The sequence below is a fragment of the Paraburkholderia sp. GAS33 genome, assembly GCF_050436645.1.
Taxonomy (GTDB): domain Bacteria; phylum Pseudomonadota; class Gammaproteobacteria; order Burkholderiales; family Burkholderiaceae; genus Paraburkholderia; species Paraburkholderia phenazinium_B.
This window is the reverse complement of sequence record NZ_JBNDMP010000004.1, coordinates 230,686-288,356: the sequence shown is the minus strand read 5'-3', so window position 1 is coordinate 288,356 and position 57,671 is coordinate 230,686. Positions and strand designations below refer to the sequence as shown.

Annotated in this window: 48 protein-coding genes and 1 pseudogene (2 of these 49 only partly in view); 31 read left to right on the top strand and 18 right to left on the bottom strand. The window is 62.4% G+C overall.

The window, feature by feature from the left end; all coding sequences use genetic code 11:
- Together P3T24_RS14920 and P3T24_RS14915 are read right to left on the bottom strand one after the other, a co-directional pair.
- Positions 1-1,022, bottom strand: the 5' portion of a protein-coding gene (locus tag P3T24_RS14920; RefSeq protein WP_074265000.1) for an FUSC family protein. 1,432 nt of this gene lie to the left of the window's left edge; 1,022 of the gene's 2,454 nt are visible here — the first part of the coding sequence; it begins with the start codon at positions 1,020-1,022; the stop codon falls past the left edge of the window.
- 178 nt (positions 1,023-1,200) lie between these two features.
- Positions 1,201-1,842: a VC0807 family protein gene (locus P3T24_RS14915; RefSeq protein ID WP_429435621.1), complete on the bottom strand. Its 642-nt coding sequence runs from the start codon at positions 1,840-1,842 to the stop codon at positions 1,201-1,203.
- Positions 1,843-2,061: 219 nt separating this feature from the next.
- On the opposite strand from P3T24_RS14915, the gene arfB reads away from it, so the two are divergent.
- A complete protein-coding gene (gene arfB / locus P3T24_RS14910; RefSeq protein WP_074264998.1) occupies positions 2,062-2,469 on the top strand; it encodes an alternative ribosome rescue aminoacyl-tRNA hydrolase ArfB in 408 nt (135 codons plus the stop codon).
- Positions 2,470-2,482: 13 nt separating this feature from the next.
- Here the strand turns inward: arfB and P3T24_RS14905 are convergent, their stop codons facing one another.
- The 4 genes from P3T24_RS14905 to P3T24_RS14890 all read right to left on the bottom strand — a co-directional run bounded on the left by P3T24_RS14905 (position 2,483) and on the right by P3T24_RS14890 (position 6,031).
- Positions 2,483-3,766: a sensor domain-containing phosphodiesterase gene (locus tag P3T24_RS14905; RefSeq protein ID WP_074264997.1), complete on the bottom strand. Its 1,284-nt coding sequence runs from the start codon at positions 3,764-3,766 to the stop codon at positions 2,483-2,485.
- Between the two features lie 490 nt (positions 3,767-4,256).
- Positions 4,257-4,514: a DNA-binding protein gene (locus P3T24_RS14900; protein WP_074264996.1), complete on the bottom strand. Its 258-nt coding sequence runs from the start codon at positions 4,512-4,514 to the stop codon at positions 4,257-4,259.
- Between the two features lie 181 nt (positions 4,515-4,695).
- Positions 4,696-4,956 carry a hypothetical protein gene (locus tag P3T24_RS14895; RefSeq protein ID WP_429287536.1) on the bottom strand — a complete coding sequence of 87 codons (261 nt, stop codon included), beginning with the start codon at positions 4,954-4,956 and terminating at the stop codon, positions 4,696-4,698.
- 355 nt (positions 4,957-5,311) lie between these two features.
- Positions 5,312-6,031 carry a YdcF family protein gene (locus P3T24_RS14890; protein ID WP_429287537.1) on the bottom strand — a complete coding sequence of 240 codons (720 nt, stop codon included), beginning with the start codon at positions 6,029-6,031 and terminating at the stop codon, positions 5,312-5,314.
- Between the two features lie 272 nt (positions 6,032-6,303).
- On the opposite strand from P3T24_RS14890, the gene P3T24_RS14885 reads away from it, so the two are divergent.
- Complete coding sequence (locus tag P3T24_RS14885; RefSeq protein ID WP_074264994.1) at positions 6,304-6,618, top strand: hypothetical protein; 315 nt, start codon at positions 6,304-6,306, stop codon at positions 6,616-6,618.
- Positions 6,619-6,906: 288 nt separating this feature from the next.
- On the opposite strand, the gene P3T24_RS14880 is transcribed toward P3T24_RS14885, so the two are convergent.
- Together P3T24_RS14880 and P3T24_RS14875 are read right to left on the bottom strand one after the other, a co-directional pair.
- Positions 6,907-7,158 (bottom strand): hypothetical protein, encoded by a 252-nt coding sequence (locus tag P3T24_RS14880; RefSeq protein ID WP_429435619.1) that lies wholly within the window; start codon positions 7,156-7,158, stop codon positions 6,907-6,909.
- Between the two features lie 325 nt (positions 7,159-7,483).
- Positions 7,484-7,879 (bottom strand): annotated as a pseudogene (locus tag P3T24_RS14875) (transposase); the annotation flags it as partial.
- A 409-nt stretch (positions 7,880-8,288) separates the two neighbouring features.
- Here P3T24_RS14875 and P3T24_RS14870 point away from each other — a divergent pair.
- The 4 genes from P3T24_RS14870 to rluB all read left to right on the top strand — a co-directional run bounded on the left by P3T24_RS14870 (position 8,289) and on the right by rluB (position 13,877).
- Positions 8,289-9,191, top strand: a complete 903-nt coding sequence (locus P3T24_RS14870; protein ID WP_074264992.1) for a LysR family transcriptional regulator — start codon at positions 8,289-8,291, stop codon at positions 9,189-9,191.
- Positions 9,192-9,268: 77 nt separating this feature from the next.
- Positions 9,269-10,471, top strand: a complete 1,203-nt coding sequence (locus P3T24_RS14865; protein WP_429435616.1) for a pyridoxal phosphate-dependent aminotransferase — start codon at positions 9,269-9,271, stop codon at positions 10,469-10,471.
- A 389-nt stretch (positions 10,472-10,860) separates the two neighbouring features.
- On the top strand, positions 10,861-11,937 hold the full coding sequence (gene scpB, locus P3T24_RS14860) for an SMC-Scp complex subunit ScpB (RefSeq protein ID WP_429435614.1): 1,077 nt from the start codon (positions 10,861-10,863) through the stop codon (positions 11,935-11,937).
- A gap of 62 nt (positions 11,938-11,999) precedes the next feature.
- Positions 12,000-13,877: a 23S rRNA pseudouridine(2605) synthase RluB gene (gene rluB / locus P3T24_RS14855; RefSeq protein ID WP_429435611.1), complete on the top strand. Its 1,878-nt coding sequence runs from the start codon at positions 12,000-12,002 to the stop codon at positions 13,875-13,877.
- Between the two features lie 109 nt (positions 13,878-13,986).
- Here the strand turns inward: rluB and P3T24_RS14850 are convergent, their stop codons facing one another.
- Entirely contained in the window at positions 13,987-14,289 is a 303-nt protein-coding gene (locus tag P3T24_RS14850) for a hypothetical protein (RefSeq protein WP_429435608.1), read from the bottom strand.
- 86 nt (positions 14,290-14,375) lie between these two features.
- Between P3T24_RS14850 and rimP the strand changes: the two genes are divergently transcribed.
- The 5 genes from rimP to truB all read left to right on the top strand — a co-directional run bounded on the left by rimP (position 14,376) and on the right by truB (position 20,894).
- Positions 14,376-14,834 (top strand): ribosome maturation factor RimP, encoded by a 459-nt coding sequence (rimP, locus tag P3T24_RS14845; RefSeq protein WP_074264987.1) that lies wholly within the window; start codon positions 14,376-14,378, stop codon positions 14,832-14,834.
- Positions 14,831-16,306, top strand: a complete 1,476-nt coding sequence (nusA, locus tag P3T24_RS14840; RefSeq protein ID WP_074264986.1) for a transcription termination factor NusA — start codon at positions 14,831-14,833, stop codon at positions 16,304-16,306. The genes rimP and nusA overlap by 4 nt, the downstream gene beginning before the upstream one ends.
- A gap of 92 nt (positions 16,307-16,398) precedes the next feature.
- Positions 16,399-19,353, top strand: coding sequence for a translation initiation factor IF-2 (gene infB / locus P3T24_RS14835; RefSeq protein WP_429435606.1), 2,955 nt, complete (start codon positions 16,399-16,401; stop codon positions 19,351-19,353).
- A 152-nt stretch (positions 19,354-19,505) separates the two neighbouring features.
- A complete protein-coding gene (rbfA, locus tag P3T24_RS14830; RefSeq protein WP_074264984.1) occupies positions 19,506-19,871 on the top strand; it encodes a 30S ribosome-binding factor RbfA in 366 nt (121 codons plus the stop codon).
- Positions 19,872-19,958: 87 nt separating this feature from the next.
- A complete protein-coding gene (gene truB / locus P3T24_RS14825; protein ID WP_429435603.1) occupies positions 19,959-20,894 on the top strand; it encodes a tRNA pseudouridine(55) synthase TruB in 936 nt (311 codons plus the stop codon).
- 141 nt (positions 20,895-21,035) lie between these two features.
- On the opposite strand, the gene P3T24_RS14820 is transcribed toward truB, so the two are convergent.
- Genes P3T24_RS14820 through P3T24_RS14805 form a run of 4 tightly spaced genes read right to left on the bottom strand, consistent with a single transcriptional unit; the run spans position 21,036 to position 26,070 of the window.
- Positions 21,036-22,598 carry a DHA2 family efflux MFS transporter permease subunit gene (locus tag P3T24_RS14820; protein WP_074264982.1) on the bottom strand — a complete coding sequence of 521 codons (1,563 nt, stop codon included), beginning with the start codon at positions 22,596-22,598 and terminating at the stop codon, positions 21,036-21,038.
- A 33-nt stretch (positions 22,599-22,631) separates the two neighbouring features.
- A complete protein-coding gene (locus tag P3T24_RS14815) occupies positions 22,632-23,855 on the bottom strand; it encodes an EmrA/EmrK family multidrug efflux transporter periplasmic adaptor subunit (RefSeq protein ID WP_074264981.1) in 1,224 nt (407 codons plus the stop codon).
- A 55-nt stretch (positions 23,856-23,910) separates the two neighbouring features.
- The gene (locus P3T24_RS14810; RefSeq protein ID WP_429435600.1) at positions 23,911-25,500 is read right to left on the bottom strand and encodes an efflux transporter outer membrane subunit; all 1,590 of its coding nucleotides are present in this window, start codon (positions 25,498-25,500) and stop codon (positions 23,911-23,913) included.
- Between the two features lie 48 nt (positions 25,501-25,548).
- Positions 25,549-26,070 (bottom strand): MarR family winged helix-turn-helix transcriptional regulator, encoded by a 522-nt coding sequence (locus P3T24_RS14805; RefSeq protein WP_429407495.1) that lies wholly within the window; start codon positions 26,068-26,070, stop codon positions 25,549-25,551.
- Between the two features lie 386 nt (positions 26,071-26,456).
- Between P3T24_RS14805 and typA the strand changes: the two genes are divergently transcribed.
- The 6 genes from typA to P3T24_RS14775 all read left to right on the top strand — a co-directional run bounded on the left by typA (position 26,457) and on the right by P3T24_RS14775 (position 36,391).
- The gene (gene typA, locus P3T24_RS14800; RefSeq protein ID WP_429407493.1) at positions 26,457-28,283 is read left to right on the top strand and encodes a translational GTPase TypA; all 1,827 of its coding nucleotides are present in this window, start codon (positions 26,457-26,459) and stop codon (positions 28,281-28,283) included.
- 404 nt (positions 28,284-28,687) lie between these two features.
- A complete protein-coding gene (locus tag P3T24_RS14795) occupies positions 28,688-31,549 on the top strand; it encodes a 2-oxoglutarate dehydrogenase E1 component (RefSeq protein ID WP_074264977.1) in 2,862 nt (953 codons plus the stop codon).
- A 123-nt stretch (positions 31,550-31,672) separates the two neighbouring features.
- Positions 31,673-32,959: a 2-oxoglutarate dehydrogenase complex dihydrolipoyllysine-residue succinyltransferase gene (gene odhB / locus P3T24_RS14790; RefSeq protein WP_074264976.1), complete on the top strand. Its 1,287-nt coding sequence runs from the start codon at positions 31,673-31,675 to the stop codon at positions 32,957-32,959.
- Between the two features lie 151 nt (positions 32,960-33,110).
- Entirely contained in the window at positions 33,111-34,541 is a 1,431-nt protein-coding gene (lpdA, locus tag P3T24_RS14785; RefSeq protein WP_074264975.1) for a dihydrolipoyl dehydrogenase, read from the top strand.
- A gap of 92 nt (positions 34,542-34,633) precedes the next feature.
- Positions 34,634-35,731 carry a cell division protein ZapE gene (gene zapE / locus P3T24_RS14780; RefSeq protein WP_074264974.1) on the top strand — a complete coding sequence of 366 codons (1,098 nt, stop codon included), beginning with the start codon at positions 34,634-34,636 and terminating at the stop codon, positions 35,729-35,731.
- 204 nt (positions 35,732-35,935) lie between these two features.
- Positions 35,936-36,391 carry a transposase gene (locus P3T24_RS14775; RefSeq protein WP_074264973.1) on the top strand — a complete coding sequence of 152 codons (456 nt, stop codon included), beginning with the start codon at positions 35,936-35,938 and terminating at the stop codon, positions 36,389-36,391.
- Positions 36,392-36,535: 144 nt separating this feature from the next.
- Here P3T24_RS14775 and P3T24_RS14770 read toward each other — a convergent pair whose 3' ends face one another.
- From P3T24_RS14770 to P3T24_RS14755, 4 genes are all read right to left on the bottom strand, one after another.
- Positions 36,536-37,021, bottom strand: coding sequence for a DUF2147 domain-containing protein (locus tag P3T24_RS14770; RefSeq protein ID WP_074264972.1), 486 nt, complete (start codon positions 37,019-37,021; stop codon positions 36,536-36,538).
- Between the two features lie 206 nt (positions 37,022-37,227).
- Positions 37,228-38,928: a ShlB/FhaC/HecB family hemolysin secretion/activation protein gene (locus P3T24_RS14765; RefSeq protein ID WP_429435598.1), complete on the bottom strand. Its 1,701-nt coding sequence runs from the start codon at positions 38,926-38,928 to the stop codon at positions 37,228-37,230.
- A gap of 224 nt (positions 38,929-39,152) precedes the next feature.
- Positions 39,153-40,583, bottom strand: coding sequence for a collagen-like triple helix repeat-containing protein (locus P3T24_RS14760; RefSeq protein WP_429435595.1), 1,431 nt, complete (start codon positions 40,581-40,583; stop codon positions 39,153-39,155).
- 136 nt (positions 40,584-40,719) lie between these two features.
- The gene (locus tag P3T24_RS14755; RefSeq protein WP_429435593.1) at positions 40,720-42,228 is read right to left on the bottom strand and encodes a collagen-like triple helix repeat-containing protein; all 1,509 of its coding nucleotides are present in this window, start codon (positions 42,226-42,228) and stop codon (positions 40,720-40,722) included.
- Between the two features lie 653 nt (positions 42,229-42,881).
- Here P3T24_RS14755 and P3T24_RS14750 point away from each other — a divergent pair.
- From P3T24_RS14750 to P3T24_RS14685, 14 genes are all read left to right on the top strand, one after another.
- A complete protein-coding gene (locus P3T24_RS14750) occupies positions 42,882-43,043 on the top strand; it encodes a Flp family type IVb pilin (protein WP_429407480.1) in 162 nt (53 codons plus the stop codon).
- Positions 43,044-43,193: 150 nt separating this feature from the next.
- A complete protein-coding gene (locus tag P3T24_RS14745; RefSeq protein WP_429435591.1) occupies positions 43,194-43,691 on the top strand; it encodes an A24 family peptidase in 498 nt (165 codons plus the stop codon).
- Positions 43,688-44,185 (top strand): TadE/TadG family type IV pilus assembly protein, encoded by a 498-nt coding sequence (locus tag P3T24_RS14740; RefSeq protein ID WP_429407476.1) that lies wholly within the window; start codon positions 43,688-43,690, stop codon positions 44,183-44,185. Before P3T24_RS14745 ends, P3T24_RS14740 begins: the two co-directional genes overlap by 4 nt.
- A gap of 91 nt (positions 44,186-44,276) precedes the next feature.
- Complete coding sequence (gene cpaB / locus P3T24_RS14735; RefSeq protein ID WP_429435588.1) at positions 44,277-45,221, top strand: Flp pilus assembly protein CpaB; 945 nt, start codon at positions 44,277-44,279, stop codon at positions 45,219-45,221.
- A gap of 40 nt (positions 45,222-45,261) precedes the next feature.
- Positions 45,262-46,716, top strand: a complete 1,455-nt coding sequence (locus P3T24_RS14730; protein ID WP_429435585.1) for a type II and III secretion system protein family protein — start codon at positions 45,262-45,264, stop codon at positions 46,714-46,716.
- A 147-nt stretch (positions 46,717-46,863) separates the two neighbouring features.
- Positions 46,864-48,105 carry a fimbrial protein gene (locus tag P3T24_RS14725; protein ID WP_429407471.1) on the top strand — a complete coding sequence of 414 codons (1,242 nt, stop codon included), beginning with the start codon at positions 46,864-46,866 and terminating at the stop codon, positions 48,103-48,105.
- 3 nt (positions 48,106-48,108) lie between these two features.
- Complete coding sequence (locus tag P3T24_RS14720; protein ID WP_074264962.1) at positions 48,109-49,473, top strand: CpaF family protein; 1,365 nt, start codon at positions 48,109-48,111, stop codon at positions 49,471-49,473.
- Entirely contained in the window at positions 49,466-50,476 is a 1,011-nt protein-coding gene (locus P3T24_RS14715; protein ID WP_429435583.1) for a type II secretion system F family protein, read from the top strand. The genes P3T24_RS14720 and P3T24_RS14715 overlap by 8 nt, the downstream gene beginning before the upstream one ends.
- Positions 50,476-51,492 (top strand): type II secretion system F family protein, encoded by a 1,017-nt coding sequence (locus tag P3T24_RS14710; RefSeq protein ID WP_429435580.1) that lies wholly within the window; start codon positions 50,476-50,478, stop codon positions 51,490-51,492. The genes P3T24_RS14715 and P3T24_RS14710 overlap by 1 nt, the downstream gene beginning before the upstream one ends.
- Positions 51,493-51,501: 9 nt before the next feature.
- Positions 51,502-52,419: a tetratricopeptide repeat protein gene (locus P3T24_RS14705; RefSeq protein ID WP_429435577.1), complete on the top strand. Its 918-nt coding sequence runs from the start codon at positions 51,502-51,504 to the stop codon at positions 52,417-52,419.
- A gap of 23 nt (positions 52,420-52,442) precedes the next feature.
- Positions 52,443-52,802 (top strand): DUF3613 domain-containing protein, encoded by a 360-nt coding sequence (locus tag P3T24_RS14700; protein ID WP_429435575.1) that lies wholly within the window; start codon positions 52,443-52,445, stop codon positions 52,800-52,802.
- Between the two features lies 1 nt (position 52,803).
- Entirely contained in the window at positions 52,804-54,603 is a 1,800-nt protein-coding gene (locus tag P3T24_RS14695) for a TadG family pilus assembly protein (RefSeq protein ID WP_429435573.1), read from the top strand.
- A 10-nt stretch (positions 54,604-54,613) separates the two neighbouring features.
- Positions 54,614-56,005 (top strand): sigma 54-interacting transcriptional regulator, encoded by a 1,392-nt coding sequence (locus P3T24_RS14690; protein WP_074264958.1) that lies wholly within the window; start codon positions 54,614-54,616, stop codon positions 56,003-56,005.
- A 48-nt stretch (positions 56,006-56,053) separates the two neighbouring features.
- Entirely contained in the window at positions 56,054-56,782 is a 729-nt protein-coding gene (locus tag P3T24_RS14685) for a DUF2968 domain-containing protein (protein ID WP_074264957.1), read from the top strand.
- Between the two features lie 158 nt (positions 56,783-56,940).
- Here the strand turns inward: P3T24_RS14685 and P3T24_RS14680 are convergent, their stop codons facing one another.
- Positions 56,941-57,671 carry the 3' portion of a low temperature requirement protein A gene (locus P3T24_RS14680; protein WP_429435570.1) on the bottom strand. It continues 487 nt past the right edge of the window, so only the last 731 of its 1,218 coding nucleotides appear in the window; the start codon falls outside the window, past its right edge; it ends in the stop codon at positions 56,941-56,943.

Here is a 57,671-nt window from a genome sequence, read left to right as displayed (position 1 = left end):
AACGTAGCCGAGACCGCCGAATAGGCCTCGGGATTTTTCGCCGGCATATCGTGCTTGCGCATCAGTTCGATCTCGAACTCGATGGCGCGCAATTCGGCCTTCACGTTGATGCGGCTACGCGGCGGGTGATTCTGCAGGACGGCAAGGCCGATTTCTTCCAGGTCGGAGGCGGCCTTGCGGATCAGGTCGCGATAGAAGGTGAGCATGTCCGAGCCGCCGAACGTGTTGCGCACCATGGGGTAATCGGTATGCGCGCCCACGAATAGCTCGTGGAGATCCACCGTATTGATGAACAGGTTGAAGAGCATGGCGCGGCGCGGTTCGAGCTTGCCGCTCTTGAGCTTGGGCAGGTTGCGCAACACGATATCGCGGGCCGCGTCCTGACGTTCGACCGCGGCGATTTGCCGGGCGACCAGATTGCGGTAGCAGTCGTCGAGGTCGTTCTCGAGGTCGTAGAAGTCGGAGCGCGCGAGCAGGTAGTCCGCGCAGGCGAACACGCTTTCGGCGAGCGCCTGCTGTTCGATACGATGCAGTTGCCAGCGGCTGACGAACGTGGACCAGTAGGTGTACCAGAGGCCGCCCGCCAGAATCCACGCCGCATTGACGAGCGCCTGTAGCGGCGTGAAGTGCTCTTCAAGCGTCATGATCATCATGAAGAGCGTAGCGAAGCTGATCTGCGGCCAGCGGTTGCCGTACACGACTATCAGCGACAGCACGAAGGTCAGCGGCACCACGGTGCACCACAGCGCCACCGGGTTGACGGTGGCGATGCCGGTAGCGAGCGCGGACAGAAAGCCGATCACGCTGCACGCCAGCATTTCGTTGTGCTTGTACTTGAGCGGGCCCGGCATGTCGACCACGCACGCGCCGAGCGCGCCGGTCGCGATCGTGAAGCCTAGCTCCTGGTTATGAAACAGAAGCAGGCACACGATGGCCGGTAACGACACGCCGACCGCGATCCGCAGGCCGCCATAAAAGTACTGGCTATATAGGAATTTTTTGATCTCGACCGAATAGCGCATCGACTGCCTGGAGTTTGCGTACCACGACAAAAATGAGGCTGCAGGGAAGCCCTAAACCGATGATGAGTCTAACTGATTTTAGGGCCCAACTGACCTCGTCCGTTCGGCCAGGTTTCGTCGCGTGGATGCGTTTGTTATGCTGTCTCTCAAGGTTCGGGGCTAGCCCGCCCCATGCTGCTTAGCCGGGCATGCTGTTCGCCTGCACGTCGCTGCCGGCGCGGTCGCGCAATTTCTTGCGATACCACAGCGTCCAGGCCAGCAGGCCGCCGTAGATGCCGTAGCCGATGAACGGAGAGACTACCAGGAAGCGTTCGATCGGCCAGGTCCAGGCCATCCACGAACGTATTGCCGTTTCGCCGGTGAGGCCCACGCCCCATACGGCGGTCATCATGCGCATGGAGGAGGCGAAAGCGGGGCGCTCGTTCCACAGCGCGTCGATGCGTGCGCCGCCGCCAGCCACTTCGCGCGCCACAGTGGCACGTGCGAGGTAGAAGATCAGCGGCCGGGGCATCGGCAGCGAGAGCAGGAAAGCCACGCCGACTGCGCCGGACACCAGCGACTCGCGCAACAGCAGCATGCGCGGGCTGCCGCCCAGCGCCATCGCGCCGATCGACAGCACAATGCCGAGCAGCACGATCACGCTGAGGGCGTCGACGCGCCGAAAGCGAGCCAGTTCGACGAGGCTCCAGATCACCGGCGGCACGGCCGAAGCGATCAGGCCGGCGGTCTCGCCCCAATGGGGCGCCGCGAGCCGGTACGCGAGCCATGGCAGCAGCAGGTTGACCGCCAGTTCGAGCAGGAAAGCGGGGCGCAGTTTCATTCTGATTTACGTTGTAAGCGATGGGTGCGAGTATCGGCGAGGCAGGGGCAGGCGGCAACCGTTTTTCTGCATTGGGCCGGCTTGCCTATGGCGGAGCCCGGGTGGAATCGGCTCCCTATGCGCAAGCTCTTTGGTTTGTTTTGATGTGCGTGTTTTGATGCGCAAGACGCCCTCAGGGCGCATGTGTACACTTGCGTGTTCGTTGCTCCATACCATGCCATGACATCTCGCTATCCGATCCCGCCCAATGAAATCGAACTGACCGCCGTGCGCGCGCAAGGGGCCGGTGGGCAAAACGTCAACAAGGTGTCGAGCGCGATACATCTGCGTTTCGATGTGCGCGCGTCGTCGTTGCCCGACGTCCTGAAGATGCGGCTCCTTGCGCTGTCGGATCGCCGGCTGACGCGTGACGGTGTCGTCATCATCAAGGCCCAGGAATATCGCACCCAGGAGATGAATCGTGCGTCGGCACTGGCGCGGCTCGACGAACTGATTCAGAGCGTCAGCGTCACCCGCACCCCACGTGTCGCAACGCGGCCCACGCGGGCGTCGAACCGGCGCCGGCTCGAAACCAAGGCGCATCGCAGCGAGATCAAGTCCGGCCGCGGCGGGCGCATCGACGATTGAACCGGACTGGACCTCAACGCTTGCGCGTGACGGGCGCGTTGCGGGCCGTGGGAATGAAATCGACGCACAGGATCGTTGTCTCGCCGTTGCGCTCGAGTGTGACGGCTGCGGTGTAGCAGTCTTCGCCGTCGATCAGCGAGTAGTGCGGGCCCATCATGGCAACCCGGCCAGGTGCGGCTAGCGCATGCTTGAAGTAGGCCCGGCGCGACCAGTTGCTGCGCGTCGTCGCCAATAGCGGCGCGAGCCGCTCGGGCGGCGCAGGTACCGAAGGCGCACAGATCGACGGAGAGGTTTGCTCGCCTTGTGCATCCGTGACGAACACCCGGCGCGCCTCCGGAATCGAAAAGACGAACTGGGCAGCCTGCGCCAGATCGCCGTTCGCCGCGAAGCTGCCCGCTGCCGCCAGGACGGCTTCGGCGAATCCTTCGAAGCCAAGTCGCTGGTGACGCGCGTACTTGCGTTCGTAGTCGGCGAACTTGCGCCACATCGAGTCGATCAGCGCGGGTACGCGCTCGCAGGCAGCCTGTACCGAACCCTTCGGCTGGCCCAGCCAGAACCCCTGGACGAAGTCCACGTCGGCCTGCATCAGGATCATCAGCTCATCGTCGGTCTCGACGCCTTCGGCCAGCACCAGCGTCCCCGATTGATGCAGCATGGCGATCAGGTGGCCGATCAGCGATTCCTCGCCCTGGCGTTTGCCTGCGCGGGCCACCAACGAACGGTCGAGCTTGACGATGTCGGGGCGGAAGCGCCACACCCGGTCGAAGTTCGAAAAGCCGGTGCCGAAGTCGTCGATGGCGATCAGGAAGTCGCGTGGTTGAGAGGCGCTCAGCATGCTGGCCACCGCCGATTCATCGTCGGCCGGCTGCTCGAGCACTTCGATGACGATGCGTTCCTGGGGCAGTCCGAAGTGTGCAGACAGTTCGTCGATAAAAGCGCGTTGCGGCCAGCCGGTTTCGAACACTTGCGGCCGCGTGTTGAGGAACAGCCAGCCCACCGGGACGTTCTGCTCCATGAAGTTGGCCACATGCAGGCAACGGCAGATACGGTCAAGCTCGCGTGCTTCGCTCGCCGAGCGTGTGCCCGAAAACAGCACATCGGGCGTGACGGGCAGCCCGACGGGATCGAAGGCCCGCAACAGCGCTTCATAACCGACGATGCGTTGATGGGTGATCGAGAGTACGGGCTGAAACACGCTATGCAGCGTCAGTGCCCGCCATGTGGCGGTCCAGCCGCTCTCGTCGCGCACCAGATGGGGCAGAAGTCCGGTCAGCGTCAGTTCTTCGACGGTGGGCATGGTGGCGTGGTCTCAGGCGTGCGATGCGGCACAACGAAGTCCTGCGCCGCACCGGAACTGGGCCGTGGCGTTGGCAGGGCGAAGACGCTGCCCGAAGAGACGGAGCTCGATTCCAGCCACGCTGGCCTCCGACTAATAGGTCGAAAAACAGTCTAGCAGTTCGAACTTCGCGTGAATGTACGGGTTATCACACACGCGCAAAGCCGTCTGCGTATGGGAATAACGGTAGCACGGGGGTGTGGAGGCTGCCCGCCAAAGTCGAGGTCGGGTCTCTCTCCGACGCCGGATTTTTGGGCCTTTGTGCAGATGTTTGCGGCGGCAACGCGATGCACGCAAGCATGCCCGCATGCCGTTCACGAGGCGGCAGATGTCCTGCTCTTTTGCTAAACGGAACTCAGCACGGCGGAAGGCGCGGAGATGGCAATTCAGTCGGGGAAACCGGGCGGCAAAAAACGTTTCGCCCGTTTCGCCCGCCGTCTGTCTGCAATGCTTAGTGCGTCGACTGGGGTACGTCGAGAATCAGGATGATGGTCCAGTCCGCGTCGCCATCGTGGTGATACTGGCGTTCCGCGACAATAAACGGTTGTTGTTTGCCATCGGGGCCGAGGAACAGCACGTCGCCCTCCATCGGCAAACATTCAACCGGTGGCAGCGCAAGGTACGCTTCCTGACCGCCGCGCGGCATCAGTTTTTCGATCTTGCGGGATGCCGCTTCGGTCCATTCGATGTCAAGCTGGATGTTGCTCATTCTGTCCTCCGCACCAGGGTGCGCACGGGTTGGGGGGTGGTTCTTCGGTGCGCGACTTTAGCATACCGCCTGTGCGCGTCAGACAACAAAAAGCCGAAGCTGGCATGACCGGCTTCGGCTTTTCGACCTTCGCGGAGCGGCTGCGCAGGGCAGCCAACGGTCAGGTGCGGGCCACGTGCAATTATTGGCTGGCCGCGTCAGGCTTTGCCGCTTTCATATGATGCGGCGCCTTCTTGTGTTCCATCTTGTGATGCATGGCCGGCATGGAAGAATGCTGGCTTTCCGCAGCTTGTTGCTGGGCTTGCAAATCTTGGGCACGTTGTTCGACGTCGGCGGCCTTGGCCGGATCGGTACTCATCATGACGCCGTTGTCGGTCTGTGCATACGCTGCGCCCGTCAGGGCCGAGAGGGAAACCAGGATCGCCAGGGACACTTTCTTCATCGTTACCTCCGTAGAGTGGTTGTGGCTAGGTACTGCCTGTCCGATCAGGAAGGACAGTGCATTCTAGCGAGCAATATCCGCTCCAACAGAAGCTTTGTAACAGTTTTGACGGATAGTTACATTTGCTTACGTTTGCGGCCTATTTCCGGGATGACAGGCGATATGCAACGGGCGTTATTGCCGCGTGGCGAGCCCGCCCCTGGGCAGTGTCGGAAGAAGCTGCGCGGTCTCGACGCCGCCGGCTTGCCGCCGCTTTCGGGGGTATGCGGCGGGCGGCTCACAAATAAGTACGGATAACTAACTAAAAGCGTGAAGCGCCGATGCGCGGCGGCCGCCACGCGCACGACCGTCGCACTTAGAACCACCCGAGCCACCGGTACACATGAAACTGCGCAATACCGACCAGTTCATGCAACGCAATCTCCGCGTTGACGAAATTCTCGTAACGCGGCAGCAGCCCGACGCGTACATGGCGCGTATTGGAGATGACGGGTTCAGGCGCGAGTCCGAAGCGATGGAAATCGAGCAGCGCGCGCGGCATCTGAAACGCGGACGTGACCAGGATCAACGAATCGTAGTGCTGCGCCTGCAGGAGCGCGGCCACGTCACGAGCATTCTCGTAGGTCGTGAGACTGCGGTTTTCGAGGGTGACGTCTGCACGCGGTACCTGCCTCTGCAGCAGGTAGGGCAGGTAGGTATCGGCTTCCGACGCTTCGTGCCTCTGCGGGTTGCCGCCGCTGATGATGACTTCGCAGAGTGCGCCGGTTCGTTTGCATGCCGAATAGATTTCGGCGCTCGTCGCGATCCGCGCCAATGCGTCACGCTTCGGGACCAGTTTATGATCGTCGTCATAGTAGGTGCCGCTGCCTAGCATCACAATCACCGTGTGTGCGCCGTACTTTGGGGGCGTCAGGGGTTGCGGATTGCGTTGGGCCCAGTCGAGCAGCGGCGCTGCTAGCCAGCCCGCCGCAAACAGCCAGAAGAGGGCCATAACGGCCAGTGCGAGCGGGACGCGCGCTCGCCTCGTTAGCAGAATTGCTGCAAAAAAAAGCGCCAATAAAGTGAATAGAATCAATTTAAATGGGGTAACGTATGGTTTTTGGGGACATTCACGCCTGCCGCTATCGCGCCACCTCGGTCGCATCATAGGCACGTGAAAAGGACGCTAGCACGAGGTTCGATCGGGGACCCCAAAACATGGAATAACAGGTGGCGCCTGGCGGGAGACGGTGGCATCGCCCTTGCGATGCGCTCCCTGCCATGGGTGGGTGCTACGCGCGTCACTGGTGGCGCGGTGATGTGCTGCGCAAAGATGTGTCATGGGCTGCACTTTAAGAAAGAAGTGAGATGACCACGTATTCCAACGAAGCAGTTCTTGAAGCGCTGCGGCGGGCGCAATATCGCCAGGTCCCGTGGGCCCGGCGCCCGGGTGTATTCGAATATCTTCGCGCGCTCGGCTTGATGGAGACGGTTCGGCAACGCACGGTTGCACCTGCTCCGGGTTTTCATGCGCCGGTCGACATCGCTGTGCTGACCGACCGGGGCCGGGCCGAATTTGCCCGCCTCGAGCGCGATGAGCGTTCGCTGAACTGGACCGCGCGCAGGATGAACGATTACGTTGCCGCGGAGAGACGTACGGCGGATCTGGAAGTTCGCCCGTAGGTCAAACTGCGCTGTTCGAGGACAGGCGCCGGCGCGTCGCCGCCGGTGCTTTGGCATTGCTGCGCACTTTCGCAAATCTACAAAAAAAGCCCGTATCGCAAGGATACGGGCGTACCGGAATTACTACTGCCACGCTGTGCTGATGGCATAGATGAGACTGGCTCGAGTCCCGCTGGTTCCCACGAATGCTCGCGAATTCCTGCGATTCTCCGCAAGGTTTACCCGCGTCAGGGCAGTCTGTTTCGCAATCGAATTCAGGGCTCGTCCTGAGCCCGCTGACGCGTCGTTTTAATGACGGCGCTGCTCGCTCTCGCGCGGCGGCTCCGGCCGCGTGCGTACGTTACTTGCGATGTCGCCGCGCAAATCGCCGCGCGGTGCGGGCGGAGTGAATTCCCGAGGGCGCTCGCCCTGTTGCCACGTCTCGAGCGAGGCAGTACGGTCAGGCCGCCAGTTCCAACCCTGGGACCTTTGCTGCGCGAAGGTAGGTGCGGCAATGAATGAAACGACAATGCCGCACAGAAGCAGTGACATTGGTTTCATGCTGGGCTCCATTCAAACCCGTTGGCTTGGGTTTTTGTGCATACTCATACGGTATGCTCAGGAGCGAAAGCACGCTGTAAGTAATCGTAAATGGATGTTTCACTGCGTGTCTGTAGCACGGCAGTCGGGATTGCGGCACGGCGCTGATGAACAGCGTACCGCGCACGTCGGCGACTCTCGCGGCTGCGCCGTCGGCGACTCTCGCGGCTGCGCCGTCGCCGACTCTCGCGGCTGCGCCGTCGCCGACACAGCCCAGGCTGGATTCAGTCTGGCAGATACGCGCCGGGCGCCCAAGGGCGCCCGGCGGCATAACAACGGTGTCTCAGGCCATCTTGACCGGCGCGCGCCACGATTCCGGATTGGTCCAGAAGGCGCCGCGCAGGCGATCGCGGCTCGGCGGTGCGGGCGGCTTGGCAGCCGTCGCGCCAATCCGGCCACGCAGCGAGATTTCCCGGCCGCTCGTGCCGAGTCGCTTGACTATTTCGGCGAGCGTACCATCAGCTTGCCACTCGTCGAAACGGCGGCGGCAGGTCGGCGGCGAGGGGTAACGGCCGGGAAGCTTGGACCAGCCTTCTCCCGTCGAGAGTACCCACAGAACCGCATTGACAACCGCGCGCGCTTCCACACGTGGCCGACCGCGTCGTTCGCTCCGTGCTGGCTCCGCACAGAACAACGCCTCGACCAGCGCCCACTCGTTGTCTCTCAAATCGTCGAACAGCATCATGTCTCACCTCAGCGAAGCTAACTCCGGTGCGCTGCCCCGCGCCGCGCACTCTCCATGCACTCAATCGCGAGTGCCAGGCGGGGTCGGGCTAGCCACGGTTCTGGTTATGCAACCAGGTCCATGGCGCCGACCCAGTGCGCATCCAAATGCACGAAGCGTGCCATCTTGTTAAAAACTACCTCGAAGCCCCGTAACATCGGGCCAGCGCGGGCGTTAGTCAGGGGCGTATAAGAATCCAAAAAAGCCGTCCCGCAAATCGGGACAATCACCAATCTTGTGCAATCAGGCCCGCGCAACGTGCGTTTGCGCCTTATTGCTGCATCGCAGCGAAATGATCGAATGGCTGTGAGGCACGAAAAGAAACAATACAATGCTCATCAAATGAGGTCATTGATGAGGAAGCAGGATGAATGTCACGCTGCGCCAGCTAAGGGTTTTCATTGAGGTCGCGCGCTTGCAGAGCTTTAGCCGCGCAGGCGACGAGATCGGGCTGACTCAGTCCGCGGTGAGCCGCTGCGTGCGGGAACTGGAGGCAGAAATCGGCCTCAAGCTGATTGACCGGACCACCCGCGAGGTTCAGTTGACCGACGTGGGCGGCAACCTGGTATCGAGCGTCTCGCGTCTGTTAGCCGATCTCGACGACACGCTGCGTGAGATACGCGAGATCGGCGAGCAGCGGCGCGGGCGGGTGGTGGTGGCGGCGAGCCCGACGGTCGCCTGCCGGTTGATGCCACAGGTGGTGGCGGGTTGTGGAAAGCAGTTTCCCTTCATCACACTGGGGCTGCGCGACGACGTGCAAAGCGATGTGGTGCGCAAGGTCAAGTCGGGCGAGGTCGATTTCGGGGTCGTCATTGGGCCGTTTTCCGCGGACGATCTGCTGAGCGAGCCGCTGATGACCGATTCGTTCTGTCTCGTCTCGCGCGCCGATCACCCGCTGGCGGCGAAGACGCGGGTAGCGTGGTCGGACCTGGAAGGCCAGCGGCTCGTGATGCTCGATTACGCGTCCGGTAGCCGGCCGATCATCGACGCCGTCATGAGCGAGCATGGCGTCAGCGCCACGGTGGTGCAGGAACTGGGGCATTCGGCCACCGTGTTCGGGCTGGTGGAGGCGGGCGTGGGCGTCAGCGTGCTGCCGTGGCTGGCTTTGCCGCTGCCCGCGGATACCTCGCTGGTAGCGCGGCCGCTGGTGCCGCGCGCCGAGCGCACGGTCGAACTGGTGCGGCGGCGCGACCGGTCGCTGTCGCCGGCTGCGGAGGCGGTGTGGGGCTTGATCCGGCAATTGCCGGCGCGGGCGGAGGATCTGCGGTAGAACGGGGCGAGTTGGCTAAACTATCGGCCTGTATGCCACATGTTCCATAACCTGAACCGACCTGCCTGGATGCCTTGATGAGCGAATCCGATCTGTCCGCCCCTTTCCTGTCGAACGCGCGTGACGCCGTCCGTGCGCTGCGCCCCTCCCAGATTCGTGAAGTGGCCAACGCCGGGTTTGGTGTGGAGAACGTGCTGCCGTTCTGGTTCGGCGAGTCCGATCGCGTGACGCCGGAGTTCATCCGGACGGCGGCGAGCGATGCACTCGCCCAGGGCGCCACCTTCTACACCCACAACCTCGGCATTGCGCCACTGCGCGAAACGCTTGCCGGCTACGTGACGCGTCTGCACGGCGCGACCTCGGATAACCACATCGCGGTCACGAGTGCCGGGGTCAATGCCTTGATGCTGGCTGCACAGCTGGTGGTAGGCGCCAGCGACCGGGTGGTGGCGGTCACGCCGCTCTGGCCGAATCTGGTCGAGATTCCGAAGATCCTCGGCGCCCATGTCGAGACCGTCGCGCTCGGTTATGGCGCACAAGGCTGGACGCTTGATCTGGAGCGCCTGCTTGCTGCCCTTACGCCGGACACGAAGCTCTTGCTGATTAACTCGCCGAATAATCCGACCGGCTGGGTGATGAGTGCGGACCAGCAACGCATCGTGCTCGAGCATTGCCGGCGGCATGGCATCTGGATCGTCGCCGACGAGGTCTACGAGCGGCTTTACTATGCTGGCGACGCGGCCCGCAGCGCGCCGTCTTTTCTGGATCTGGCCGGACGCGACGAGCGCGTGATCTGCGTCAACTCGTTCTCGAAGGCATGGCTGATGACCGGCTGGCGGCTCGGCTGGATTGTCGCGCCGGCGGCCTTGATGGACGATCTGGGCAAGCTGGTCGAGTACAACACGTCGTGTGCGCCGGCCTTCGTGCAACTGGCAGGGGTGGCCGCCGTTCAGCAGGGCGAGCAGCTCACGCGGCAACTGGTGGCCGACCTGCAGACTTCCCGCGATCACCTGGTCGAGGCGCTCTCCGCGCTGCCAGGGGTCGACGTGAAGGCCCCGCTGGGTGCGATGTATCTGTTCTTCTCGCTGCCGGGCGCGGCGCAGAGTCTTGCCCTGTGCAAGGCGCTTGTGCGCGAGGTGGGCCTGGGCCTCGCGCCCGGCAGCGCCTTCGGTCAGGAGGGCGAGGGGTTCGTGCGCTGGTGCTACGCCTGCGACCCGGCCCGCCTCGACGCCGGCGTCGCTCGGCTTCGGCAGTTCCTCGCGCAGCACGCTGCGAGCTGAACGCGTGGCTTCCGTGGCCGCGGCAGAGCGGTATTGGGCTCAGGTGAGTCCGTCTTGCGACACCGTTTTGAAGCAGTTGGCCGTTAAAGCGTCCACAGGAACGAAATGCAGGGCTGAAAAGCGCGTACGGAAAATGCACATGAAATGCGGGAGTCGCCGGGATTTCGTCTTTACGCATTGAATGTTTTTGCGTAATATGGCGCTCAGTCACGCGATTCCTTGCAGGAATATCGCTGCTCCGTCCGGCTGGGTTTGGCTCGATTGCCTGTTTCGCCTCCCCCCGGTGCGTGCTCCCATCAATATGACCGATCAGAATCGGGCGAGCGCGTCTTCAGTTCCAAATCGTCTGTTTGATCCGGTTCTTTGACCACAGGGTCTGACCTAGCTGCATGAATACCCAAGAGGCGAAGATCGTCCTCGAGACTGCCTTGATCTGCGCGCAGGAGCCTTTAAAGCTCGCTGAGCTGCGCAAGCTCTTTGCCGACGGCGTGTCGGCAGATACGGTTCGCACGTTGCTCGAAGACCTGAAACACGATTGGTCCGGGCGCGGCGTAGAGCTGGTTGGGCTTGCGTCGGGCTGGCGGTTTCAAAGCAAGCCCGCGATGCGTTCGTATCTGGATCGGCTGCATCCCGAGAAACCGCCGAAATACTCGCGCGCCGTTCTCGAGACGCTCGCGATTATTGCGTATCGGCAACCGGTCACACGCGGCGATATCGAAGAGATTCGTGGCGTGACGGTGAACACGCAGGTGGTGAAGCAACTCGAGGATAGAGGCTGGATCGAAGTAATCGGCCATCGTGACGTGCCCGGCAGGCCTGCGCTGTACGCGACCACCCGGCAGTTTCTCGACGACCTCGGTTTGCGGGCACTCGACGAATTGCCGCCGCTGGACGATCCGTCTGCGCAGCTGAACGCCGATCTGCTGGGCCAGCATGCGATCGAATTTCCTGACGCTGTAGCGCAGGGGAACGAAGAGATAGACGCCGAGGCATCGGCCGATGCGACGGTGTCGGGGGAAGACGTGGCCGCTGACGCACCGGTTGCCGTAGAGCAGCCCGTGGCTGCGGCGCTGAACAGTGCCCACGATAGTGTCGAGCCCACTTTTGCCGAACATGAAGATGCCCCGGCTCAAGAAGATGCGCTTGCTCAAGACGCCGAGGCGGCGCCGGCAGGAACGGAAATAGCTGGCCTTGCAGAGCCGGACCACGGCACTGCTGCTGAAGAACATGCTGAACCGCAAGCCGATGCCGCCGCAAGCGCCGCTCCGGTTGCACAAGATCAGGATCCGGTCTCCCAGGCCGGTCCCGCAACACCCGCGCACGACTCGGGCGAACTCCGCGGTACGGAGCACGTCGTCGAGTCGAACCCGACACGTGTGGCGCATGGCGATCCAGAAGATCGCCACGATGTCGCACAGGACGCGGGCGTACTGACCGACGACGAAAACGAGTCGCGCAGCGCCTGACGTAACCGAACTTTTTGCCGCGCCCGCAACGGGCGCGCGCGACCTGACATTTTGAGGTTGTTTTGACAGATACCCACGATACCGATTCGTCCGAATCCGAGCACGCTGTGCATGCCACGCGCGCCGGCGAAACGCGTACTTCGCAGGCACCGGGAGGCGAGTCCGATCGCCCGGCGAACGCCGAAGGCGCCGAGGGCGAAGAACGTCCGCGCCGCGGATTGCGCCGCGGGCCGCGTAGCCTGATCGCGCGACGTCGCGCGGGGGCGAAGAACAAGACTGCGGAAGGTGCGGCCGAACCGGTCGTGACGGAAGCGCCGCCGGACGGCGAAGTAGTCGCGCAGGTTCGCATGCCGCGCAAGGAACCGGGCTCCAAGGGGCAGGGTCCGCGCCGCAATGCAGGTGGCAAGCGCGAAGGCGCGGCGAACCGTGAGGGTGGTCCGCGCGAAGGCGGCCAACCCCGTGAAGGCGGTCCTCGCGAAGGCGGCCGCCCGCGTCAGAATCGCCGTGGCGGCGAAGCGCCGGTCGTGGCCGCGGCCGCGTCGGACGCGAACCCGGACGATCTGTTTTCTTACGTGACCTCGCCCGCGTTCGACGCGGACAACAGCACCACCGGCGGCGTGCGCGCCCCGATGCTGCGTCGTGGCAAGCCGGCTGCGCCGAAGCGAGTGCTGTCCCCGGACGACGACGCACCGAAGCTGCACAAGGTGCTCGCCGAAGCGGGCATGGGTTCGCGCCGCGATATGGAAGAGCTGATCATCGCCGGCCGCGTTTCGGTCAACGGCGAGCCGGCTCACATCGGTCAACGCATCATGCCGACCGATCAGGTTCGCATTAACGGCAAGCCGGTCAAGCGCAAGCTGCAAAACAAGCCGCCGCGCGTGCTGCTGTACCACAAGCCGACTGGCGAAATTGTCAGTCACGCCGATCCGGAAGGCCGTCCGTCGGTGTTCGACAAGCTGCCGCCGATGAAAACCGCCAAGTGGCTGGCGGTCGGCCGTCTCGACTTCAACACCGAAGGTCTGCTGATGCTGACCACCTCGGGCGATCTGGCAAACCGCTTCATGCATCCGCGTTACAGCGTCGAGCGCGAGTACGCGGTACGCGTGGTCGGTGAGCTGGCCGAAGGGATGCGTCAGAAACTGTTGCACGGCGTCGAACTCGAAGACGGCCCGGCGAACTTCCTGCGTATCCGCGATGGCGGCGGCGAAGGCACCAATCACTGGTATCACGTCGCGCTGGCCGAAGGCCGCAATCGCGAGGTGCGCCGCATGTTCGAAGCAGCCGGCCTGATGGTCAGCCGCCTGATCCGTACCCGCCACGGCCCGATCTCGCTGCCGAAGGGTCTGAAGCGCGGCCGTTGGGAAGAACTCGAAGACAACCAGGTGCGCAGCCTGATGGCATCGGTGGGGCTGAAGGCCACCAGCGAAGAAAAGGGTGGCCGCAGCGCGGCGCCTGAGCGCAAGCAGCCGGATCCGATGCAAACCTCGATGGGCTTCATTAATCGCGAGCCGGTGCTGATGTCGCATGGCCGTTTCGATCAGCAACCGCCGCGTGGCGGTGGTCAGCGTCGCGGTGCGGCAGGTGGTAGTTTCGGCGGTGGCGCCGGTTCCGGCTTTGGCGGCGGTTACGGTCGCGGTGCGGGACGTGGTGCGAGCGGCGGTGGTTTCACCGGTCCGATGAGCAGCGGTGGCGGGGCGAATGCGCCGCGCGGTGGCCGCGAAGTCGATGGCAACCGTGCGCCGTCGGGCAACGGCAATCGTGCTGCGGGCGGCGGCAAGCGCGCTGGCGCTGCGGGTGGCAACCCGGGCAACGGCGGCGGTCGCGGACCGGGTGCAGGCCCGGGCAACCGCGGCGGCAATGCGAACCGCTCGGGCGGCGGCAATCCGAACGCCGGAGCGAATCGCGGCGGCGGTCCTCGCGGACGCTCGCGCGGTCGCTAGGACAGCAGGGCTGGATACGGCCCGCGCAAGGGTTTCGACAGGCGTGTCGGGCACGCCTGCGTCGTGCAAAAAACGAGCACGCCACAAAACGTAAATTCGGGCCGCAAAATCAGAATGCAAAATTCGGGGCGAGATCCACTGGCGATCTAACCCCGCAAGCTGCGCCGAACACCTTGCGCAATGCGCTTTTCGCCCCCATCTGAGCCAAGATCGCAGTGAAATCAAGCGGAAATGCGTGTTTCATGCACTGCGCCGGTTTGCGTTTGTCCTGAAAAATGGCTACAATCGCAGAGTCGCTGGGCGTGCGGCTTTTCATGTGCGGCTCAGGTGCGACCACCGGCAATAAGATGATGGGCGTTTCGCCCATTTTTTTTTGCCGCTTTAGTTTGTGGTTCGGCATCTCGGGTAGCACGAACGTGCGCCAGCTTGGCGCGCGGCCCGCAGGTTGTTTGCAGGTAAAACCGGCAGGCTTGCCGCGCGAACATCTTAGAGGGCACTGTGCAACTGACGGAACTGATTGAAACCACGGTCGTGGGTCTCGGCTACGAGCTCGTCGATCTGGAGCGCACCGGGCGCGGCATGCTGTGTATTTTCATTGACCAGCCGGCCGGCATCGCAATCGAAGATTGCGAAAAGGTCACGCGTCAGCTCCAGCACGTTCTGACGGTCGAAAATATCGATTATGAGCGGCTTGAAGTATCGTCGCCGGGTCTCGACCGCCCGCTGAAGAAACTGGCGGATTTCGAACGCTTCGCAGGCAGCGAAGTGGCAATTACATTGAAAAAGCCATTGGACGGACGGAAATCGTACCGGGGCATCCTGCATGCTCCGCAAGGCGAGACGATCGGTCTGGAATTTGAAGGGAAGGAAGGCGCCGCGATGCTCGATTTCACGCTCGCGGACATCGATAAAGCACGCCTCGTTCCAAAGTTTGACTTTAGGAGCCGCAAACAATGAGTCGCGAAGTGTTGATGCTGGTGGATGCGCTGGCACGCGAGAAGAACGTCGACAAAGACGTGGTATTTGCCGCGCTTGAAGCGGCTCTCGCTTCGGCCTCCAAAAAACTCTTCGAAGAAGATGCGGACATCCGCGTCCATATCGACCGTGAAAGCGGCGAGCACGAAACGTATCGCCGCTGGCGCGTGGTGCCGGACGAAGCCGGTCTGCAGGAGCCGGACCAGGAGATCCTGCTGTTCGAAGCACGTGAGCAGAAGGCCGATGCGCAGCTCGACGAGTTCATCGAAGAACCGGTGCCGTCTATCGAATTCGGCCGTATCGGCGCGCAGGCCGCCAAGCAGGTGATCCTGCAGAAGGTGCGCGACGCCGAGCGCGAGCAGATCCTGAACGACTTCCTGGAACGCGGCGAGAACATCATGACCGGTACGGTCAAGCGCCTCGACAAGGGCAATTTCATCGTCGAATCGGGCCGTGTCGAAGCGCTGCTGCGCCGCGACCAGCTGATTCCGAAGGAAAACCTGCGCGTGGGCGACCGCGTGCGCGCCTACATCGCCAAGGTCGATCGCACCGCTCGCGGTCCGCAGATTGAACTCTCGCGTACGGCGCCCGAGTTCCTGATGAAGCTGTTCGAAATGGAAGTGCCGGAAATCGAGCAGGGCCTGCTCGAGATCAAGGCAGCGGCGCGCGACCCTGGCGTGCGCGCCAAGATCGGCGTGATCGCTTACGACAAGCGGATCGATCCGATCGGCACCTGTGTCGGCATCCGCGGTTCGCGCGTGCAGGCTGTGCGCAACGAGCTCGGTGGCGAAAACGTCGACATCGTGCTATGGTCGGAAGATCCCGCCCAGTTTGTGATCGGCGCTCTCGCGCCGGCAGCCGTGCAGTCGATCGTCGTCGATGAAGAAAAGCATTCGATGGACGTCGTCGTCGACGAGAACGAACTGGCGGTCGCAATCGGCCGTAGCGGCCAGAACGTGCGTCTTGCCAGCGAACTCACCGGCTGGCAGATCAATATCATGACGCCGGACGAATCTGCGCAAAAGCAGAATCAGGAACGCGGTGTTCTGCGTGACCTGTTCATGGCGCGTCTCGATGTCGACGAGGAAGTGGCTGACATCCTGATCGACGAAGGCTTTACCAGCCTCGAAGAGATCGCCTATGTGCCGCTCAACGAGATGCTCGAGATCGAAGCGTTCGACGAAGACACTGTGCACGAGCTGCGCAATCGCTCACGCGATGCGTTGCTGACGATGGCAATCGCAAATGAAGAAAAGGTCGAAAATGTTGCACTCGACCTGAAGAGCCTGGACGGCATCGACGCCGACCTGCTCGCGAAGCTGGCCGAACATCAGATTCACACACGTGACGATCTGGCCGAGCTGGCTGTAGATGAATTGGTCGAGATGACCGCGATGGAAGAGGATGCCGCTAAGGCGTTGATCATGAAAGCACGTGAACATTGGTTCCAGTGAGAAATGACCATGGCGCACTAAATTGAAGCGGCCCCAGGCCGCATGACACGATGCTAACCGCAAGGAATCGGTCCTTGCATTAAGAGGAATGAATGGCGAGTAACAACGTAGCCCAATTTGCCGCGGAACTGAAAATGCCTGCAGGCGTGCTGCTTGAGCAGCTGCAGGCAGCAGGCGTCACTAAAGCGAGCGAAGACGACACCCTGTCCGAAACGGACAAGGCGCGTCTGCTCGACCACTTGCGCAAGTCTCACGGCTCGACTGATGCGGACAAGCGCAAGATCACGCTGACGAAACGGCATACGTCGGAAATCAAGCAGTCTGATTCGACGGGTAAGGCTCGTACCATTCAGGTCGAAGTGCGCAAGAAGCGCACGTTCGTCCGCCGCGACGAAGCGGGTGGCGAAGGCGGCGATGCATCGAATCATGTGGCTGAGGCCGACGTCGATACGGATGACCTCGAACTTCAGCGTCGCGAGGAAGAAGCGCGTCACGAAGCCGAGCTGCTCGAAAAGCAGGCTCAGGAGCTGAAGGCGCGTCAGGAACAGCTCGAACGCGAAGAAGCCGAGCGTCAGGCGCGTGAGCAGGCCGCCGAAGCCGAGCGGCGTCGTGCGGAAGAGGAAGCGGCGAAGAAGCGCGCTGCTGCCGCCGCCGAAACTGCCACGCAGAAGAAGGTCGAGCAGGTTGTGCAAGCTGCGCAGCCCGAAGCAGCAGCACCGGCTGCGGCGACCGAACAGGACGACGAACGCGCCGCAGCGGAACGCGCGGCGCAACGCGAAGCCGCGAAGAAGGCAGAAGACGCAGCGCGTCTGGCTGCGGAGAAGACGCGCGCCGAGCAGGAAGAAATCAGCAAGCGCCGTGCGAAGGCAGAAGCCGAAGCGCGTGCGATTCGCGAAATGATGAGCACGCCGCGCAAGGCAGCCCAGCCCAAGGCGCCTGAGCCTGCTGCTGCTCCGGCTGCGGCGGCCAAGCCCGCTGAAGCGCCGAAGGCTGCGGAAGCCAAGGGCACGTTGCACAAGCCGGCTCGTCCGGCAGGCGAAGCGCCGGCGCGTCCGGCTGCCAAGAAGCCGGTGGCGGCAACGCCGTCTGCGACTCCCGCACCGTCGGCTGGCGACAAGAAGAAGCCGGGCGCAGGCAAGGGCGGCTGGCAGGACGACGCAGCGAAGCGCCGCGGCATCAAGACGCGTGGCGATACGAGCGGCGGTGTCGATCGCGGCTGGCGCGGTGGCCCGAAGGGTCGCGGCAAGCATCAGGATCAGAACACCACGTTCCAGGCGCCGACCGAACCGATCGTGCGCGAAGTGCATGTGCCGGAAACGATTACGGTGGCCGATCTGGCCCACAAGATGGCCGTGAAGGCGTCCGAAGTCATCAAGTCGATGATGAAGCTCGGCCAGATGGTCACGATCAACCAGATGCTGGACCAGGAAACGGCGATGATCATCGTCGAAGAACTGGGCCATCACGCGGTTGCGGCCAAGCTGGACGATCCGGAAGCGATGCTGGTCGAAGGCGAAGTCAGCTCCGATGCAGAATCGCTGCCGCGTCCGCCGGTCGTCACGGTCATGGGTCACGTCGACCACGGCAAGACGTCGCTGCTCGACTACATCCGCCGCGCCAAGGTGGCAGCGGGTGAAGCGGGCGGGATTACACAGCACATTGGCGCGTACCACGTGGAAACGCCGCGCGGCGTGATCACGTTCCTCGACACGCCGGGTCACGAGGCCTTCACGGCCATGCGTGCTCGCGGTGCGAAGGCAACGGACATCGTGATTCTGGTGGTTGCAGCCGACGACGGCGTGATGCCGCAGACGAAGGAAGCGATTGCCCACGCGAAGGCAGGCGGCGTGCCGCTCGTCGTCGCGATCAACAAGATCGACAAGCCGGATGCGAATCCGGAGCGCGTGAAGCAGGAACTCGTCGCGGAAGGCGTCGTGCCGGAAGAATACGGTGGCGATTCGCCGTTCGTGTCGGTGTCGGCCAAGACCGGCGCAGGCATCGACGACCTGCTCGAAAACGTGCTGCTGCAGGCCGAAGTGCTGGAATTGAAGGCACCGGTCGAAGCGCCGGCCAAGGGTCTGGTCATCGAAGCGAAGCTCGATAAGGGTAAGGGTCCGGTTGCAACGATCCTGGTTCAGTCGGGTACGTTGAACCGTGGTGACGTCGTGCTGGCAGGCAGCGCCTATGGCCGCGTGCGCGCCATGCTCGACGAGACCGGCAAGCCGACCAAGTCGGCTGGTCCGTCGATCCCGGTTGAGATTCAAGGTTTGTCGGAAGTGCCGCAGGCTGGCGAAGAAGTTATCGTCATGCCGGACGACCGCAAGGCGCGTGAAGTCGCACTGTTCCGTCAAGGCAAGTTCCGCGACGTCAAGCTGGCCAAGCAACAGGCCGCGAAGCTCGAGAACATGCTGGAACAGATGGGCGAAGGCGAAGTGCAGTACCTGCCGCTTATCGTCAAGGCCGACGTGCAGGGTTCGCAGGAAGCGCTGGTGCAATCGCTGCAAAAGCTCTCTACCGACGAAGTGCGCGTGCAGATTGTGCACGGCGCGGTGGGCGGCATCAGCGAAAACGACGTCAACCTGGCAACGGCTTCGAAGGCGGTCATCATCGGCTTCAACACCCGTGCGGATGCACAGGCGCGCAAGCTGGCGGAGTCCAACGGTATCGACATTCGCTACTACAACATCATCTATGACGCTGTGGATGAAGTGAAGGCTGCGATGTCGGGCATGCTGGCACCGGAGAAGCGCGAAGTCGTCACCGGTATGGTCGAAGTTCGTCAGGTCTTCAAGGTGCCGAAGGTCGGCGCGGTGGCCGGTTGTATGGTCACGGACGGCTTCGTCAAGCGCTCGTCGTCGGTGCGCGTGCTGCGCAACAACGTCGTGATTCATACGGGCGAGCTCGATTCGCTCAAGCGCTTCAAGGACGACGTCAAGGAAGTGCGTCAAGGCTTCGAGTGCGGTATGTCGATCAAGAACTTCAACGACATTATCGAAGGCGACCAGTTCGAAGTCTTCGAAGTCACTGAAGTCGCGCGTTCGCTGTAATTCAGGCGCAACGCTGAAGGGGCGGGGCGGGCGCTTGCGCCCCTCCGCCCCTTGTTTTTGTGCGCGTGCATTTTGTGCTCGCGTGCGTTCGCGGCCCCGCCAGGGGGACGCGAGCCCCATTGCTATCCGCCAGAGCGGATCACGGATTCACCATGCCTAAGAAACGTACTTCTCCCAATCGCAACGTGCAGATCGCCGATCAGATCCAGCGCGACCTGTCCGAGCTGCTGCGCGAGATCAAAGACCCGCGCATCGGTATGGTCACGATTCAAAGCGTCGAACTGACGCCGGACTACGCGCACGCGAAGGTCTACTTCACGACGCTGACCGGCGACCCGCAACAGACGCTGCAAGGCCTGATTCATGCGGCTGGTCATCTGCACAATCAGTTGTTCAAGCGCCTGCATATCCACACGGTGCCGACGCTGCATTTCCACTACGACAAAACCATCGAACGTGCCGTGGAAATGTCGCGTCTGATCGACGAGGCGAACGCTAGCCGCGCGAAAGACGAGTGATTGCGCGCGGTGTTGCAGCTTCCTCGATGCTCACCGTTGACCGCATATTGCCCATGCTGACTTCCCGTTCGTCCTCATCGTTTTGATATGACCGCACCTCAACGACCCCGTGTGCCGCGTCGCGCGCTCGATGGTGTGTTATTGCTCGACAAGCCCATTGGCCTGTCGAGCAACGACGCGCTGATCCGGGTGAAGCGCCTTTACCTGGCGAAGAAGGCTGGCCATACCGGCACGCTCGATCCCCTCGCCACCGGTTTGCTGCCGCTGTGTTTTGGCGAGGCGACCAAGTTCTCGCAGGATCTGCTCGAAGCCGACAAGACCTACGAGGCCACCATGCGCCTCGGTGTCCGCACGGCTACCGGCGACGCGGAAGGCGAGGCGATCGAAACGCGCGAAGTGGCCTGCGATCAGCCGGCGGTCGTTGCTGCGATGGAGCGCTTTCGCGGCGACATCGTGCAGGTGCCGCCGATGTATTCGGCGCTCAAGCGCGACGGCAAACCGCTGTACGAATACGCACGGGCGGGTCAGGTGGTGGAGCGGGAAGGGCGTCCGGTGACGATTCATGCGCTTGAGATGCTGGCTTGCTCGCTGCCTGACGTGACGTTCCGCGTGACTTGCAGCAAGGGAACGTACGTGCGCACGCTGGCCGAGGATATCGGCGAGGCGCTTGGCTGTGGCGCGCATCTGGTTGCATTGCGGCGCACGGGCGTCGGCGCGTTGACGCTGGAACATTCGGTGACGCTCGATGCGTTGTCCGACGCGGCCGAAGCCGAGCGCGATAAGTGGCTGCAGCCGGTCGACGCTCTGCTTTCGACTTTCCCGGCAGTGCAGCTCGATGAAGAAGGCGCACGCCGCTTTCTGCACGGTCAGCGCCTGCGTCTGGCCGATCTCACGTTGACCAAAGAGGCGGCTGCTGCGGAGCGTGTGCGCGTCTACGCTGCGGAAAGCAAGCTGCTTGGCGTCGCGAAGCTAGGCGAGGGCGTGCTGGCGCCGGAGCGACTCGTGGTGAACGCGGCAAGCTAAGGCGCGATTCGCAAAAAACAAAAAAGGCGGCCCCGTCATTGCGGTACCGCCTTTTTCATTGCTGCGCTTGCTTCGAAGACGTTGAGTCAATCACGCTGAGCCAAACCTGCTCAAGTCCCGCCTTCGAAGCCACATCAACCGTCAATGCGCCGCTGCCGCCGCTGCACCGGCATCGCCACCTGCTCGCTCAGGCTTCGTGATCCAGATCAGCGCAATCAGCGCGACGAAGATCCCTGCCGAGACGTAGAACAGATCGTTCACCCCCAACTGCGCCGCCTGCTGCGTCACCATATTGTTGAAGAGACCGTACGCCTGCGGCTGACTGAAGCCGGCCGCACCCATCTGACGTATCGACTGATCGAACACCGGGTTATACAGGTTGGCCTGGGCACTCAGGCGTGCGTGATGCAGGATCGTGCGGTGATCCCAGGCAGTCTGGAAAATCGACGTGCCGATACCGCCGCACATGATCCGCACGAAGTTCGACAATCCCGATGCCGCCGGAATCCGGTTGCCTGGCAGACCTGACAACGTGATCGACACCAGCGGAATAAAGAACCCCGCCATGCCGATGCCCTGAATCAGCGTGGGAACCAGCAGCGAAAACGTGTCGACGCCGGTGGTATAGCGCGAACGCATCCAGAAACACAGCGCGAACACCAGGAACGACGCCGTGGCGATGTAGCGCGGATCGGTACGCGGCAAAATCTTGCCGGTGATGGGCGAGAGCAGCACCGCGAAGAAGCCGACCGGCGCCATGACGAGACCGGCGTTGGTAGCGGTGTAGCCGAGATCGGTTTGCAACCACAGCGGCAACAACACGAGGTTGCCGAAGTAGAGCCCATAGCCGATCGATAGCGCCACCGTGCCGCCGGTGAAATTGCGCTTGCTGAACAGCGACAGGTCGACCACAGGATGTTCCGCCGTCAGTTCCCAGACAATGAAGAACGCGAGCGCGATCACCGCGGTCAGCGCTAGCACCACGACCGTGGTGGAGGCGAACCAGTCGAGGTCTTTACCCTTGTCGAGCATCACCTGCAGCGAGCCGACCCAGATGATCAGCAAGGCGAGTCCCACGCCGTCGATCGGCGCCTTGCGGATTGCCGAATCGCGATTGCGGAAGATCGTCCACGTGGCGATGGCGGCAATTGTGCCGACCGGAATGTTGACGTAGAAGATCCACGGCCATGAGATGTTGTCCGAGATCCAGCCGCCCAGAATCGGGCCGGCCACCGGTGCAATCAGTGTGGTCATGGCCCACATGGAAAGCGCCATGGGCGCCTTCGCGCGTGGATAGCTGGCCAGCAAAAGTGTTTGAGACAGCGGAATCATCGGCCCGGCGACCGCGCCTTGCAGCACGCGCGAGGCGAGCAGGAAGGGCAGCGTCGGCGCAAGACCGCACATCCACGATGAGATCACGAACAGGATGATCGACGCCATGAACAGGCGCACCTGGCCGATGCGCTCGGTGAGCCAGCCGGTCAAGGGCACGGAGATCGCGTTCGCCACCGCGAACGACGTGATCACCCACGTGCCTTGATCGGACGAGACGCCGAGATCCCCGGAGATGGACGGGATCGACACGTTTGCAATCGAGGTGTCGAGCACGTTCATGAAGACGGCGAGCGACACCGCGATGGTGCCGATCACCAACTGCGCCCCCTCTAACGGCGGATGAGGAATGGGCGCTTGAGACTGAGCCATGTATCAGAAACCTTGTTTTAATGTGGCGCAGCGTTACATTGCCTTGGCGGGTGCGTTGGTATCGCGGGCAGCCGACTTCTGTCCACCGCCGCCTTGACCCGCGTTTTCAGCAATGATGCGGGCGATTTCGGCGTCGGCCTGATCGCCGTACTTGTCGAACACGTTGGTCTGATAGATCGTGTTCGGTGCTTCGCCTAGCTGACCGCCGTTTTCGTCCTTGATGCTGACGTCGGCGTCCATCGACAGGCCGATACGCAGCGGATGCTTTTCGAGTTCCTGCGGGTCGAGCGCGATCCGCACCGGCAGACGCTGCACCACCTTGATCCAGTTACCCGTGGCGTTCTGTGCCGGCAGCAGCGAGAACGCCGAGCCCGTGCCAGCCGAGAAGCCGACCACCTTGCCGTGGAACACCACCGACGAGCCGTACACGTCGGCCGTCAGTTCGACCGGCTGGCCGATGCGCATATGCTTCAGCTGAACTTCCTTGAAGTTCGCGTCGACCCACACGCCGTTCAGCGGCACGATCGCCATCAGCGGATTGCCCGGCGAGACGCGCTGGCCGACCTGCACCGAGCGCTTCGCGACGTAGCCGGTGACCGGCGCCGGCAGCGTGTTGCGGGCGCTCGCCAGATAGGCGTCGCGCACCTTGGCAGCTGCAGCTTCCACGTTCGGGTGGTCGGCAATCGTCGTGTTGGCGGTCAGTGCGCGGTTCGAGGCGAGCTGTTGCTTTGCGGCGTCGAGTGCGGCCTGGGCGCTCTTCACGGCATCACGGGCGTGCGAGATTTCTTCCTGCGACACAGCGCCGGTCTGGGCGACCAGCATGCGGCGGCGCAGGTCGTCCTGGGCGCGTGAGAGATCCGCTTCACGGACTTCCACCTGGGCCTGGTACTGGTTGTCGTCGGCGAACAGGCCGCGCACCTGGCGTACCACCTGGCCGAGATTGGCCTCGGACTGTTCCAGCGCGACGCGTGCATCCGCCGGGTCCAGCACGACGACCGGGTCGCCGGCCTTGACGGTCTGCGTATCGTCGGCGTTCACCGCGATGACCGTACCGGTCACTTGCGGCGTGATCTGCACGACGTTGCCGTTCACATACGCGTCGTCAGTCGACTCGTGGAAGCGCGCGACGAGGAAGTAGTAAAACCCGTAGGCGATCGCGGCAATCAGGATCACGATGACGAGCAACGCCATCATGCGCTTGCGTTTGCTGTTGTTCGCCGGTTGTGCGTTGGCAGCAGGTTGCTGGGGGGTGCTCATTGATATGCTCCGTATTCTCTCAATCTGCGTCGTTTATTCGGGTGGGCATTCGGATTCAGTTCGCTGCCGTTGCTGCTGTTTGTGCCGTGCTGGTCGCTTGAGCAGGTGGCGTGGCCGGTGTCGTCTGCGCTGCCGGGGCCGCTTGTGCGGCGGGTGAGGGGGACGCGCCGTCCGGTGCATCGGCCGGTACCACGAGACCAGTCTGGGTCGCGTCGAAACCGCCGCCGAGCGCCTTGATGAGACCGATCTGCATGTCGCGGCGGCGCATCTTCAGATTCGTCACCGTCTGTTCGGCGGCGAGGCGGTTCTGGTCGGCGGTCAGCACCTGCAGTTGTTCCGACAGACCCGCCTTGTAGCGGATCACGGCCAGCTGGTATGCCTTGGTCGAGGCGTCGAGCGCGCGCTGTGCGTCACCCGATTGCTGATCGATCGAACGGATCGTTGTGATCTGTGTGGCGACATCCGACAGCGCGCTGATCAGCGTCTGGTTGTAGTTGGCGACGTCCAGGTCGAAGTCGGCGTAGCGGCCTTTCAACTGCGAGCGCAAGGCGCCGGCGTCGAAGATCGGCAGGTGGATGGCCGGCCCGAACTGCATGTTGCGGCTCGACGAGGTCAGGAATTTGCCCCATCCGAACGCATCGAAGCCCGCAGCGGCGGACAGATTGATGTCCGGGAAGAACTCTGCTTTCGCTTCCTTCACGTCGTGCATCTCGGCTTCGACCTGCCAGCGTGCGGCGACGATATCGGGGCGGCGCGAGACCAGATCGGCAGGCACGTTATCCGGCAGGATGACGGGGTTGCCCACCGTCAGGACCGGCTTGGCGATCTGCAAGCCGCGATCCGGTCCCTTGCCAAGCAGCGCACCCAGCTGATAGCGCACGTTGGCGATCTGGCCATCGAGATCGCTCAGGTTGGTCTGGCTCGTCGCGATGTTGCCGTTGGCGGTCTGCTGCTCGACGTTGGTGTCGAGACCAGCGACAACGCGGCCGTGGGTGATGCGGCCAATATCCTGACGATTGGCGATTTCGCGCGCGGCGATATCGCGCAGCGCGTACAGCTGGGCAAGCTGGTTATACGTACTCGCTACCGACGCGGCGAGCGTCACACGCGCCTGCTGCACGTCGGCTTCCGCCGCTTTCTCCTGCGAGACCGCCTGGCCAAGGCGCTGACGGTTCTTACCCCACAGGTCCAGATCCCACGAGGCGCTCGCCAGCGCATTGTTTTCGCTATACCAGGTGCCGCCGTAGGGCGGCGGATAGATCGAGTTGGCCGAGAAAATCTCGCGGTTCCACGAGTAGCTGCCGTTGACCTTCGGATAGAGCGCCGAGCGCGTGCTTTCGATATACGACGAAGCCTTCGCGAGCCGCGCCTGAGCCTGGGCGATCGACGGGCTGCCTTCCAGGGCCTCCGCGATCAACTGCGGCAGTTGCGGGTCGCCGAACTGATTGGCCCAGTCGAGCGACGGCCACTGGCCGCCCTGCGCCGGCAGGCTCTGACTCGACTCGTACTGCGTCGCCGGCGCGATCTGCTTGTCGCTCTTGATACCGCTGTAGTTCGCGCACCCCGCGAGGGCCAGCGCCGTCACCGCAGCGGCGACAGCGGCCCGGCACGAGACGGCGGGCGCGAACAGGGAAAGGGATTTCATCGCTGCACTCATGGTCAGTGAATTGTAATGATGGACAGTGCAAGCAGCTTATGACGATTTGACGTCAGAATTGCTTGCTACGTCACGGGTTATGCCCGTTAGATCACAACCGCTATTGATCAGCACGCGGCGCAGCATGCTCTTCAGGAAACCGACTTCCTCGGCCGTAAAGCCAGCCAGAAAGCCATCCACGACGCTGTTGAAAATCGCCGGCATGCGGGCGGCCACGCTTTGGCCTTCCGGTGTTAGCGCGAGCCGCACGACGCGCCGGTCTTCACTGCTGCGAACCCGGGTGAGCAGGCCACGTTTTTCGAGCCGGTCGACCAGACGCGTGACTGCGCTTGCATCGATGCCGTATTCGCGGGCCAGTTCCGCCGCCAGCAGACACTTGCCGCTGGCCACCATGAACAGGATGCTGCCTTGCTGGCTGGTGATGCCGAGTTCGGCCATCGTGCGTTGCGTGATCTCGTTCGACATGGTCGATCTCACGCGGGAAATCAGGTAGCCGACGCTTTCGCCGAGCTGATAGGAACTGATTTCCGGCGGCGGCGTGGGGATCTGATCGGTCATGATTCTCATGCGACTGCAATGGTTGACTATGCAGGATTATAAATTGTCGTTAATTGACCCGGCAAGCGTTATTACAGCTTAGGCAACGATCTCTGGCGTCTCAAGCGCTTTAAAGATCGGCGGTAGTGGAGGAGAATCTTGCGCGCGAGGGCCGTCGAGCAAGGCGTTGCGGCTGCGCGATTCGCGAAATGCGATGTAAGGAAATATGAGGCCGGCCGTCGGCGGCATGGAAGTCGGACGGCGCATGCGCGCGTTGCAACTAAGGGAATACCAGAAAACCTTAACTTGCGCGTGCTATAATTTTGGGTTCCCAAAAGTGCGCTTTGGGCTTTGTTGGCTTTGTACACAATGCTGCTGCTGGCGCACTCAACTGTCCCCAGGTTCCTATGACCCGCGCCCTACGCAACATCGCCATTATTGCCCACGTCGACCACGGCAAGACTACGCTCGTCGACCAGCTCCTCCGTCAGACCGCCACTTTCCGCGACAACCAGCAGATGGTCGAGCGTGTGATGGACTCGAACGACATCGAAAAGGAACGTGGCATCACGATCCTCTCGAAGAACTGCGCGGTCGAGTACGAAGGCACCCACATCAACATCGTCGACACGCCGGGCCACGCCGACTTCGGCGGTGAAGTGGAGCGCGTGCTGTCGATGGTCGACTCGGTGCTGCTGCTGGTCGATGCCGTGGAAGGTCCGATGCCGCAAACGCGCTTCGTCACGAAGAAGGCGCTGGCGCTCGGCCTCAAGCCGATCGTGGTGGTCAACAAGGTTGACCGTCCGGGCGCGCGGATCGACTGGGTGATCAACCAGACGTTCGATCTGTTCGACAAGCTTGGCGCAACAGATGAGCAGCTCGATTTCCCGATCGTCTATGCGTCGGGTCTCAATGGTTATGCCGGTTTGACCCCGGACGTGCGTTCGGGCGACATGCGCCCGCTGTTCGATGCCGTGCTGGAACACGTTCCGGTTCGCCCGGCCGATCCGGAAGGTCCGCTGCAACTGCAGATCACGTCGCTCGACTATTCGTCGTACGTGGGCCGTATCGGTGTGGGCCGCATCACGCGTGGCCGTATCAAGCCGGGTATGCAGGTTGCCGTGCGCTCGGGTCCGGACGGCGCGATCCTGAACCGCAAGATCAACCAGGTGCTGTCGTTCAAGGGTCTTGAGCGCGTGCAGGTGGAGTCGGCTGAAGCCGGCGACATCGTGCTGATCAACGGTATCGAAGAAATCGGCATTGGCGTGACCATCTGCTCGCCGGAACAACCGGAAGCGCTGCCGATGATCACGGTCGACGAGCCGACGCTGACGATGAACTTCCTCGTCAATTCGTCGCCGCTGGCTGGCCGTGAAGGCAAGTTTGTGACGAGCCGTCAGATTCGCGATCGTCTGTTCAAGGAACTGAACCACAACGTGGCGTTGCGCGTGAATGAAACCGGCGACGAAACAACGTTCGAAGTGATGGGTCGCGGCGAACTGCACCTGACCATTCTCGTGGAAAACATGCGTCGTGAAGGTTACGAACTCGCCGTGTCGCGTCCGCGCGTGGTTATGACGGAAGTGGACGGCGTGAAGCACGAGCCGTACGAAAACCTGACCGTCGACATGGAAGATGCCCACCAGGGTGGCGTGATGGAAGAACTGGGCCGCCGCAAGGGCGAAATGCTCGACATGGCGTCGGACGGCCGTGGCCGTACGCGTCTCGAGTACCGCATTTCGGCGCGTGGTCTGATTGGCTTCCAGGGCGAATTCCTGACACTTACGCGCGGCACGGGCCTGATGAGCCATACGTTCGATTCGTATCAGCCGGTCAAGGAAGGCGGTGTCGGCGAGCGTCGCAATGGCGTGCTGATTTCGCAGGACGACGGTGCTGCGGTTGCTTACGCACTGTGGAAGCTGCAGGATCGCGGCCGCATGTTCGTGTCGCCGGGTGAGCCGCTGTATGAAGGCATGATCATCGGCATTCACAGCCGCGACAACGACCTGGTCGTCAACCCGATCAAGGGCAAGCAGTTGACCAACGTGCGTTCGTCGGGCACCGACGAAGCCGTGCGCCTCGTGCCGCCGATCCAGATGTCGCTGGAATACGCGGTGGAATTCATCGACGACGACGAACTGGTCGAAGTCACGCCGCAATCCATTCGTCTGCGCAAGCGTTACCTGAAGGAACACGAGCGCCGCAGCGCCAGCCGTAAGGGCGCAGTGGACTAAAGCAGAAGGGCCGACGGCCCGTGTTGGCCTGGCAATAGCGGGTCAATGCCGGCTAATGCCGGCCAATAGCAGATCAATAGTCGGTCAATTGATGCAATGCAAAAGCCACCCTCGGGTGGCTTTTGCCGTTTATGGCGCGATCAAGTGTTGTTTGTGGTTACGCCAAATTGCAGGACACTGTTGTGTATCCCGAAAATGTCCGCAAAAGCCCGTCAGGAAAGGGTTCTGCGCCAGTGCGTCTGCTATCTGCAGTATCTGTTATGTGATATGCTTCCGCGGATGCAAGTTAAGGTCCTTCCAAGCAAGACTTGATTCGCGCAATCCGCCAAACGGTCAGGCCGTGTCGCGGAAGGTTTCGGTAACCCGCTATTTCTCGAGAAACTCGAAGAAAGGTGAGCGTAAAAATGATGAAGCAATTCCAGTCGAACTCCTATCTGTTCGGCGGCAATGCTCCGTACGTAGAAGAAATGTACGAAGCGTATCTCGATAATCCGGCGTCAGTGCCCGAGAACTGGCGTGTGTATTTCGACGCGTTGCAGAACGTTCCTGCATCGGATGGCAGCAATGCCAACGACGTGGCCCATGGCCCGATCGTCGAATCATTTGCACAACGGGCCAAGGCGAACGCCTTCATCCCGCGCACCGCAACTGGCGGCGAAGACCTCGCTACCGCGCGCAAGCAAGTCTACGTGCAGTCCCTCATCGGCGCATACCGCTTCCTCGGCACGCAATGGGCCAACCTCGACCCGCTGAAGCGCCGCGAACGTCCCGCGATCCCCGAACTTGAACCCGCGTTCTACGACTTCACTGAAGCCGACATGGACCAGGAGTTCAGCGCAACTAACCTGTACTTCGGGTTTGAACGCGCGTCGCTGCGTGAGATCGTCAAGGCATTGCGCGATACGTACTGCGGCACGATCGGCGCCGAGTACATGTACCTCAGCGATCCGGAACAGAAGCGCTGGTGGAAAGAAAAGCTCGAATCGATCCGTTCGACGCCGAACTTCTCCAATGAGAAGAAGAAACACATTCTGAATCGCTTGACCGCCTCTGAAGGCCTCGAGCGCTTCCTGCACACCAAGTACGTCGGCCAGAAGCGTTTCTCGCTCGAAGGCGGCGAAAGCTTTATCGCCTCGATGGACGAAGTCGTGCGTCACGGCGGTGCCCGCGGCGTGCAGGAAATCGTCATCGGCATGGCCCACCGCGGCCGTCTGAACGTGCTGGTCAATACGCTCGGCAAGATGCCGGCTGACCTGTTTGCCGAGTTCGAAGGCAAGCACGTCGACGATCTGCCGGCCGGCGACGTCAAGTACCACAAGGGCTTCTCGTCGGACGTTTCGACCGAAGGCGGCCCGGTTCACCTCTCGCTCGCGTTCAACCCGTCGCACCTTGAAATCGTCAACCCGGTGGTCGAAGGCTCGGCCAAGGCCCGGATGGACCGTCGCGGCGACGACAGCGGCCTGCAAGTGCTGCCGGTGCAGATTCACGGCGACGCGGCTTTCGCAGGTCAGGGCGTCGTGATGGAAACGCTGAACCTCGCGCAAACGCGTGGTTACGGCACGCACGGCACGCTGCACATCGTCATCAACAACCAGATCGGCTTCACCACGTCGGATCCGCGCGACTCGCGCTCGACGCTCTACTGCTCGGACGTCGTCAAGATGATCGAAGCACCGGTGCTGCACGTGAACGGTGACGATCCCGAAGCGGTGGTTCTGGCTACGCAGATCGCCATCGACTTCCGGATGCAGTTCCATAAAGACGTCGTGGTCGACATCGTCTGCTTCCGCAAGCTGGGCCACAACGAGCAGGACACGCCGGCCGTCACCCAGCCGCTGATGTACAAGACGATTGCGAAGCACCCGGGCACGCGCGCGCTGTACGCTGAAAAGCTCGTGCAGCAAGGCGTGATCACCGCGGAAGAAGCCGACGAATTCGTCAAGGCCTACCGCAAGGCGATGGACGAAGGTCATCACACGGTCGACCCGGTGCTCTCGAACTACAAGAGCAAGTACGCGGTGGACTGGGTGCCGTTCCTGAATCGCAAGTGGACCGACGCAGCGGATACCGCAGTGCCGCTGGCTGAACTGAAGCGCCTCGCTGAGCGCATCACCACGGTGCCGGAAAACTTCAAGGTTCACCCGCTCGTCGAACGCGTCATCAACGACCGTCGCGCGATGGGCCGTGGCGAAGCGAAGCTCGACTGGGGCATGGGCGAACACCTGGCCTTCGCGTCGCTGGTCGCATCGGGCTATGCCGTGCGCCTGACCGGTCAGGACTCGGGCCGCGGCACGTTCACGCACCGTCATGCGGTGCTGCACGATCAGAATCGCGAACGCTGGAACGACGGCACGTACGTGCCGCTGCAGAACATCGCCGAAGGTCAGGCGAAGTTCACGGTGATCGACTCGGTGCTGTCGGAAGAAGCGGTGCTCGGCTTCGAATACGGTTATTCGACCGCTGAACCGAACACTTTCGTCGCATGGGAAGCGCAGTTCGGCGACTTCGTGAACGGCGCGCAAGTCGTGATCGACCAGTTCATCTCGTCGGGCGAAGTGAAGTGGGGCCGTGTTTCCGGTCTCACGATGCTGCTGCCGCACGGCTACGAAGGCCAGGGTCCGGAGCACTCGTCGACCCGTATCGAACGTTTCCTGCAACTGTGCGCAGACCACAACATGCAGGTCGTTCAGCCGACCACGCCGGCGCAGATTTTCCACCTGCTGCGCCGTCAGATGATCCGCCTGTTCCGCAAGCCGCTGATCGTCGCTACGCCGAAGTCGCTGCTGCGTCACAAGGAAGCCGTGTCGGACCTGTCCGAACTGGCGAAGGGTGCGTTCCAGCCGATCCTCGGCGAAATCGACGAAGCCATCGAAGCGAAGAAGGTCAAGCGCGTCGTGGTCTGCTCGGGCCGCGTGTACTACGACCTGCTCGCTCATCGCCGCGAAGCGAAGGCAAACGACGTCGCGATCATCCGTATCGAACAGCTCTATCCGTTCGCGCACAAGCAGTTCGAAGCGGAAATGAAGAAGTACGACAATGCGACCGAAGTGGTCTGGGTGCAGGACGAGCCGCAGAATCAAGGCCCGTGGTTCTACATCGAGCATCACCTGAAGGAAGGCATGAAGGACGGACAGAAGCTGGCGTACAGCGGCCGTCCGGCTTCGGCATCGCCTGCAGTTGGGTACTACGCGAAGCATTACGAGCAGCAGAAGGCGCTGGTCGAAGGTGCATTCGGCCGTCTGAAGAGCGCGTCGATCGCTAAATAACTTATTGAACCGAACCGGGGAAGCGCAGTGCGCTTTCCCGCGCCGCATCTGACGGCTGATACGCCGCAGAACAGGGTTCGCAGACGGTTCGTTGTCACCAGATACGTATTCAGGAAAATCATAATGGCTATTGTAGAAGTCAAAGTTCCCCAGCTTTCGGAGTCGGTTTCGGAAGCCACCATGCTGCAGTGGAAGAAGAAACCCGGCGAGGCTGTCGCGCAAGACGAGATCCTCATCGAAATCGAGACCGACAAGGTCGTGCTGGAAGTGCCGGCCCCCTCGGCTGGCGTGCTCGCACAGGTCATCGCCAACGACGGCGATACCGTCACCGCGGATCAGGTGATCGCGAAGATCGACACGGAAGGCAAGGCTGGCGCCGCTGCCGTCGAAGCAGAAGTGAAGCCGGCTCCGCAAGCCGCACCGGCTCCCGCCGCAGCGCCCGCTCCGGCCGCTCAAGCTGCATCCGCAACGGGTGCAAACACCGCAGCATCGCCGGCCGCCGGCAAGCTGATGGCAGAGAAGGGTCTTGGCGCAGGCGACGTGTCGGGCACGGGCCGCGACGGCCGCATCACCAAGGGGGATGTCCTGACCGCTGGCGCTCCGGCTGCCAAGGCCGCCCCGGCACCGGCTCCGGCCGCTGCACCGAAGGCTGCCAAGCCGTCGCTGCCGGATGTGAAGGCTCCGGCCTCCGCCGAAGCATGGCTCAAGGATCGCCCGGAACAGCGCGTGCCGATGTCGCGTCTGCGTGCGCGTATCGCCGAGCGTCTGCTCGAGTCGCAGCAAACCAACGCCATCCTCACGACGTTCAACGAAGTGAACATGGCGCCGGTGATGGACCTGCGCAACAAGTACAAGGACCGCTTCGAGAAGGAACATGGCGTGAAGCTCGGCTTCATGTCGTTCTTCGTGAAGGCGGCGGTTCACGCGCTGAAGAAGTTCCCGCTGGTGAACGCGTCGATCGACGGTAACGACATCGTCTATCACGGCTACTTCGACATCGGTATCGCGGTCGGTTCGCCGCGCGGCCTGGTGGTGCCGATCCTGCGCAACGCAGATCAGCTGAGCCTCGCCGACATCGAAAAGAAGATTGCGGAATTCGGCCAGAAGGCGAAGGACGGCAAGCTGTCGATCGAAGAAATGACCGGTGGTACGTTCTCGATCTCGAACGGCGGTGTGTTCGGCTCGATGCTCTCGACGCCGATTATCAATCCGCCGCAGTCAGCAATTCTGGGCGTGCACGCCACCAAGGAACGCGCTGTGGTCGAAAACGGCCAGATCGTGATCCGCCCGATGAACTACCTGGCGCTGTCGTACGACCACCGCATCATCGACGGCCGCGAAGCAGTGCTGTCACTGGTCGCCATGAAGGATGCGCTGGAAGACCCGGCGCGCCTGCTGCTCGACCTGTAAGCAGCGCGACGGCCTGGGCGCCGGCTTGTGATCGCGCAAGCCGGCGCCATATAAGTAAAGCGCAAGCAGCACGTCTTTAGCATTCCGCAGTACTGGAACGCGCGCGCCTCGAAGCGTGGCAGCGCGTCGTCCCGTCATCAAAAGGATTGTCATGTCCAAAGAATTTGACGTCGTCGTGATCGGTGCCGGTCCCGGCGGCTATATCGCAGCTATCCGCGCTGCGCAGCTCGGCAAGAGCGTGGCCTGTATCGAGAAGTGGAAGAACCCGGCCGGCGCGCTGAAGCTCGGCGGCACGTGCCTGAACGTGGGTTGTATTCCGTCGAAGGCGCTGCTCGCGTCGTCGGAAGAGTTTGAAAACGCATCGCATCACCTCGCGGACCACGGTATCAGCGTGGAAAACGTCTCGGTCGATATCACGAAGATGCTGGCCCGCAAGGAAGGCATCGTCGAGAAGATGACCAAGGGCATCGAATTCCTGTTCCGCAAGAACAAGATCACCTGGCTGAAGGGCCATGGCAAGTTCACCGGCAAGACGGACGCTGGCGTGCAGATCGAAGTGAGCGGCGAAGGCGAGACGGAAACGGTCACGGCCAAGAACGTGATCATCGCTACGGGTTCGAAGGCGCGTCATCTGCCGAACATCCCGGTCGACAACAAGATCGTCGCCGACAATGAAGGCGCGTTGAGCTTCGACTCCGTGCCGAAGAAGCTGGCCGTAATCGGCGCCGGCGTGATCGGTCTGGAATTGGGTTCGGTGTGGCGTCGTCTGGGTTCTGACGTAACGGTGCTCGAAGCGCTGCCGGAATTCCTCGGCGCGGCTGACCAGGCACTCGCGAAGGAAGCGGCCAAGCAGTTCAAGAAGCAAGGTCTGGATATTCACGTGGGCGTGAAGGTCGGCGAAGTCACGACGACTGATAACAGCGTCACGCTGAACTACACGGACAAGGACGGCAACGCGCAGAAGCTGGAAGCGGACCGCCTGATCGTGTCGATCGGCCGCGTGCCGAACACCGACAACCTCGGTCTCGAAGCGATCGGCCTGAAGGCCAACGAACGTGGTTTCATCGACGTGGACGATCACTGCGCAACCGCAGTGCCGAACGTCTACGCGATCGGCGACGTGGTGCGTGGCCCGATGCTCGCGCACAAGGCTGAAGACGAAGGTGTGCTGGTGGCCGAGATTATCGACGGTCAGAAGCCGCATATCGACTACAACTGCATTCCGTGGGTGATCTACACCGAACCGGAAATCGCGTGGGTCGGCAAGACGGAACAGGCGCTGAAGGCGGAAGGCCGCGAGATCAAGACCGGCCAGTTCCCGTTCATGGCCAACGGCCGCGCGCTTGGCATCAACAAGGCGGATGGTTTCGTCAAGATGATCGCCGACGCGAAGACCGACGAACTGCTCGGCGTGCACATCATCTCGGCCAACGCATCGGACCTGATCGCGGAAGCCGTGGTGGCGATGGAATTCAAGGCGGCGTCGGAAGACATCGGCCGCATTTGCCATCCGCACCCGTCGTTGTCCGAAGTAATGCGCGAAGCGGCATTGGCCGTCGACAAGCGCGCGCTGAACATGTAATCACGCGCACGCCTGACTGATCGCAGCACCTTTGCATCACGACGAAGGCGGGCGGGTTCAATCCCTCCCGCCTTCTTTTTTGCAGCCAGAAAATGAACGTCACCGAATACTACGAAAAAGAACTGCAGACCCGGGGTTATCAATCGGACCCGGCGCAACGCGCGGCCGTGGACCGTCTGCAGCGGTGCTACGAAGAGTGGGTCGAGTACAAGTCACGCCGCTCGAACGCTTTCACGAAACTGCTGATTCACCCTGATCTGCCGCGCGGCGTCTATATGTGGGGCGGGGTGGGGCGCGGCAAGAGCTTCCTGATGGACAGCTTTTTTACGGTCGTGCCGGTGCAGCGCAAGACGCGTTTGCACTTTCACGAGTTCATGCGCGAAGTGCACCGTGAACTCGAGGAGCTGAAAGGCCAGGCCGATCCGCTCGACGAACTGGCGCGCCGCATCGGCAAGCGCTACCGCCTGATCTGTTTCGACGAATTCCACGTCTCCGACATCGCTGACGCGATGATCCTGTACCGTCTGCTCGACAAGCTGTTCGAGAACCGCGTGCAGTTCGTGATGACGTCCAACTACGACCCAGATCTGCTGTATCCGGACGGCTTGCATCGAGACCGCATGCTGCCCGCGATCGAACTGATTAAAGCCAAGCTCGATGTGATCAACGTCGACGCGGGCGTCGACTACCGGCAGCGTACCCTGGCCCAGGTCGAGGTGTATCACACGCCGCTAGGCGCGGCCTCGGACAAGGCGCTGCGCGACGCTTTCGCGCGTCTGGCCGCCGTGCCCGACGAAAGCCCGATTCTGCGCATCGAAAAGCGCGAGCTCAAAGCGTTGCGACGTGCAGATGGTGTGGTCTGGTTCGACTTTGCAACGCTCTGCGGCGGTCCGCGTTCACAGAACGACTATCTGGAACTGGCGAGCCGCTTTCACGCGGTAATCCTCTCGGGCGTACCGCAGATGAGCGCGCGCATGGCCTCGGAAGCGCGGCGCTTCACGTGGCTGATCGACGTGTTCTACGACCACAAGGTCAAGCTGCTGATGTCCGCCGCGGTAGCGCCCGAGCAGTTGTACACGGATGGCCCGATGGCTAACGAATTTGCCCGCACGGTCTCTCGTATCGTCGAGATGCAGTCGAAGGAATATCTCGATGCGCCGCGCCGGATTGTCGATACATCGCTGACCTGAGCGATACCTGAACACACCCCAGCGATTCTTAAGATTCGGCGCCGGTTCCTACAGACGCGCGCTGTATTTCCGATAGAGCGTGCTCTGCCGGCCGACTTCCCCGGCGGCCCCGAGTCGTATTTTCAAGATTCGGATTGGTCTTATATTCCGTCCAGAGGCGAGCGGATATCTTCTTAGTCATAGATTTTGACGAAGGAGAGATCCATGACACCCTACCGCGATATCAACGATGAAGAATGGCAACGTGTGACACCGTTGCTTCCCGAACTGCGCCCGCGCTCCGAACTGCGTGGCCGCCCGCTCGCCAACACGCGCTCCGTGCTGAATGGCGTGTTGTGGGTGATGTACAGCGGCGCCACCTGGTCCGCCATGCCGCGCAAATACCCGTCGTATCAAACGTGCCACCGCCGTTTTAAGGCCTGGCATGAATCAGGCGTCCTCAAGCGTGTGATGGACGAGTTGTTCGGCGAAGCGGCCGGTGAGTTGTGCAGCATGATGGAGACGCGGATGCGTATCCACGTGAGCCCCGAAGAAAAGGCTGCACGTGCCGAAGCGGTACCTATGGTGCCGGCACGCCCCGCGCTCTACGGTCAGGCAGGCTCTCAACCGGCGCTGCCTTCGGTATTCGGTATCGCAGGATCCTACAAGCGCGCTGCATGACGAGTCCAACCAATTGAATCTGCTTAATCAAAAAAACCGGCCGCACGAAAAGATCGTCGGCCGGTTTTTTCATTGGACTGCGAAGTTTGAGTGCATGGCGGTGTGGCGCGTTCGCTTGCCTCGCTTGCAGTGACCTGATAAGCCTTATTGCTGGCGAATCCAGGTTTGCGAGCGGCCCAGCAGCGACACGCCAATATATCCCCGCACCACCAGTTTCTGTCCACCGTCTTCCAGGTGCATCTTGCACTTGTAGACCTTGCCGTTTTCGGGGTCGAGAATCTGACCGCCGTCCCAGCCGTCATCAACTTTCTTCATGTCGTGGATGATCGTCATGCCGAGAATCAACTGGTCTTTGCGATCATCCGTGCACGCTGTGCAGCGGCGATCGGGCTGATCGTTCGGGCCGAGTCCCTTGATGACTTTGCCATCCAGCGCACCGTCGCTTTCCTGGGTGATCTGTACGAGCGCTTTAGGCTGGCCCGTGTGATCGTCGATGGTTTGCCACGTGCCGATCGGACTGTCGGCTTGCGCCATTGCGGTGACGGCGCTGGCGAGCAGCACGCCGGCGAGGGCTGCGTGTCTGGCGGTGCGCGTCACGATGGTGCGAGTGCGTTGGGTGAATAGCGTCATTGTCTTCCTCCTTGATAAAAGTCGGCGCGATCGTGGTCGCGCGGCGTTATTGACAGGGCAGGCGGCAAGATGCCTGCTGATTGCTTCGGTCCTGGTCAGCGCAGAATACGTGAAAGTGCGCCCGCCGTTTGATAGTGGACCCTCTAATTAAAACGGCGGCTCAGGCCCGCCAAGTGCACCCGCTAAACCCTGAATCGCCGCATCGCTCAATTCAGCGAATACGAGAACGTGGCGTTGATACGCGGGCTGCGCGACGGGCTTTCCACTGGAGCATCGCCGAGCGCCTTGCCCACCGAGAGGTCGAGCGTGTAGTACTTTGAATCGGAGATGCGGAAGCCGAACGAGACCGACGAGAGCTTCGACGGCGACGGCGTGCCCGAATGCAGATACACACGCGCCATGTCGAACGATATATACGGCGTGAACGACTGCAGATAGGTGAAGCCTGGCGTGAAGCCACGATTGATCTCGACCGATGCTCCCCAGCCTGAATCTCCCGATGCTTCACCCGGCTCGTAGCCTTGCGCGAAATGCTGCGCGCCAAACGAGATCTGTTCCGACGTGGGCAGCGAGTCGGGACTGTACTGGCTTGTCATCGCCACCGCCGTACCGATCTTGAGCGGCCATTCATTGGTTTGCGAGAAGCTCGCGCCGAAGCGCGTAAAGGTCAGCGACACGGGATTGGTTTCCACCAGCCCCGGTATGTTCGAGTCACCAGCCTTCGAGGCGCCCAGGATGTTGAACGCCTGCCCGACATTGACGCTCGCCTTGCGCACCTGGCCTGTCGCCACGCTTGTGTAGTCGGCCTGCAACTGCAGTACGCGGATTTGCGAGCGCAGCCCGATCTGCGCGCCGTTGATCGTGTTGTGATAGTCGTCTTCGTCGTGCGACGCGTACGTCGATACGGTGCCCATCAAGCTCTGACTGTTGCTCAGCAGCAGCGGATAGGAGAGCGAGCCGCCGATCTTGTCGTTGATCACGGTGCGCTGCACGTAGCCGGGCAGGCCGGGATTGTCCGTCGGATTGCCGCGGTAATGCGTTGCATCGATCTTCCCCGTCAGGCCGTCGCTGCCGATCGGCACCGCAAGATGAGCGGCGAGGTAAGTCACATTGTTGGGGCCTTTGGGCAGCAGCGCCGAGACGCTCAATTGCTCGCCAAGCGAGGTCAGGCCGTTCTCGGTCGCAGTCAGCAGCCCCTGTACGCCGGGTTGAGTGGTGGCGATGCCGGTACTGACGTTGACCGGGTGGTGCTCGACTTTCAGCTCGAGCGTGGTGGCGCCGTCGGTATTCTGCGGGGCCGGTACGTTGGCGGCGACCTTGATGCCCGGCAGCAGGCCCAGCACATTGATGTAGCGCTCGAACGTGGCGTGCCGCAAAGGCCGGTCGGCGCGGATGTGTTCCGCGATCGCGCGGATCTTGTCTTCCTCGTTGCCAGGATTGCCGGTGATCTTCACCTCCGACACATAACCTTCCACGACCGTCACGCGCACCACGCCGTTTTCGAAAGTCTGCGCCGGCACGAAAGCGAACGACAACGCGTAGCCGCGCGCCTGATACAGCTTGGTGACGCCGTCGGCAACCTGGATCAGATCGCCGATGGTGATGTCCTTGCCGACGAGCGGAGTGAAGCGTTGCGCGACTTCGTCGAACGAAATCGATTTCACGCCTTCGACCTGAAACTTGGTGGGCGTCAGGCGGGTTGCGAGCAACGCCTGCAATTGCGGCGCCTGCTGTTGCACCTGCAACGTGACGTTGGGCCCTTTGTCGGGCGCGTTGATTTGCGGTATCGACTCCATCGGATTACCCCCCACGGGGTTGCTGCCGACTGCCGGGCGTGATTGCGCCTGCACCGCGCTCGCGGCCATGACCGCGAGCAGGAGTGTCCATCTGCTGTACCCGAGTTTCATCGGATCTTCCCTCGTATGTCTTTCTTATTGAGCGAACCCACTGCCTGGCCTGGCTGATCGTGGACGCCTGTGTGTTGCTTCGCGCATACTGCCATGCCTGCGCGTGTTATGCCACGTGCTCCGTGCGATGCGGAGCACGTGACTCATGCGAACTGCCTGTACGAAGTGCTATTTCCATTGCATGGTGCGACCGCGAGAGGCGGGCGTGTCATCGGTGCTGCGGACTACTTATGTTGCGCGGGGAGCAATCCGCTCAGCAGCGAAGTAGTGCCGCCCGTCGAGCTGCTCGCAGCGCCTGTCGCCGAACCGAGTGCGCCGGTTACTGTTGTGAGCAGGCCCGTGACCGGCGCCAACAGCGAGCCGGCCGGCGTCGTGCTGGTAGCGCTGGTGGCGGTCCCCAGCACACCGGTGACTGCTCCGAGCGGGTTGGAGCTGCTCGTTGCGCCGCCCAGTGCCGATGTGACCGAATTCAGCGGCAGATTGCCGAGCAAGCCGGTGACCGATGCCAGCGGTGTGCCGGCAGTCGCGCCTGAGAGCGCGGATAGCGGCGTGTTGCCGAGCAGCGACGTCACCGAGCTGAGCGGACTCGTGCCGAGCCCGAGGCTGGTCAGCGTCGCGTTCAACGGTCCGAGCAGACCGTTGGCGGCGGCGCCGGTCGGCGGCCCATTCGCCACGACCACCGTGGTGCTGCCGACGAGGCTCGTGATCAGACCGGGAATCGGCGCTGCGCCATTCGGGCCATTCGGATTGACAAGACCACCCGCATTGGTGACGGTATTGCCGAGCGAGCCGACCAGGTTACCCACGTCGGTGCCAAGCGGATTCTGTGTCGTCGAGGCGACCTTCGAACCGGCCGTGCCGAGCGCACCGCCAACTTGCGCCAGCACGCCCGACACAGGCACGCCCAGACCGGTCGTCGTGCCTACAGTCTGCGTCAGGATGCCCGCGGTCTGCACGAGCGGTGTGATCGCGGTGCTGACCGGTTGCGTGATCTGTTGCACAGGTGCTGACGACAGCGTGTTGCCGAGCGTCGTGCCGCCTGCATTGAGCGCGTTGGCGACGGTGGTCAGTGTGCTGGCAAGTGGCGTCGTGACTGGCGCTAGCGGTGCGAGCGTGCCGGTACCGAGGCCGCCGACCGTCGTGCTCAAGCCCTGCACGACTCCGCTCGTCGAGGAGACCACCGACCCGAGTCCGGCAACCGTGGTGCCGACCGGATTCGCAATCGAGCTGGTCTGGCCGACGCCGGTGCTGACCGCGTTGGCAAGTGCCGTCAGCGGATTGCTCACGGCCGACACGGTGTTGCCCAGGCCCTGCGTCACCTGCGAGCTCACACCGGGAATCGACTGCGACGAGATCGTATTGCCGAGGTCGTTGACGGTTTTGGCTGCGGTCGTCACGGTCCCTGCAGTGCCGGTCGAACCGGTCGTGGTCGTCGTGCCGCCGCCCGTGCTGGTGCTGCCGCCACCCGAACCGGTGGTTGTCGTCGTGCCGCCTGCGCCGCTACCGCCACCGTTGCTGGAGGTTGGCGGGGCGGTGACGTCGCTGCCGCCGCAAGCGGCGAGCAGGCACGCGACCGCGACTGCGGTGAGCGGTACGCGCAGCATCGACAATCTCACGCGGGCCGCATCGGAAACAAAAAAACGTGCTGTGGACATGGGGTGCTCCTCGATCTCTTTAGGGTCCTGCTGGATGGTCTCCGCGCGCCTGTGCAACTATTTCCGAGCGGCGCCGCTCAGCTCAGTCGAAGCAGGTGTCCGCGCTTTTGCGACCACCTGCGTACCGGGTTATCGATTACTTCTTGGTCACGCCGCCGAGCAGGCTGCCGACGAGCGACGTCACAGGCGACAGCAGGTTGCCCGTCGTGCCACTGCCGGTCGTCGAGCTCAGGCCGCCGATCGGGCTGTTCGATGCGGTGGTGGTAACGCTCTTGGTCGTGCTGTTGGCCGCCGTAGTGGCGGTCGTGGTGGCGGTGGTGAGCGTGCTGGTGACAGTCGTCAGCAGACCCGTGACCGGCGCAAGCGGGCTGCTGCTGCCGCCGGTCGCGCTGCTCAAGGAACCCGTGAGGCTCGAGACGAGCGTCGTGACCGGTGCGAGCGGGTTGCTGCCCGACGTGCCGCCTGCGGCGCCGGTGATGTTGCCAAGCAGGCCGGTGATGGGGGCGAGCGGACCGCTGCCGGTGGTGCCACCTGCGGTTGAACCCAGACCGCCGAGCAAGCCCGTCAACGGAGCGAGCGGACCGCTGCCGGTCGTGCCGCCGGCGGCTGAACCCAGCCCACCGAGCAAACCGGTGAGCGGTGCCAGCGGATTCGTGGTGCCACCCGTCAATAGACCGCCTACCGAAGAGACCGTAGTGCCGGTGCTGGTCACGACGTTGCCGAGGCCCGTGGTGATCGGGTTGCCGCCGGTCGCGGCGAGCAGCGTGCCGGCCTTGCCGAGTCCGCCGCCGATCGTCGACAGCAGGCCATTGAGCGGCGCGCCGAGACCGGTTGCCGTGCCGACCGTTTGGGTTGTGGACGCAACCATCGTGGTGATCGGTGTGATTGCCGTGCTGAGCGTTTGCGTGACCTGCTCGACCGGACCCGTCGAGAGCGCCGTTGTCAGCGTGCTGCCGCCGTTGGTGACAGCGCCGCCAAGGGTATCGATCACACCGCCGAGCGGTGACGTAACGGCTGCGAGCGGAGCGAGCGGGCCGCTGCCCAGGCTCGTCACGAGATTGCCGGTGCTAGTGACCGCACCGCCGACATTGCCTACCACACCGCCCAGGCTCGATACGGTGGTGCCAACCGCGTTGCCGCCGGTGCCGAGTTGACCAAGCCCATTGGTGACACCGTTGCCGAGTGTCGAGACGGCTGCACCCACGTTCTCGACGATGCCGCCGGCCGATTGCGTCGTCGACGAGCTGACGCCCGGGAGCGATTGCGAACCGATCACCGAGCCGATGCCCGAGACCGTGGAGCCCACGCTGCTGACGACGTTGCCCGCGTTGCCGGCCACCGTCCCGAGTGCGTTCGCCTGTGCGGTCGTGGTGCTCGAGCCACTGCCCGTACCGGTCGTTCCTGTTCCCGTGCTGGCCGACCCCGAACCGCCGGCTGCGCCTGTGTCCGAACCTGAACCGTTTGCCCCTGTTGAACCGCTGCCGCTGGTCGTCGACAGTGTGCCCCCGGCACTGCCGCTACCGCTGCTCCCCGTCCCCGTACTCAAGGTTCCCGAGCCCCCGCAGGCGCTCAGTGACAGCATGGCTGCCACCGTTGCCGCGATTAATGTTGCCCGTACCGTGATGTTGTTCGTTTGAATGTTCATGTCGCCCTCGGATCGCATGTGTTGTTGGGTAGTGCTGCGTGCCTACCTCTGCAACAGCCGTGCCATTTCAATTGCACAATGCGTGGGGGATTTTGTTTTAATCGCTGCGAGCAAGGCGCAGCGCGGGCTTGCTTGTGGTTGATGGAGTGTTTGTCGAATCGAAATGACGCGGGATGCGCGCTTTAGTAAATCGGTTTCGGAACTCGCGTAACGTAACGATCCGGATTCGACGTTACGGTGGGATGCGTAACGTGAGAGCAGTGACGTTGCTTGAAACGACCTGTTCAAACAGATATTTAGTGCAGCGAATCTAACCTATGGTTAGTCCTATGTGCTGCAACGCACGAAGTGCCGTTAATCTAGATGGACACCCGGCTTAAAACAAAATAGTACCAAGCGCGCAACGGACAATTGCTTTAATACGATTGGTACGCTATAAAAGCCAGGAGCATCGAAGTTTGACGAGGGAGGTGCGATATCGAACAGACGGCCAAACGAAACCTGATCCTTTGAAGCCGGCTGCGATGAAAATGGTGTGGCAGTGCAAAAGACCCGGTGTCGATGAACGAGAGAATCATCGGCCACGGCACTGACCGGACCTTCATCACGTGCAGCGTGAATACAAACGAAATACTGAAGTTCCGAGGGCGGAAATGAAAAAGTTCACAACGAAATTCCTGAGAGAAAACAACGGGGTTACGGCGATTGAGTATGCACTCATCGCCTCTTTGATCGCAGTTGCCCTTGCAGGCACTCTGACCACCTTTGAGGGGACGCTGGCAGGCGTGTTCGTCAAGATAGGTGCTGCTCTGTAGTTCGGAAGTTTTGACGGTGGCAGTTCTTGTAGGCGCAACCTCTGTAGGTATCGGCCCGCGTGGCCGCTGATTTCACGCGTCTTAAGAACAGAGCCGGATGCGGGTTGCGAAAGCAGCCCGCATCGGTTTGTTTCGCCCGTCGAGTCCGATATGAATACGCTCAGTCATTGGTTATTCGTTGTGTGGGCCTCGGTCGTTGCTATATGCGATTGCCGTAGTCGACGCGTCTCGAATGCACTTGTCGTTGCCGGACTGGCAGCGGCGTTGGCGTGCGCCTCATTAAGGCACGGTCCATTCGGCATTACCCTTTCTCAAGCCTCGCTGGGTGCACTCGTCGGCCTATGTGCGCTGATGCCGTTCTTCGCGCTCGGTGTGATGGGCGCGGCCGACGTGAAGGTCTTCGCCGTGCTCGGCGCCTGGTGCGGAATGCATGCGCTGCCTGGACTGTGGATTGCCGCGAGCCTCATAGCAGGCTGTCATGCAGTCTGGTTGCTAGTCTCGACCCGCACTCGGCTCGCCGCGATAGGCCGCTCGGGTGAGCCGACTTTCGAGTTGGGCGGTAAACGCGCTACGCCGTATGCAGCCTGCCTGACGGTGCCGGCGATGGCCTGGATGGGCTTGCAGGTGTTCGCTGTGGGTGTCAAATGAAAAGGATTACTTATAAATCGGCTTCGTACCTCGCTGCGCGATCGGCACCGCTGCGTCCACGCCGTCAACGCGGCACCGCAGCAGTGGAATTCGCAATGATTTTCCCGCTGTTCTTCGTGATTCTTTACGGCATCGTCACTTTCAGCCTGATTTTCGTTGCGCAACAGAACCTGACATTGGCCGCGGAAGAGGGCGCGCGTGCCGCGCTGAACTACCAGACGGCGACCAGTACCGGCAACGCGCTGGCGGCGCGTACGGCCGCGGCGTGCACCGCGGCGAGCAATATGGTTGCGTCATTGATCAGCACGGCAACGTGTGTGTCGACCTGGGCGACGTGTAGTTACGACGCAACGATGGATTGCGTCAACGTGACGCTCACCTACAACTACGCGAGCAGTCCACTGGTGCCGAACCTGCCGCTGACAGGCTTTGTGTTGCCTGCTTCATTGGTAAGCAGTGCGATGGTGCAACTCAACCCGGAAAACATACTGTGATGTACGCGCTTGCTCTTTTCTTTCCGGCGTCGTCTCGGCTGCCTGAGCTGCGCTCAGGCGGGTTCGAACCCGAACAATCAGGCAGCTCCTCATGCCGAATCTGACTCGAATCCTGGCAGGTGTCCTGATTGCGCTCGCACTGCTGCTCGGCATTTTTGCGTGGACCCTGTCACGCCGGCCTGTATCGCATCCGGTTGCGCAGACCGCACAAGCGACGTTCCCAGTCGTGGTGGCTACGCGTGTGCTGCCCGCTGGCAAGCCAATCACCGTCGATGCGTTGCGCGTCCAGTCGCTGCCGATCAATCCGAATGGAGCGTTCGTCGATCCGTCGATGCTGGCCGGACGTGTGCCGACGTCGGATATCGGTCCTGAGTCGCCGGTACTCGAAGCTCAGCTGTCGTCGGGACTTGCCGAGCGGATCGACCCGGGGCAGCGCGCGGTAGCGGTGCGCGTCGATGAAAGCAACGCAGTTGGCAACCGCCTGCGACCAGGCAATTTCGTCGACGTGTTCTTCACGCTGAAACGTGACAGCAATGCGGGTAACGGCAATGGTAGTGGTGCTGAAATCGACCGGAGCCAGGCACGACTCCTGATGTCGAAGGTGCGTGTGCTCGCATTCGGCAACGCGACGCCGGGAGCCGACAACCCGGGTGACGCGAACGGCATGGTGCGCACCGCAGTACTTGCGGTACCGGTCGCCGATATCGACAAACTTTCGCTGGCCGAAACCTCCGGACGTCTCATCTTCGCACTACGCAATCCGAAGGATGACGAAGTAGTCGATCCGAATGCTTTTGCGTCGCCCACAGGCGTGGTGAAAATCTCCGCCAATGCGCCAGCCGGGGATGCGACACAGGATTCCACGCGCGCTGCAGCGGGCGTGGCGCTCGATGAATTGTCCGGCGCTGGGGGCAACGTAGCAGCGCAACCACAAGCTGCGCCGCACATTGCCCGCCCGGTTACGCGGGTCGCCGCCGCGCCAGTCGACAATATTGAGGTCATTCGGGGTGGGCGTGCCGAAACGGTCGCCCGATAAAGGTTTCAGGGAGCGGGCGGCCAGTCGCGTCCATAAGAATATGAAAAAACGGATTTTTGCAGGTGGGATCGCGGCGTGGCTCTGCGCGGCGTCGCTTGTCATATCGCCGGCTGGTCATGCGGAGAACGGCGCGCGGACAGTCGATATCACAGTGGGCTCGCAGCAGTCGCTGGCGCTTGGCCACAGTTTGCAGAGGATCGCGATCGGCGACCCTAGCGTGGCGGATGTGCTGATCATCAAAGGCGACAAGCGCGGGGGCGTGCTGCTGATCGGCAAGTCTCCAGGCACCACCAACGTAATGTTGTGGGAGCGCAACCAGGACGCGCCAATGACCTATACGGTCAACGTGAGCACGACGGCCTCGGGCGCACTGTTGGGGCCCGGCTCGCCGAACGTGAAGACGTCGGGCGATACGGCGGTGATTTCCGGCTCGGCTGCGTCGATGGAACAACATCAGCGCGCGGTTGCGGTCGCTGAAGCCGAAGCGCGCGCTCGTGCTGCGTCTCTTGGCAGTGGCCTGAACGGCGGGGCCGACGCGGGCGCGGGAGGTAAGGGCGGCAGCTACGGCAGGAGCGGTGGATCTGCTGCCGGCGCAGCGGGCGGAGGTGGTGCGAACGTGGTAGACGCTTCGACGGTAGCGACACGCTCGGTCGTGCAGGTCGATGTACGGGTGGTCGAATTCAGCCGTTCTGTGCTCAAGGAGATCGGTCTGAACATCCTGAAGCAGAACAACGGCTTCACGTTTGGCTCGTTTGCTCCGTCGTCGCTGACATCGGCAACGTTCGGCTCGTCACCTTCGTTTAACTCGACCACGCCGATCTCATCGGCCTTCAATCTGGTGTTCAACTCGGTCACGCACGGTATCGGCGCCGACCTGAGCCTGATGGAGAGCAACAACCTTGCGCGCGTGCTTGCGGAGCCGACGCTCGTCGCCTTGTCAGGCCAGAGCGCGAGCTTTCTTGCGGGCGGCGAGATTCCCGTTCCGGTGCCGCAAGGACTTGGGACCGTGTCGATCGAATACAAGCCGTATGGCGTCGGCCTGACGTTGACGCCGACTGTCCTGAGCCCGGACCGGATCGCATTGAAGGTGGCCCCGGAAGCGAGTGCGCTGGACTTTACGAACGCGATCACGATCGACAGCGTCTCGGTGCCGGCCATCACGACGCGGCGCGCGGATACCACGGTGGAACTGGGGGACGGTGAGAGCTTTGTGATCGGTGGCCTGATCGATCGCCAGACGGTCTCGAATGTGTCGAAAGTGCCGTTGCTCGGCGATCTGCCGATCATCGGCGCGTTCTTCAAGAACATGAGCTACTCGCAGAACGACGAGGAACTGGTAATCATCGTGACCCCGCATCTGGTCTCGCCGATCGCGAAAGGAGCAGCACTCCCATCGACGCCTGGCGAGCTGTCGGAGCAGCGCGACGGGCCGGTCTGGCGTGCGTTGCTCGGCGGTGTGGCGTCGCCGGACGCGGCGCCGGGGTTCTCGAAGTGAACGTGGTTCGAAGCGTCGCGCGGTGCGTGCCGTGCGATGTGACGAACCGGAAGGACGGGCAGGGCGGTACATCGTTGCCGTTCAACCGTGGCAGTGCGCAGTACGAATCGGCCGCTGTCTGGCCGATGCCGTAAAAGGATGTCCAACATGAACGCGAGAACGCATTCATTGACTGAACGGGTGATCACCGATTATTTCGTGTTCGCATCGCTGGCCGACGAGCACGTCCAATGGTTGACCGATACCCTCGTGGCGGCGGGTGCGGTCGAACGGGTGTCGCTCGACCCGTCGATGCTCACGCAACGCATCGCGACGCTCAATCCGTCGGTGGTTTTTGTCGATTTTTCGGGCGGCCGCGCTGCCGCCGCAAGCGCCGCGACCAGTGCGGCGCGGGCGGCCTATCCGGGGCTGCAGATTGTCGCCGTGGGCTCGCTTGGCGAACCTGAGGGTGCGCTCGCTGCGCTGCGCGTGGGCGTGCGCGATTTCATCGATCTGTCGGCACCCGCGGAAGACGCGTTGCGCATTACGCGCCAGGTGCTCGACAACCTGGTCGAGCCGGTCAGCCGGCATGGCCATGTGACGGTCCTGCTCGGCGCGCGAGTTGGCATGGGCGTCAGCACGCTCGCAGCCAACCTCTCGGCCTTGTTGCACCGGCGCGACGCCGCGCAGGGGCGGCAGACCGCGTTATTCGACCTCGGCCTGCCAGCCGGCGACGGCTCGCTCCTGCTCAACACGCGCAGCGAATTCAATTTCGTCGATGCCGTGCGCAATCTGCGCCGCTTCGATCAGACCTTCGTCCACACGGCGCTATCGCATCATCCGAGCGGTCTTGCACTCACGTCGCTGCCGCCGAACCTGGCCGACATGCGCGAAGTGTCGTACTCGAGCTCAATCAGTCTTCTGAACCGCCTGCGCGCGTTCTTCGACCAGCAGATCATCGATCTGGGCGGCTTCACCAACAGCGAGTTCATCGCACACGTCGTGCAGGCCGCGGATGAAACCTGGCTGCTCTGCGATCAAGGCGTGGCGTCGATCGTCTCGGCGGTCGGTGTACTCGACGCGTTGCGCGAAGAAGGCGTGGACGTCAGTCAGGTGCACCTGCTTGTCAACAAGTTCGATCCGGATCTCGGCCTCTCGGCTACGCAGATCGCACAACGTCTCGACATCCCCTTGCTCGGTACCTTGCCGGAGCGCCGCGTGGCGCTCGGGCAGTCGGTCAATCAGGGACATCTGCTAGTCGACGCATCCGCCCGCGACCCGTATGTGCGCGCGCTCGAACCGCTCGTCGAGCGGCTCGGCGGTGAGGCGAAAGCGGCAGCGCAGGCACGTGGCAAGTCGGCACTCGGTGCGCTCAAGCGCTTCATTCCAACCTCAAACAAGCGGTCATAGACGATGGCTAAAGACATCGAATTTGCCGACGACGCGCCTTCATTTGCGCATAGCCAGCAGTTCCAGGACATCAAGAACGCGGCGCACGAACATCTGCTTACGCGTATCGAGGAACTCGGCGCGGAGTTCGGCCGTTGGTCGCGCAATGCGATCAACCAGTTCGTCGATCTGGAAATGGACAGCTTCGTACGGCTGCGCCGGATTCCGATCAACGAGAGCGAGGTGCGGCTGATTGCCGAAGCGCTGACCAAGGAACTCGCGGGCTTCGGCCCGATCGAGGACCTGCTCAACGACGCAGCGGTCGAAGACATCCTGATCAACGGCTACAACGACGTGTATGTGTCGCGCCACGGCATTCTAACGAAAATCCCGGTGCGCTTTGCCGACAACGCCCATCTGCTGCGCATCGTGCGGCGCATTCTTGCGCCGATCGGGCGGCGTCTCGACGAATCGAATCCGATGGTCGACGCGCGCCTGCCCAACGGCGGGCGCGTGAACGTCGTGATCGAACCGCTTTCGATCGACGGGCCGATCGTCTCGATCCGCAAATTCCGCAAGGACCCGCTGCGTCCCGACGATCTGCTCGGCAACGGCACATACAGTCCGGAAATCGGTGCGCTGCTCGAAGCGGCCGTGGCCGCGCGCTGCAATGTGCTGGTGTCGGGCGGCACGAGCTCGGGCAAGACTTCGCTGCTCAACGCGCTCGCCTTCCACATTCCCGAAGCCGAGCGCGTGGTGACGATCGAAGACACGGCAGAGCTCTCGCTGAACCATCCGCATGTGGTGCGGCTCGAAAGCCGCCCGGGAGGCTTCGATGGCGCCGGCGTGGTGTCGATTCGCGACCTGCTGCGTAACACCTTGCGGATGCGTCCGGACCGCATCATCGTCGGCGAAGTGCGCGGCGGCGAGGTGCTCGAAATGCTGCAGGCGATGAACACGGGCCACGACGGCTCGATGGGCACGGTGCACGCGAGCTCGCCTCGCGAGTGTCTGTACCGGCTCGAAATGCTGGCGGGTTTTGCGGGCTTTCAGGGCACTGAGTCGAGCCTGCGCCGGCAGATCGCCAATGCGATCGACTTTATCGTGCAGATCGGCCGCCTCTCGAACGGGCGTCGGCGGATTCTTTCGGTTACCGAAGTAACGGGTCTGTCCGACAACATCATCGCCACTCAGGAGCTGTATCGCTACGAGCCGATAACCGCTCAGGATGGCGAAGAGATCGATAACTGGACTTCGCTCGGCATCCATCCGCATTCGCCGAAGCTGGTGCGCTTCAGGCAGGCGCTGGGCGGCTCGCCTGAACCATCTGGCCGATTCAGCGGTTTTGGCGGCAGTGGCGGTGGTTTTGGCGGGGGCTTCAATGTCTAGCGCCACCATGCTCTTCGCGGCGATCGCGCTGTTATGCGCGGCCGGTGCGCTGCTGTTGTGGCAGCGTGGGGCACGACGCGATGAGCAGGTCAGCACCGAGCGCTTTATCGACAGCCGGATGGCGCCGACGTCGCCCGTGAATGTCCAGCGTCCGCGAGTGGCGTCCGTGCGCCACGCGTCGACGGTACATGGCGGCGTGATGCCGCATGCGCCCGAGGCAGGTTCAGGCACGCGCGAGCAACTGGCTTATCTGAAGGCGCGGCTACGCTTTCTCGTCGACAACGCAATGAACCGTGCGGGCATTTCGCATGCCCGCACGCCAGCCATCGTCATTGCCCTGATCTCGCTGTGGCTTTGTTTCTGGGCGGGCCGTGAGGGCGGTGCACTGGCCGCAGGCGTGACGCTGCTCGCGTGCCTGTGTTTCGTCTCGTTTCTCGTGTCGATGCGAACGCAAAAGCGCCGGATGAAAATCGTGCGGCAAGTGCCCTCGTTTCTGGACGGCATCGTGCGTCTCATCATCCTGGGCAATAGCGTACCGGCGGCGTTTCAGGGTGCGATGCAAACCACCGAAACGCCGTTGCGCGAATGCCTCGATCACGTTTCACGCATGTTGCGTACCGGCGTTGAAATTGACCGTGCACTTTCGCAGGCCGCGGCGCTGTATGGCGCGCGCGAACTCGATCTGGTCGGCGCCGTGTTGCGACTCTCGGTGAAATACGGTGGCCGGGCGGACGTGATGCTGGATCGCATGGCCTCGTTCATGCGCGATCTTGAGCAGGCCGAACGCGAACTGGCGGCGATGTCTGCCGAAACGCGCCTGTCAGCCTGGATTCTCGCGCTGCTGCCGGTCGGAATCGCTGGCTTTCTGATCCTGACCAACCCCCATTATTTTGGCGCGATGTGGTTCGACCCGAGCGGACGCCAGTTGGTATACCTGGCGTTCGGGCTGCAGCTGATCGGCGGCTATTTGCTCTACCGCATGACGCGGTTGCAGAGGGCGTGATGCGAGCTAATCTTGTCGCCGCACTTGCGCTGGCCCTATGCGCCTTTGCACTGCTATTGATCGCGGGGCTAATCCTGGCGAGGCTCGCGGCCGCGCGGCGCAGTCAGCGGAACCTGGCGCACGCGCTCGATCAGCGAGCGCAGCAAAGTGCCGCGCTCGCCGCCGCGGGCACCGCAGCGCGCTCTGGTGATGCGTTATCGAATACGGCCGGCAAGGCATCGACGGCGACTCGCCCCACTGGATTGAAAGCCCTTTTGGAGCAGTTTGCGCATACCGGTATCCGATGGCTCGATACGCCATTCGGACGTCAGCTGGTCGCCGACGAAGACCGGCGCATGCTCGAGCAATGCGGCTTTGTCGATACGCGTGCGCGTGGACTGTTCCTCATTGCACGGGTCGGCGGCGCGATCGTTTTGCCGCTTCTTTGCGGCACGCTGGCAAGCGGCCATCTCGACCGCCAGCGTTATGTGGCCGCCGTGGTCTGCGCGTTGATCGTCGGTTTCATGGTGCCAAAGCTCTTTATTCAGCGACGCGCGTCCGCTCGCCGGCGTAGTGTGATAGACGAGCTGCCGATGCTGGTCGACCTGCTGCGTCTGCTTCAAGGGGTCGGCTTGTCGATCGATCAAAGTCTGCAGGTGATGGTTGGCGATTTCCGCGGAGTGCTGCCGGTGCTGTCGAGCGAACTGGAAATCGCCCAGCGCCAGTTCGCGACGGGCCGTACGCGTGAACAATCGCTGCAACGACTTGCTTCGAGCTACGGCAATGAGGATTTACGCGCGATCGTACGCCTGCTGATACAGGTCGATCGTCACGGCGGCGCGGTACAGGAACCCCTGAAGCAGTTCGGCGAACGCTTGCGAGAGACCCGTCGCGCGATGTTGCGCGAACGGATCGGACGTCTCGCAGTGAAGATGACTGGCGTGATGATCGTGACGCTGTTGCCGGCGCTCCTGATTGTGACCGCTGGCCCGGGCGTGCTCGCGGTCACGCATTCGCTCAAGTCGATGCAACGGTAGGGAATGACCATGACTCACGATTTGACATCAAAGCGCTTTGTCGACACGGCCCGTGCGGCGCCGCATGGAGATGTTTCTCGAACCGGGGACAACGGGCGCAATGTACACAGCCGGCAGTTCGGGCGTTGGGCCCGGCACACTGCCTGTCTGCTCACGCTTGCCTTGCTCAGCGCTTGCGCGTCGAAGCTGTCTGGTTACGGGGTCGGGCCGCAAGCAGAACGCCAGGCCGATATCGACCAGGCGACTCGCGATCCCGCACCTGACGCGGCGAGCACGTACCTCAATCTGATCGAACGCATGCAGACACAAGGGCTTTACTACGCCTCGCTCGCGCACATCGACGCGTTCGAAAAGCAGTATGGCGTGAAGCCGGAGACGACCTTGATGCGCGCCGACGCGCTACGCATGACCGAGCAACCTCAGGCAGCGGCGGACGCTTACACCAAACTGCTGCAGACGCCGCTTGCCGCGCGCGGCTACCGCGGGCTTGGATTGATCGCTGGCGCGTCGGGAGACTTTGGCCGCGCCGCGCAACAGTTGCAGGAAGCGGTCCGGCTCGCGCCGACCGATGCCCCGACACTCTCGGATCTCGGTTACGCAAGGCTGCGCGAGGGGGATGTCAACGGCGCTCGTGTACCGCTGATGAAAGCGGCGGAACTCGATCACGCCAATCCGAAAATCGTCAGCAACGTCGTGCTGTTTTTGCTGGCGGATGGCAACGACACGCAGGCTGCAGCCTTGATGGACCAGGAGAAGTTCTCACCGGATGTGCGCATGGCGATTCGCCGTGAGGCGGCGAAGGTGGCAACGGCGGCACGGGCGCAAGAAAGCGCGGTGCAAGCGCAGCAGATGGCGCGGGCTGCGCCAGTTGCGGGTGCGCAGGGCATCGAGCCCGCGCCGCGCTTGCTGCAGCGGTTCTCACAATAACAGGTGGCAGAAGGGGAGCAAACATGACAAACAAGGGCAAACGAGCAGGCAGGCCACGCACGACGAGTTTCGCGCTGACGGCGGCGTTGGCCATAGTCGCGCTGGCGGCGGCCGGCGGTACAGATTTCGTCTGTGCACAAAGCGATGCGCCACAGCAATCCCCGCGAGCTAGCGAAATCGATCATTCGACCAACGAGTGGCTCGCGCTTCAGCGTAGCAATACAGCGGCTGCACCCGTACGTCCAATGCTCGGGGCGGAAGCTAACCTTGCCTACAAGCGGTATCTCGAGTCGTTCAATTCGAAGATTCCCGATTTCTTCGGTTCCTCAGTCAGTCAGGCGGGCGCAGGCGGTTCACAGGGCGGCACGCTGCCGCAGAACTGATATGTCGGCCTCCGAACCATCTCTCCGTTTCGTCCGGCGTGTGCGCTTTGCGCACCGGCGCCGCGCGGGCTATGCGTCGATGCGGCGCCAACGCGGCGTGACAATGCTGGTGGCCGCGCTTTGCCTCGGCTTGGTGGTGGTAGCGGCGGGAGCGATCGATATCGGCAACCTCTACTTTGCGCGGCGGGAGATGCAGCGGACCGCGGATATGGCGGCGACGGCTGGTGCGCAGACCGTCAGCAACGGTGGGGCATGTGCCTCGGCCACCACTTCGGCGCAGAACAATGCGGTGAAGGGCAACAATTTGTCGACGAGTGCCACCGTGACTGTAGTGTGCGGCCGCTGGGATCCGTCGGCCAATGCCGGTCAATCCTATTTTTCGACCTCCGGTTCGCCGATGAATGCGGTGCAGGTCACGGTCAGCGAGAACGTGCCGTACTTTTTCCTGGGACCGGCGCGCAACGTCCAGGCCGTCAGCACGGCGGAAGCGACCAACATTCGTTCGTTTTCGATCACCTCCGCCGTGGCGACCCTCTCGGGTGGACTCGTGAATGGCCTGTTGAACAGCCTGCTCGGCACTAACCTGAATCTGAGCGTGGCGTCTTATCAGGGACTGGCTACTACTCAGATCAAGCTGGGTGACCTGGCTGCGGCGATCGGTGTCGGTTCGATGACTCAATTGCTCAACACCAACATATCGCTTCCGAACCTGGTCTCAGCGATGGTCACGGCCGCGAGCAAGAGCACGTTGGTGGGCGCGACGGCTATTACCGATCTGGGTACGATTCAGGCTGCCATTCCGGGCGGACTGCAAGTCGCGCTCGGCAACACGCCAGGCACCAACGGTTTGTTAGCCGTAGCGCTCGACGATCCGCAAGCGGCGGTCAGCGCTACCGTGAATGCGCTCGACGTATTGATGGCGGCCGCCGAGATTGCCCACGGCAACTCGGCCATCAACCTCAACACCGCGCTTAATCTAGGTCCGTTAGCGAACATTTCGGCGCAGGCGAAGATCATCCAGCCACCGGTCATTGCAGTGGGCGAAGCCGGGACGTATGCGAACGGCACCCCACGCGCGAGTGCGCGTTCGGCGGAAGTGCAGGTCTATCTGAACGTCAACCTGCTGAATTTGAGCTTAGGCTTGACCTTTCTGGGACTGCCGGATCTCGTTAGCGTGAGTGCCTTGAACCTGCCGATTTACATCGAGGCGGGGTATGGAACCGCCACTTTGACAAATACGATGTGTACTACTCAACAGGCCACGAGCCAAAGCACCATTGTCGCGAACACTGGCATCGCGGGTCTATGCATCGGCGGGGACGCGCTGAATAACTTCACGAATACGACCACTGCGATGCAGTGCAACCAGCCGGCGACGATCACGTCCGTGAACGCGCTGGGGATGTCAGCTGTCACCGTATCGGTTGGATCGTCCTCGCCGGCATCGGGCCTGAATCTCACCTTGCAGCCGGCACAGACCACGCTCACCTTCAATGGCGTGCCGAACAGCAGCACCGCATATCAGTCCACTAATACCAACGCGGTCGGCTCGGCCGCTGCCGGCTTGCTGACTCAACTTGCAGCGCAGATGGCCACTTCGATTCATGCAACGCTGCTTGGGGGCGACGTCAGCGCGGCGGCAGCGCCTTTGCTTAGTGCACTTGTCTCCGTGCTCAATCCGATCCTGACCTCGCTCGACGCGCTCCTCGTCCCCTTATTGCAACTGCTGGGTGTCCAGATCGGCGTAAGCACGGTCCACGACCTCGGACTCGCCTGCGGCCAGGCCCAACTGGTTTACTGATTCTTCGCCAATGAGAACCACCGCCAAAATCGACGAACTCGATATCTACGTCTGGGAAGGCAAGGCCGACATCGTCGACCGGGTCGCACGCTGCATGGCGAGCTTCGATGTCGAAGTGATCCGCGCCGACGATATCGCGATCTCCCCCGAACGCACTGCACTGCGCCCGTCGCTCGCCATCATCAGCGTGTCGGTGATCGACAGCGGCGCGCTGATCCTGCGCGACTGGCAAGCCGCCCATGGCATGCCGGTGGTGTGGGTCGGCGCGGCGCCGCGCGATCACGATCCCGCGATGTACCCGTCCGAGTATTCGCACATCCTGCCGCTCGACTTCACTTGCGCCGAATTGCGCGGCATGGTCACCAAGCTCGTGCTGCAATTGCGCGCCCATACCGCGCAGACGCTCGAGTCGAGCGCGCTGGTCGCCAACTCGGAATGCATGCAGGCCTTGCTGCACGAAGTCGACACGTTCGCCGACTGCGACACCAGTGTGCTCGTGCATGGCGAGACCGGCGTCGGCAAGGAGCGCATCGCGCAGCTTCTGCACGAAAAGCATCGCCGCTACGGACAGGGCCCGTTCGTGCCGGTGAACTGTGGCGCGATTCCTGATGGTCTCTTCGAATCGCTTTTCTTCGGACATTCGAAAGGCTCGTTTACCGGCGCGGTGGTGGCCCACAAAGGCTACTTCGAGCAGGCCGACGGCGGCACCCTGTTTCTCGACGAAATCGGCGACCTGCCGCTCTATCAACAGGTCAAGCTGCTGCGCGTGCTCGAGGACAGCGCGGTCACGCGAATCGGTTCGGCTACGCCCATCAAGCTTGACTTCCGGCTCGTCGCCGCCACCAACAAGCACCTGCCGCAGCTCGTCAAGGACGGCACCTTCCGCGCCGATCTTTACTACCGGCTTGCGGTGATCGAACTGAAAATCCCCTCGCTCGAAGAGCGCGGGGCGGTCGACAAGATCGCGATCTTCAAGGCGTTTATCGCCTCGGTAGTGGGAGCCGAACGGCTCGCCACGCTGCCGGATATTCCTTACTGGCTGGCCGACGCAGTAGCCGATACTTATTTCCCCGGTAATGTGCGCGAACTGCGCAACCTCGCCGAGCGGATCGGTGTGACCGTGCGCCAGATCGGCGCGTGGGATGCGGCCAGGCTGCATCGGCTGCTGGCGCTTGCGCGCAGTAGCCAGCCGGTGCCGGCGGAGAGCGCGGCAGAGGTGCTGGTGGACCGCAGCAAATGGGACATGGCCGAACGCAACCGCGTGCTCGCGGCGCTTGAAGCAAACGGTTGGCGCAGGCAAGATACGGCCGGCACATTGGGGATCAGCCGCAAGGTGCTTTGGGAGAAAATGCGTAAGTATCAAATTTTCGACGAGGAGCCCGAAACCCGCGAAAGTGAGTAATAATGAGACAAGATGTAACAAAACAAAAACTGTTCAAGCAGGAATTACATGGACCACAAGTCGAAACTTCGACAGATTGCCTTGGGCGCTCTGATAACGCTCGGGACTGTGCAGGGCATCTATGCGCAGTCTCTGCCGGATAGCGGAGCAAGCGCCGCGGTCGTTTCCCAGCCGGGTACGACAGCTCCGTTGCCCGCCACGACCCAGGACCAGCAAGGGCAGAGCGCAGCGCTGACAGCGGACGAGGCAAAGCAATCCGCTGCCGGCAACGTCGCGGAATTGCAGCAGATGATCCGGGGTTCGGATCTGAAGGAATTGCGCACGACGTACAACGGTAGCTACGGCGCGAGCATGCTGTTCTACCCGCAGGAAATGACGTACTACGTCGCGCTGTTCCAGCAGAAAACCTTCTGGCGAGTCATCAAGACCGGGGACGAAACGCGCGCCGAGATGATCTACAAGGACTTCGCCCGTCAGACCGTGCAGCTGTCAGACATCGAGATCCGCCGCACCCGGCTGGAGGCGCAAAAGGCCTTCACCGACCGGATGATCGCGTTGTCACAAGACCGCGCCAACCGTCTGCAGGCCGACCTTACTGTCGCGCGTCAGCAACAGAACATCGTCGACAATCAGCAGCAGCAGACGCGTGCCGAAGCCACGGCGCTTGCGCAGCAGAAGAGCGCCGCCCAGGCCCAGTTGCGCGATGCGCAGCGTCAGGTGCAGGAACTGCAGCGTCAACTGGATAGCGGCTTGCCGACGACCGGGACGCAGCACTGAGCGTAACGCCAGGCTCATCGCCGTCGCGGTAAAACATGACCTCGCCCGGTTCGCCGTGCGGGGTTTTGTTGCTTTTGCGGCGCCGTTCGCCGCGTGCACGCGTCGGCCGTTCGACTATCTGCCGCAGGGTAGCCGCCAGTCGGGAGCAACGCGCGCGGTTACTCCGCGCTAGCAGGCTCCTCAGCCTGCGTCGAGCCGCGGCGCGATACGCTCTCCCAGGCGGCTACCACGATCATCACGACAGTCGTGAAGCCGCCCGTCATGAGCAGATCGGTGTGAAATGCGAATGGCGCGAGAAGCGCGAGCAGCACCAGCCCCACCACGTGCGATAGCGGAAACAGGCCATAGACGACGCGTTTGTACAACCCGTTGCCCGCCACGTAGATGGCCGGACCGCCGAGCAGCAGCCACGCCGTCGGCCAGTCGATACGCTCGGGCGGATGCAGGATGATGAGGTCGTCGGCGGCGGCCGACACGATCACGCCGGCTATCAGGATCACGTGCACGTAGTGGAAATAGGCTGCCATCAGGCCAGGCTCGCGCGAGCTTGCGATGGCGCGGCTGCCGGCGCTGCTGCTGGTGTCGAAGTAGACCCACCACATGGCGACGCTGCCGGCAAAGCACACCAGAAACGCGATGATCGAAGGCGCGGTCCATGTGGCCAGATCCGACAGCGTGCCGCCCGTCACCACCACCGACTCGCCAAGCGCGAGAATCACAAATGCCTGGCAGCGCTCGGCGATGTGGCCGCCTTCGGTGGTTCGCCAGTCCGCGCTGGTCGAGCGGCCAAGCACCGGTAGTGGGAAGCCGAACATCGGCGAGAGGTACTCGCATAGCACCGCTACGCTCCAGCAGGCGAAGCGCGGCATGCCGTCGAGCAGACCTCCCG

Excerpts from the sequence above, each read along its gene's own strand:
- P3T24_RS14915 (WP_429435621.1), bottom strand. The coding sequence starts at position 1,842 with ATGAAACTGCGCCCCGCTTTCCTGCTCGAACTGGCGGTCAACCTGCTG.
- arfB (WP_074264998.1), top strand. The coding sequence starts at position 2,062 with ATGACATCTCGCTATCCGATCCCGCCCAATGAAATCGAACTGACCGCC.
- P3T24_RS14905 (WP_074264997.1), bottom strand. The coding sequence starts at position 3,766 with ATGCCCACCGTCGAAGAACTGACGCTGACCGGACTTCTGCCCCATCTG.
- P3T24_RS14900 (WP_074264996.1), bottom strand. The coding sequence starts at position 4,514 with ATGAGCAACATCCAGCTTGACATCGAATGGACCGAAGCGGCATCCCGC.
- P3T24_RS14895 (WP_429287536.1), bottom strand. The coding sequence starts at position 4,956 with ATGAAGAAAGTGTCCCTGGCGATCCTGGTTTCCCTCTCGGCCCTGACG.
- P3T24_RS14885 (WP_074264994.1), top strand. The coding sequence starts at position 6,304 with ATGACCACGTATTCCAACGAAGCAGTTCTTGAAGCGCTGCGGCGGGCG.
- P3T24_RS14880 (WP_429435619.1), bottom strand. The coding sequence starts at position 7,158 with ATGAAACCAATGTCACTGCTTCTGTGCGGCATTGTCGTTTCATTCATT.
- P3T24_RS14870 (WP_074264992.1), top strand. The coding sequence starts at position 8,289 with ATGAATGTCACGCTGCGCCAGCTAAGGGTTTTCATTGAGGTCGCGCGC.
- P3T24_RS14865 (WP_429435616.1), top strand. The coding sequence starts at position 9,269 with ATGAGCGAATCCGATCTGTCCGCCCCTTTCCTGTCGAACGCGCGTGAC.
- scpB (WP_429435614.1), top strand. The coding sequence starts at position 10,861 with ATGAATACCCAAGAGGCGAAGATCGTCCTCGAGACTGCCTTGATCTGC.
- nusA (WP_074264986.1), top strand. The coding sequence starts at position 14,831 with ATGAGTCGCGAAGTGTTGATGCTGGTGGATGCGCTGGCACGCGAGAAG.
- infB (WP_429435606.1), top strand. The coding sequence starts at position 16,399 with ATGGCGAGTAACAACGTAGCCCAATTTGCCGCGGAACTGAAAATGCCT.
- rbfA (WP_074264984.1), top strand. The coding sequence starts at position 19,506 with ATGCCTAAGAAACGTACTTCTCCCAATCGCAACGTGCAGATCGCCGAT.
- truB (WP_429435603.1), top strand. The coding sequence starts at position 19,959 with ATGACCGCACCTCAACGACCCCGTGTGCCGCGTCGCGCGCTCGATGGT.
- P3T24_RS14820 (WP_074264982.1), bottom strand. The coding sequence starts at position 22,598 with ATGGCTCAGTCTCAAGCGCCCATTCCTCATCCGCCGTTAGAGGGGGCG.
- P3T24_RS14815 (WP_074264981.1), bottom strand. The coding sequence starts at position 23,855 with ATGAGCACCCCCCAGCAACCTGCTGCCAACGCACAACCGGCGAACAAC.
- P3T24_RS14810 (WP_429435600.1), bottom strand. The coding sequence starts at position 25,500 with ATGAAATCCCTTTCCCTGTTCGCGCCCGCCGTCTCGTGCCGGGCCGCT.
- P3T24_RS14805 (WP_429407495.1), bottom strand. The coding sequence starts at position 26,070 with ATGACCGATCAGATCCCCACGCCGCCGCCGGAAATCAGTTCCTATCAG.
- typA (WP_429407493.1), top strand. The coding sequence starts at position 26,457 with ATGACCCGCGCCCTACGCAACATCGCCATTATTGCCCACGTCGACCAC.
- P3T24_RS14795 (WP_074264977.1), top strand. The coding sequence starts at position 28,688 with ATGATGAAGCAATTCCAGTCGAACTCCTATCTGTTCGGCGGCAATGCT.
- odhB (WP_074264976.1), top strand. The coding sequence starts at position 31,673 with ATGGCTATTGTAGAAGTCAAAGTTCCCCAGCTTTCGGAGTCGGTTTCG.
- lpdA (WP_074264975.1), top strand. The coding sequence starts at position 33,111 with ATGTCCAAAGAATTTGACGTCGTCGTGATCGGTGCCGGTCCCGGCGGC.
- zapE (WP_074264974.1), top strand. The coding sequence starts at position 34,634 with ATGAACGTCACCGAATACTACGAAAAAGAACTGCAGACCCGGGGTTAT.
- P3T24_RS14775 (WP_074264973.1), top strand. The coding sequence starts at position 35,936 with ATGACACCCTACCGCGATATCAACGATGAAGAATGGCAACGTGTGACA.
- P3T24_RS14770 (WP_074264972.1), bottom strand. The coding sequence starts at position 37,021 with ATGACGCTATTCACCCAACGCACTCGCACCATCGTGACGCGCACCGCC.
- P3T24_RS14765 (WP_429435598.1), bottom strand. The coding sequence starts at position 38,928 with ATGAAACTCGGGTACAGCAGATGGACACTCCTGCTCGCGGTCATGGCC.
- P3T24_RS14760 (WP_429435595.1), bottom strand. The coding sequence starts at position 40,583 with ATGTCCACAGCACGTTTTTTTGTTTCCGATGCGGCCCGCGTGAGATTG.
- P3T24_RS14755 (WP_429435593.1), bottom strand. The coding sequence starts at position 42,228 with ATGAACATTCAAACGAACAACATCACGGTACGGGCAACATTAATCGCG.
- P3T24_RS14750 (WP_429407480.1), top strand. The coding sequence starts at position 42,882 with ATGAAAAAGTTCACAACGAAATTCCTGAGAGAAAACAACGGGGTTACG.
- P3T24_RS14745 (WP_429435591.1), top strand. The coding sequence starts at position 43,194 with ATGAATACGCTCAGTCATTGGTTATTCGTTGTGTGGGCCTCGGTCGTT.
- P3T24_RS14740 (WP_429407476.1), top strand. The coding sequence starts at position 43,688 with ATGAAAAGGATTACTTATAAATCGGCTTCGTACCTCGCTGCGCGATCG.
- cpaB (WP_429435588.1), top strand. The coding sequence starts at position 44,277 with ATGCCGAATCTGACTCGAATCCTGGCAGGTGTCCTGATTGCGCTCGCA.
- P3T24_RS14730 (WP_429435585.1), top strand. The coding sequence starts at position 45,262 with ATGAAAAAACGGATTTTTGCAGGTGGGATCGCGGCGTGGCTCTGCGCG.
- P3T24_RS14725 (WP_429407471.1), top strand. The coding sequence starts at position 46,864 with ATGAACGCGAGAACGCATTCATTGACTGAACGGGTGATCACCGATTAT.
- P3T24_RS14720 (WP_074264962.1), top strand. The coding sequence starts at position 48,109 with ATGGCTAAAGACATCGAATTTGCCGACGACGCGCCTTCATTTGCGCAT.
- P3T24_RS14715 (WP_429435583.1), top strand. The coding sequence starts at position 49,466 with ATGTCTAGCGCCACCATGCTCTTCGCGGCGATCGCGCTGTTATGCGCG.
- P3T24_RS14710 (WP_429435580.1), top strand. The coding sequence starts at position 50,476 with ATGCGAGCTAATCTTGTCGCCGCACTTGCGCTGGCCCTATGCGCCTTT.
- P3T24_RS14705 (WP_429435577.1), top strand. The coding sequence starts at position 51,502 with ATGACTCACGATTTGACATCAAAGCGCTTTGTCGACACGGCCCGTGCG.
- P3T24_RS14700 (WP_429435575.1), top strand. The coding sequence starts at position 52,443 with ATGACAAACAAGGGCAAACGAGCAGGCAGGCCACGCACGACGAGTTTC.
- P3T24_RS14695 (WP_429435573.1), top strand. The coding sequence starts at position 52,804 with ATGTCGGCCTCCGAACCATCTCTCCGTTTCGTCCGGCGTGTGCGCTTT.
- P3T24_RS14690 (WP_074264958.1), top strand. The coding sequence starts at position 54,614 with ATGAGAACCACCGCCAAAATCGACGAACTCGATATCTACGTCTGGGAA.
- P3T24_RS14685 (WP_074264957.1), top strand. The coding sequence starts at position 56,054 with ATGGACCACAAGTCGAAACTTCGACAGATTGCCTTGGGCGCTCTGATA.